Here is a 57671-nt window from a genome sequence, read left to right on the forward strand (position 1 = left end):
ATGGATTGATTATTACAATAATCATCGTATTAAAACAAAACTAGGCGGAAAGTCACCGGTTCAATACCGGAAACTTTCCGCCTAGGAAAAACAATATAATAATGTACAACTTTTGGGGTGCACATCATGGCTGTCTTTTTCTTTATTATCACCCGCACGGGGATCGAACCCGTAACTCCGCCTTGAGAGGGCGACGTCTTAAACCAGTTTGACCAGCGGGCAATATCACTAATCAATCACTATACATTTATACTACTATTCATTTTTAGCACTGTCAATGCTGATAGGCGTTGACATAAGGGTATTTTGAGTATTAATATTAAATATGTAATCAGTTATTGAGTATTCGCCAAATTGGTAAGGCAGAGGACTCTGAATCCTTAATTTACTGGTTCGAATCCAGTATACTCAGTTTCTAAGCGTACATAAAAAAGCACCGTCACAATTAAGTGATGGTGCTTTTTTATTTAATTTAAGTTATTAATAGCGTATTGTGCTTGTGATGCTGTGAATTGTTCACCGTAACTAGAAGTTAGTTGATTGTAAATCTCGCTTTTTGACATGTGATAATCATCAACATATTTTTGCGCGGTTGCTAGGGCATTTTGATTCCAATCAACACCATCTAGATGATTGATTGCGTAGTTAGCATCGCTTGAAGAGAAGTTACCACCATAACTAGAAGTTAGTTGATCATAAATTTTGGCCTTTGACATGTTTGCGTCGTTAGCGTAATAATCAGCTTGTTGTAGAGCACTTTGTTGATCAGTGGTTGCATCTGAATCAGAATCATCACTGTTTGTGTCTGAACTACTGTCATCAATAGTAGAAGAACTATCATCGTTTGTATCGGTACTTTCGTCATTACTGTCATAATCTGAAGTATCGTTAGAATCGCTGTCATCATCATCTTTTGAACTATCTGAATCGCTGTCGTCATCCTTTGATACTTGAGTTGTATCCGCGCTATCGGTTGATGTATCACTGCTTGCGCTTGAACCAATTATACAAATCAAGAAAAGAAAGAAGAAAGCGGATATGATGACCCATACCCACCATAGTTTGTACCATGGTTTAACATTATTATTTTGCATTATTTACCACCCTCATAGAAAAATACGTAAATAATCATAGCACGTTAAAACGTTGGTTTTATAAGGATGAGACAAGTTTAATAGCAATATAATCAGCATATAATTTTTATTTCATTTAAGAAATTCTAAACAATCCACCCAATTCCCAACCATTTGCTTCTATTATGTTAGAATCGAGTTAAACGAAGGGTAAGGAGTGATTAGTTTGCAAATTATTAGTGATGTATTAGCGTTAATTGTCGCGATTGAAGCATTGTTCATCATGATTGTAGAAATGTTCTTTAGTCGTACCAAGATGGCTCAAAGGGCATTTGATCTATCGATGGAATACCTATTTACACCAGAGACAAAGATTAGCATGGCTAACCAAGGCCTATACAATGGTTTTATCGGTGTCGGAATTTTATTGACGATGTTTGTTCTACCTCAATCAATTGCAACATTTAACTTATATCTATTTATAGGATTTGTGGTTGTTGCTGCCATTTTTGGTGGTTTTACTGCTAAGAAAAAGATTATCATCACACAAGGTTTGCCAGCCGCATTGGCATTGATCTCATTATTTATAACAAATAACATTTAATACACAGACGTCACTTGATAGTGGCGTTTTTTTTACGAAAAAATCCTTATCATATGGCAGATAAGGATTCTTAGAGAAGATTATAGTATATGTAAAACCAACACGATTAAGGCAGTTAAGATCGTCTTAATCATTAGTGGCCAGTCAATTACGTCTAACGTGAAGAGAATGACTTCGAAGACAACGAAGAAAATCTCAAAAATGGCTAGCTTTTTTAACTGCACATTCTCAACGAACATGATGAGTAGTTGTGCAATTAAACAAATTACTAGGGTAATTAGCGAGAGGACGTAAAACCAGCTATATATTTGGGAAAATCCCTCAGTTTCCATCCGATTGGAGGTTTCCAAAAGGATTAGGCCAAATACTAGACTAGAGATTAGTAGGTATAGATTTGCGAATATACATAGTAATCGGAAAGTCTTATTGTTATTCTTTTTCAATTTTTCTCCCCCTTAGTAGTTATCAGCTATATTGAAAAGGAATATTCGTATTTTACAACTTTTATATGAGAGAAAGGTAAAGTCGGATTTTAGAATGAAAGATGAAAATAAAAAATCCTTCATCGTATATGGCAATTTTATAAAGTGACAGCACCGCTCTAATAGCTAAATGGCTTAACCGTGGGGAATTGATGCTTTTAGAAAGATTTAACCATTATGATAGAAAATTATACACTTTGTCTAAAAATGCTGTTTATATTTTATCGTATTCTTATTTAAAGTGGCTTGAATCAGATCATTTAATCCGGTCGATAAAATGGATGAAGATTAAAAATTAATAAGCTAGATTCATTGGTTTCCTTAAAAGTAACAAATATGTAATATTTGAATGGAAATTGATGATATAGCCTATTTATAAGCATTCTTATATTACAATAACTTTAAAAATCACGTGAAACTTAAACGAAACTTAAAATTTTCTTTTAAAATAATTATATAAAGTATATAATTTCTTTTGTTTCAATTATAAAATTTTAGTTAGGGGTTTTTAAGTTATGAATTATAACCAAGATGCAAAGTTACATTATAGAATGTACAAATCTGGAAAATCATGGGTAATTGCCGCCGTTGTGGCAGTCACCATGGGAACTGGTTTATACATGACCCAAACAACAGCTCACGCTGATGTTAAACCTGCGACTGATAAGACAACTGCTCCAGCTACTGTCCAACCAACAGCAACTACTACAGCTGCCCAACAAGGCGCAAGCACTACAGACACTACTGCTAAGAGTGATACTGATAAAGGTGGCACAGCTACTTCAACTGTTACTACAGGTGAAGCAAGTGCTCATAGTGACAATTCTGACAGTAAGAACGACAAGGAATACAATAACCCAGCTGGTACCAATGCTGCGAATTCAAACGGTACAGATGCCAACACTAACAACCAAACAGTGAATGCATCAAACGCTACTCCGGTTCAAGCGCCAGTTACTGGCAATGATAGCACCGCTAACCAAATCACCAGTAATAACGTTACTGTAGCTACTGGTGATACAAACAAAGATAACACTACAAGCAACAACACTAACAATACAAATACTACTGAACAAAATGCTAGTGCTAATAAGACTACTACATACAAGAAAGTTATATTAATCAAGCCTAGATCATTTAACAACAGTCAAATTAAGCAATTCAATCAATACAATGTTCCAGTTAAGTTTACTAAAAAGTACGTAACTAACATTGATGGTTACCTAACTGCTGATACTTGGTACCAACCAAAGAAGATTTACCGTAATGGTAAGAAGTGGTCAAAATCAACCAAGAAAGATTTCAGACCAATCTTAATGTACTGGTGGCCAACTAAGACTGTTAAAGCTAACTACGCCAACTACTTTAACAAGTCACTAAATATTAATGACAAGAAGAAATACACTGCTAAGAGTAATGCTAAGAAGCTAACCAAAGCTGTTTTAAATATTCAAACTAACATTGAAAAGACCATTACTAAGACTAAGCATGTTAAATGGTTACGCAATGCCATGACCAGTTTCATCAAGACTCAAAGCATGTGGAATGCTAAGAGTGAAAAACCAGTATATGGTTGGGGAAACCTACAAGGTGGAAGCTTCAAGTACGTTAACAGCAAGACTACCAAGAATGCTAATTCTAGATACAGATTGCTAGGTCGCGCGTACACCATGCAAAAGAAGAACAACTACAAGAACTACGAATTGTTACTAGCTAACGATATCGATAATTCAAACCCAGCTGTTCAAGCAGAAGATCTAAACAACTTCTACTACCTAATGAATATCAGTTCAATCCTAGGTAAGGGTTCAGATGGTAACTTTGATGGTGGTAGAGAAGATGCTACTGGTAGTATGGATTACGACATTACTCAATTAATCGAAAACTTCCAAACTAAGCGTTTCAACATGACATCAGACGCTAAGGCCAATGCTCACTTGAACCTACTTGAAGATGGTGCACCAGAATCACGTGTATCAGTTGCTCAAGATGGTAACAAGGGATTAACCCATGATATGGATAACACCAATACATTAGTATACCCATTCACCTTAGCTCCAGGTAAACGTAGTCAACTTAGCCAAGTTATCACTAATGACTGGGTTAACAGAGGTGACGACTACACAGAAAACCAAGTTACTCCAAACTACTCATTCCTAAATGTTCATGATGGTGTTCAAACATTTATTGCTAACATCATTTCTGATATTTCAAAGGATAACCCAAATGCTCCTACCAAGGCAGTATTGAACAAGGCTATCAAGATTTACGATCAAGATCAATTCGCAACTAACAAGAAGTATGCAGAATACAATATTCCAGCAGCATACTCATTACTACTTTCAAACAAAGATGTAGTTCCTCGTGTCTACTATGGTGATTTATATCTAGAAGGTGACCAATACATGGCTACCAAGTCACCATACTTCGACTCAATTACTACCATGCTAAAAGACCGTGTTAAGTACGTTTCTGGTGGTCAACAAATGAGAATGCAAGGAAACGACATTTTAACCTCAGTTCGTTTTGGTAAAGGCGACTTAACACCAACCAGTACTAGTGCACAAGGTCGTTTATCTGGATACTTATCAGTAACTTCAAACAACCCAGATGTATCAATTACTAGTCCAATCAAGATTTACATGGGTGCAGACCACAAGAACCAAGAATACCGTCCAGAATTAATGACTACCAAAGATGGTTTGACTGTATTCCACAATGATCAAGAAGCAAGCAAGTACGTTGTTAAGACAGATGCTGATGGTTACCTATACCTAGATGGCACTCAAGTATTTGGTGCAAGCAACCCAATGGTTTCAGGTTACCTATCAACTTGGGTACCTGTAGGGGCAAGTGATAACCAAGACGTTAGAACTCAAGCTTCAACCAAGAAGAGTAAAGATGGTAAGACATTCCATTCAAACGCAGCCCTAGATTCACACGTTGCTTACGAAGGATTCTCATCATTACAACCAATCACTAAGAATAATAGCAAGAAGACCGATGTTGTGATCGCACAAAACGCAAGTTTATTCAAGGAATTAGGAATCACTGATTTTGAATTCCCAGGTCACTACATGCCAGTTCACAACGATTCATCATTCGTTGATACTACTGAAGAAAATGGTTATGCATTCTCTGATCGTTACAACTTAGGTATGGATGGTAAGTCAACTAAGTACGGTACTGTTGATCAATTAATCGACGCCAATAAGGCATTACATGCTCAAGGTGTTCACACATTAACCGACTACGTTATGAACCAACTATATGACTTAAACGGTCAAGAATTAACTACTGTTACTCGTATCGATGGTTTTGGTAAGAAACCTAAGAACAAGAAAGACCAAATCAACAACGCGCTATACGTTGCAAGTACCAAGAGTAGCAAGAAGGATTACCAATACAAGTTTGGTGGTAAGTTCTTGTCAATGTTGAAGAAGAAGTATCCTTCATTATTCAAACAAAAGCAAAAATCAACCAACGAACCAATTGATTCTAAGACACATATCAAGATTTGGAGTGCTAAGTACATGAATGGTACAAGTATCCAAGGTAAGGGTATGGGTTACCTTCTAAAGAAGAACGGCCAATACTTCAAGTTACACAAGTAAAAAGCCAATAAAAAAGAAGCTATCGTTTGATAGCTTCTTTTTGTTTACTTAACAGTAGCGCCAAGACTGCTTTTGAAGTGACTTAGTGCGAAGTCATGACCAGCTTGAGTTAATCCAGCGACACCTTTTTCATGCACAACCACGTCGTAGTTTAGGTTGTATGCGGAAATAGCAGTGTGTAGTACACAAATATCAGTGCAGACACCTACAAGGTGTAATGTATCAATTTTTCTTTCGCGTAAACGAAGATCTAAATCAGTTCCGGCAAAGGCACTGTATCTAGTCTTGTCGTACATGTATACTTTTTCTTCATCTTTGTGTTCGTTGTACCAGTCGTTTAGTTTTCCGTAGAAATCACGGCCCCAGGTGTCCTTTAAGTTGTGTGGTGGAAACAACTTGGTTTCAGGGTGGTAGGGGTTATTTTCTTGATGCAAGTCGGTTGGTAGGATGACCCACTTGCCATCTTGGCGAAATTCTTCGGCTAAATCAACAATGTAATCAACTAGCACTTGGCCAGTTTTTCCAACGGTTAGCTTTCCTTTGTCATCAACAAAATCGTTTGTGTAATCAATAATCAGTAGGGCTTCATTACTCATAATGGATAACTCCTTAATTAAATTACTACTATTATATACGAGTATTTACAAATAACCAGTTTTATTTATCGAAAATATAAGAAAAAAGTAGGACAAAATGTCCTACTTAAATTTTAATAAGTCTAAATCCATCACGTTTAAAATGTTTGTGATAATCACAATCCAATTCATAACTACCAATTCAAGATTAACGTCAGGAGTAAGCATGCAGGCAGCAAAGAAGACTAAGACTAGAATTCCTAAAAAAACTTCCTTTGCTAGTATGCTTCTCAAAAAGAAATTACAGATAATTTGAATTAAGTAGCATAGAGCGAGGACAAAGAATAGTAAGCCGATCATAACGGCATTTTCAATGTCGATACCATCAGAAAATGTGTATACCATTCCGGTCGCCATATATAAGGCCACCAGGAAGAATTCGCAGATTGAGATGATAATCGCGGCAATCTTACTGTTCATTTCATAACTCCATTTTTTAAACTAACAGTATAAAATAATACTATTTGCAACAAAATACGTCAAGTTGTTGCTTTTTATAGTATAAAAATTTTGTTATAGTATAATGTGATTATTCAAAAGATAAATCAAGGAAATATTTACCGAGGTCTAATATATGACTGGTAGAAATCCAGACGTCGTTAAACGCCATGGAGCTTGTATCGGTCATTTCACTGAAGTAATCCAAAAGGTGACTGTTTTCTTCTAAAAATGATCTATTCATGCGGTTAGCACGAATCCGATTTTTAGGGAAGAAGAGGTCAGGATTACCGACAGCAACATCGTCTTGAATTAGCATTTGGATGGCGTTGTTGTACTTATTATTATTAATGATGACCTTGTCAGGATTGTTTTTAACAAACGTCAAGACGTTTCTTAATGCATCAGAATTACTTCCCATAGTATTACTCCTTTGTGTGTATTTAATAAAAGGGTAATGCAATCCCTTTTAAAATCAACGAGTAGAGTATATAATAATCTTTTGAATTTTAAAACGGCAATTACTAAAAAATCGTTCGGAGTGAATGTAAATATGATAAAACTTGCTAAGAAGTATTTAGTATGGTGGGCAGTTGTTGCAGCTGTCCTATTTATGGTTGTACAAGTCTCATGTGACTTGTATTTACCAACCGTTACTTCTAACTTAATCGATAAAGGGGTCGCTCAAAATGATATTAACTATATCTGGACTCAAGGTCTTAAGATGTTAGGAGTTGCGTTTATCGGGGTACTAGCAGCAGGGGGTAATATCTTCTTTGCTGCCACCCAATCCCAAAAGATGGGTAAGAAAATTAGATCAGCTTTATATCGTAAGATTATTTATTTAGCTGACCAAGACTTGGATAAGTTTGGGGATGCATCATTGATTACTAGAAATACCAATGATGTTGTCCAAATCCAAAACGTAATGATTCAAGTATTAAGAATGATGGTAATGGCACCAATTATGTTAGTAGGTGCAATGGTATTGGCCTTTGTTAAGAGTCCACATCTTACCGTTGTCTTCCTATGTGCATTAGGTGTCTTATTAGTGTCTGTATTTGTCATCATGTCATTTGCCGGACCTCTATTTAAGAAGTTACAAGGCCAAACAGATAGATTGAACTTGGTTTTTAGAGAAGGACTAACCGGTGTTCGTGTTATTCGTGCATTTAACCGTGATCAATATGAACAAGACCGTTTTGACAAGTACAACAACAAGTACGCTAAGACAGGAATTAGAGTCTTCATGCTTACTTCTTTAATGTTCCCACTTATGACTTTCATCCTAAGTGGAACCAACGTTGGAATCGTATGGTTTGGGGCCAAGATGATTTCTACTAACTCACTTGCTGTTGGTAACTTGGTATCATTTATGACTTATGCTACTCAAATCTTGATTAGTTTTATGATGCTTTCAATGCTTTTTGTATTTATTCCTAGAGCACAAGCATCTGCAAGTCGTATCAACGAAGTATTAGACGTTAACGATTCAATCGTTGATGCTGATGAAACTGTTGAACCAAAATCTGATACTGCTAGTCTTTCATTTGACCACGTGGACTTCAGATACGGTGACAGCAAGAAGTTAGCACTTCAAGACATTAACTTCTCAGCTAAGGCCGGTCAAACCGTCGCCATTATTGGTGAAACTGGTTCTGGTAAGTCTAGTTTAGTTAACTTGATTCCGCGTTTATACGACGTTTCAAATGGTGAAATCAAGATTGATGACACTCCAATCAAGGATATGTCACAAAAAGAACTTCACAAGTTAATCTCAATCACTCAACAAAAGGCAGTCCTATTCACCGGTACTGTTAAAGAAAACATGATGTATGGTAATGAAGATGCTACAGATGATGAAATCTGGCATGCACTAGAAGTTGCTAAGGCAGCTGACTTCGTTAAAGAAGAAGGCGGATTAGACACCCGTGTTGAACAAAACGGGGACAACTTCTCTGGTGGACAAAAACAACGTTTAGCAATCGCTAGAACTATTCTAAAGAACGCTGACGTTTATGTATTTGATGACTCATTCTCAGCACTGGACTTCAAAACCGATGCCGAATTAAGACAAGCATTGAACAAGGATGAAAAGATTCAAAGCGCTGTAACAGTGATTGTGGCCCAAAGAATCTCAACAGTTGCCGATGCTGATGTCATCTTGGTATTGAACAATGGTAAGGTCGTTGGATCAGGTACTCACGCAGAACTATCCAAGGATAACCCATATTACCGTGCTATCTTAGACTCACAAATTAAGAAGGGAGATGACGATCGTGCATAATCATGGAAAAGGAAAAGGCGCAAAAGCAGAAAACTTCTGGTCAGCAACATGGCGCTTAGTGAAGTATGTTAAACCATGGATGCTAGGAATCATCTTCACATTAATCATGGCAATTGCTGCTGTGGTACTACAAATTGTTACTCCTAAGATTTTAGGGGAAGCTACAACTGAAATTTACAAGGGTGTTATGAAGGCCTTTGTGATGAAGAAACAAGGCTTACACGTTTCTTCAATTCCAATCGATTTTACAGCGGTTGGTCATATCCTAATTACAGTTGCTTCATTATATATCTTGGCTGCGTTATTCAACGTTGGTCAACAATTCATTATGACTTACGTTTCTCAAAAGGTTGTTTACCAATTGAGAAAGGATTTGAAAGCTAAACTGGAACGTTTACCAATCTCATACTATGACACTCATTCCAATGGGGATATCATGTCTAGAATGATCAACGATATGGATAACATTTCTACAATGCTTCAAACCAACTTAACGCAATTCATCACCAGTGTGCTTCTATTCTTTGGTGTGCTATACATGATGTTAACCATTAGTTTCTCACTAACATTGGTTGCTATCTGTACACTTCCATTGATTGGAATCATTGTAGGTGTAGTTGCTCCTAAGTCACAACGTTTCTTCAGTAAGCAACAAAGTCACTTGGGTGATGTTAACAGTCAAGTTGAAGAAAACTTTGCTGGTCACACCATCATCAAGACTTTCAACCGTGAAGAAGAAGCCATCAAGCAATTCGAAGAACAAAACGATAAATACTACAGCTACGCATGGAAGGCTCAATTTGTATCTAGTTTTATGTTCCCATTAATGAACTTCGTTAAGAACCTAAACTACGTTTTCGTAGCCATTTTTGGTGGAATTAAGGTAGCCGCTGGTGCCGTTACTTTAGGTAATGTTCAAGCATTCCTACAATACGTCAACATGTTTAACCAACCAATCACCAACCTAGCTAACTTAACGAATACCATTCAATCAACTATCGCATCTGCTGAACGTATCTTTAAGGTCTTAGATGAACCTGAAATGCAAGATTCAGATGTGAAGTTGGCACATGAAGAAACTAACGACAAGATTAAGTTTGAAGACGTTAACTTCAGATATGTTGAAGACACTCCTTTAATTAAGGACTTCAACCTAGACGTTCCAAAGGGAACCACAGTCGCTATCGTTGGACCAACTGGTGCTGGTAAGACAACCATCATCAACTTGCTAGAACGTTTCTACGATATCGATTCTGGATCAATCAAGCTAGATGGTGTTGATACTCGGGAATACTCACGTAGTGAACTTAGATCACACATCTCAATGGTGCTACAAGATAGCTGGTTATTCACTGGTACCATCTTCGATAACATCAAGTATGGTAATGCTAACGCTACCGATGAAGAAGTATATCAAGCAGCTAAGGAAGCTCAAGCAGACGAATTCATTGAAAAGTTACCTGACGGATACGATACTGTATTAAATGAAGCAGCATCAAACGTTTCTCAAGGTCAACGTCAATTAATCACAATTGCACGTGCATTCCTAGCTAACCCAGAAATCCTAATCTTGGATGAAGCAACTAGTTCAGTTGATACTAGAACCGAATCACTAATCCAAGACGCAATGGACCGTTTGATTCAAGGACGTACTAGTTTCGTTGTTGCCCACAGATTATCAACTGTGCAAAATGCGGAAAAGATTATTGTGATGAACCATGGACAAATTAAAGAAACTGGTAACCACAAGTCATTAATGGAACAAAATGGTTTCTATGCTGACTTATACAACTCACAATTTATTGGTAACAATTTATAATTAGGTGATGAAGACGATGAAATATAATAAGACGGAATTGGCGATTCAAAAGTTAGTCGACGATGGGGTTGTTCCCGGTGTTAACTATGCATTTATCGATGAAGATGGCACTCAACGTCATTTAATCGGAAACAAACAACTAGTTCCTAAAGAGGTGCCTTTAGACGATGGTCATTTGATTTATGATATGGCATCCTTGACCAAGGTTGTTGGAACCACGATGGTAATTTTAAAACTATCCGAAGACGGTAAACTATCACTAGAGGATTCAATCAGTGACTATTTACCAGAATGGCAATATCCAGAAGTGACAGTGCGTAATCTAATTACCCACACTTCAGGAATTGAGGGCTACATTCCACATCGTGATCAACTAGACCATGATGAACTAATTAAAGCTTTGTTGGGATTGAAAGCGGGTGCTGGTTTAAACCATGAAATGCACTATGCCGATGTCAACTTTATCTTCTTAGGATTAATTGCTAAGCAGGTGACTGGCAAAGCCATTCAACCTTTAATTGAGGAAATGGTCTTAAAACCATTACACATGGTAAACAGTTCATTTCATCCTGATGCCAAGAAGTCTGTACCAACCACATACGATAAAGAACACGGGATGTTACAAGGCCATGTTCATGATCCAAAGGCACAAGTATTAGGAGAAGACTGTGGTTCAGCCGGACTATTCAGTAATATGGATGACTTATTGTTGTTTGTGGAATCAGTATTGAATCCAGATGACAATCCAGTTCTAAGTTCTGACACGGTCCGTGGTTTTTACACCGATCAGACTAAGCATGACTTAGGCCGAAGCTATGGATTTGAAAGAATTAATTACGAGGGGATGCCATTTATCTGGCAATCTGGTTTTACTGGAACCTTTATCGTGATTATTCCTGAAAAGAAACACGCTATGGTATTTCTATCCAACCGCATTCATCCAGTATCACCAAACGAATATTATATTGAACGTCGTAAACCTTTGATTGAAACCTATTTAAACGAAAACAAATAAAAAAAGACGGATACTTAAAGTATCCGTCTTTTTGTTTATCAATATGATTCGGAAACGTCAATCTTTTCTTGAGCAGAGAAGTCATCGTTAGGGTAACGACGCTTCAACGCCTTGATTAAGATGTGTTTTGCGATGATGTTGTTTCTAGCTAGAATAGGACCGTGGAAGTATGTGCAGTAAACGTTTTTGAAGATTGCGCCTTCAGCTTGATCGGTACCATTATTACCGTAACCTTGTTCAACGTCACCTAATGGACGTTCACCATTTCCAGTGTAAGTAACACCTTGGTGGTTTTCGAAACCGTGGTAAACTTCACCGGTTTCCTTGTTTTTAATCTTGATGTCACCGATGAAGCGGTTGTCATGTTGTTGTTCGGTGTAGTGGTCTAATACGCCGATACCTGGAATCTTGTTTCCTTCAGCATCAATGTAGTACTTACCTAGAAGTTGGTAACCACCACAGATAGCTAACAAGCAACCATCTGAATCGATGAACTTTTTGATTTCATCTTTTTTAGTTTGGAAGTCTTTTGAAACAATGCTTTGTTCAAAATCTTGGCCACCACCGAATACGGCGATGTCATAGTCATCAGACTTGAAGTCTTCGTCTAAACTAACGACTTGTGATTCAACGTTGATGCCCATTTTCTTTCCATAGTATTTAAGAACTAAGATATTTCCTAAATCACCGTAGGTATTCATCAAATCACCGTATAGATGGGCAATGTGTAATGTATATTCTTTGGTCATTATTCCATACCTCCCTTAATGTAACCTTTTTCTGCAAAGTCTTTTCTTAATTGAAGCATTGCAGTGTAGGTAGCTAGGATGTAAACCTTCTTAGTTGGTAGAGTAGGGATTTCTTCGACTACCTTTTCTAGGTTAGGTTGAACTTCATGGATGTTTTCATCCACACCGGCAACCTTAAATCTAAAGGTAATGTCCTTGTATCTTTCACCACCAGTGATGAACTTCTTGATTGGCATCTTGGTGAAACGTTCGAATTCACCGTCCCAAATCCAACTAGTGTCAATTCCGTCAGCGTAGTTGGCGTTTAGTAGACAGATTAGTGAGAAGTCATCTTTTTCCTTTGAAATGGTATCGATAACTTGGTTTAGACCAACAGGGTTCTTAACCAATACTAATGTAGTTTCCTTACCATCGATATCGATTAATTCTTGACGACCAAAGACACGTTCGTTGGCAGTAAATGCGTTAGCGATGTCTTTTGGATCAACGTCTAAGAAACGACCCACTGAATAAGCGGCTAGGGCATTGTAGATGTTGTATACTCCACCAATACCGATTGATAGGTCTTGGCCATCGACAGTGAAGTCAGATGAGTTAGGAGTTAATGCACCTAGCTTAGTTAATTCATGAGTTAGTTCTGGGCGCTTGAAGCCACAGTGTTCACAGAAGTAGTTACCTAAGTTGGCGTAACTGATGTAGTGGTAGTGCAAGATGTTTTGACATACTGGACATAAGACACCATCAGTATTTGGTTCCGCCTTGAAGTTTTCGCTGTCATCATGATTCTTGAATCCGTAGTAAATCTTTGGATTTGGTAAATCAACGGAGTTAAAGATTGGTGCATCACCGTTAGCAATGATAGTAGCTTCTGGAGCTAGTTTGACACCATCAATAATCTTCTTGTAGGTAGTGTAGATTTCACCATAACGATCCATTTGATCACGGAAGATGTTAGTGAAGACAAAGGCGATTGGTTTAACGTACTGAGTTAGTTTAATAACGTTTGCTTCATCAACTTCCAAGACAGCAAGTGGACGGTTGGTCTTAGGGTTTTTAGCTTTTAGGAATGTAGTTACTAGACCTTGCTCCATATTTGAACCAGATGGGTTAGTAACAACGTTTTGGTATTTTTGTTTTAGCACTTGAACAGTAAGTGCAGTGGTTAGGGTTTTTCCGTTAGTACCAGTAACCACAATAATGTCATAGTTTTGACCTAGATGTTTTAAAATCGCTGGATCAATTGCGGTGGTAATCTTTCCAGGAAGAGAACTTCCCCCGTTCATAAAGGTATGTAAAAACCAGTATGAAGACTTACCAGCAAAAGTCGCAAATTCGCTTCTTATAGACATTGCTTGTACTCCTTAATTAATTAATACACAAAATTTTATCATACTTTACTATTATAGACCGAATAATTGCATTATTTCAGTAAAATGATGTAAATTCTTTGGAACTGTCGAAATTAATTCATAAATCAGCTATAATAATAAATGAAAAAATACAGAAAGCGAGTTTAATCATGGCACAACTATATTATCGCTACGGGGCAATGAACAGTGGAAAGTCCATTGAAATCATCAAAGTTGCTCATAATTATGAAGAACAAGGTAAATCAGTCGTAATCATGACAAGTGCATTGGACACAAGGGAAGAAAGAGGTACTGTTGCATCCCGAGTAGGATTAAGCAGAGGTGCACATGTGATTGAAGCGGATTCTGATTGCTTTGAAATGGTCAAAGAAATTGACCCAGATGCTAGTTGTATCTTAATTGACGAAGCCCAATTTTTAACTAAGGCTCACGTCTTACAATTAGCGAAGATTGTCGATGAACTATCGATTCCAGTAATCGCGTTTGGTCTAAAAAATGACTTCCAAAACAAGTTGTTTGAAGGATCTGAAGCGTTATTGTTATATGCTGACAAGATTGAAGAAATGAAGACTATTTGTTGGTTCTGTGGTCGCAAGGCTACAATGAATCTTCGTTTCCATGACAATCAACCAGTATATGAAGGTGAACAAATTCAAGTAGGTGGAAATGAATCATACTACCCAGTATGTCGTAAGCATTATTTCAACCCACCTTTGGACGAAATGGGAAAGTGAGGAATAATTAATGGATGAAATATTTGAAAAGCTGCAATCAGTAGTTGATCGATACGATGAACTAAACGAATTGATCAGTGACCCAGAAGTTATCGCAGATACAAAACGTTTCATGGAACTATCTAAAGAAGAAGGTAGTTTAAGAGAAGTTGTTGCTGCTTACAACAAGTACAAGGACGTAGTCTCTCAACTAGAAGACGACAAGGCCATGCTTGCTGAAAAGCTAGACGATGACATGAATGAAATGGTTAAGAGTGAAATTAGTGAACTAGAACCACAAAAGGCTGAACTTGAAGAACAAATCAAGATTATGCTATTACCTAAGGACCCTAATGATGACAAGAACATCATCATGGAAATCCATGGTGCTGCTGGTGGGGATGAAGGTAGTCTATTTGCTGCCGACCTATACAACATGTACATTCGTTACGCTGAAAGTCAAGGCTGGAAGACATCAATCATTGATGAAAGTGACACCGAAGTTGGTGGATTTAAGGAAATCGCCATCATGATTCAAGGTGATAACGTATATTCTAAGTTGAAGTTTGAAAACGGTGCTCACCGTGTTCAACGTGTTCCTTCAACCGAATCAGCTGGTCGTATTCATACTTCAACTGCTACTGTTGGTGTTATGCCGGAAGCAGAAGACGTTGACTTAGAAATCGATCCAAAAGACATCAAGACCGATGTTTACCGTGCATCTGGTGCCGGTGGACAACACGTTAACAAGACTTCTTCAGCGGTTAGAATGACCCACTTGCCTACAGGTATTGTTGTTGCTATGCAAGATGAACGTTCACAACAACAAAACCGTGCTAAGGCAATGCAAGTGTTGAAGTCACGTGTATACGATTATTACCAACAACAAGAAGAAGATAAGTATGACGCTGAAAGAAAATCAGCCGTGGGTACTGGTGATCGTTCAGAAAGAATTAGAACTTACAACTATCCTCAAAACCGTGTTACTGACCACCGTATTGGTTTAACAGTTAACAAGTTGGATAAGGTTATGAATGGTGACTTAGAAGATATCATTGACGCATTGATTCTATCTGACCAAACCGAAAAGTTGGAGCAACTAAAGAATGAATAATATGACTTATTTTGAAGCCCAGAAAAGGGCTTCTTTTCTTATCTCCGAAAAAAATCTAGATGAGGAGACCGCCAAGCTATTCTTAATGGAGATGTTTGGTTTCGATAATACCCACTTACTGTTGCATTATCGTGACGAAATGAAACAAGAAGACGTTAAAAGATACTTTGATTGGATTGACCAATATCTAAATGGCCAACCAGCTCAATATATCATCGGTGAGACAGAGTTTTACGGTAATCGTTTTAAAGTCGATGATAGAGTCCTAATTCCACGCCCCGAAACAGAGGAATTAGTAGAGTGGCTATTGACTGATTTTGCTGATCAAAAAAAACTAAAAGTGCTCGACATGGGAACTGGAAGTGGTGCAATTGCTATTTCCATTAGCAAGGAACATCCAGACTGGCAGGTAGATGCTGCTGACATCTCCGCAAAAGCCTTACAGGTAGCCGGTTTGAACAATGAAATGAACAAAACGAACGTTAGGTTCATCGAGAGTGACTTATTTAACGCAATAACCGAAGATTATGACGTGATTATTAGTAATCCTCCTTATATTTCCGAATATGAAATTAAGTATATGGATGAAAGTGTCATAGAACACGAACCAAAAGAAGCATTGTTTGCAAAAAATAATGGCTTATTTATGTATCAAAAAATCGCGGATTATATTAAAATAAAGAAGGACACTGTACACGGCAGTTTATATCTCGAAATTGGGTTTAAACAAACTGATGCAGTAACCGAGATTTTTACCGGATCCATTCCAGGATGCGAAGTCACTAGTCGTAAAGACTTCTTCGGTAATCCGCGAATGATTCGAGTTAAGTATTAGGGGGGATGTATTTATATATGGACACAAAAATATACACTGCAGATGATTTAGTTGCAGCCGCTAAAGATATCGTCGATGGAAAGCTAGTTTCTTTCCCAACTGAAACGGTATACGGTTTAGGGGCAGATGCAACTAATGAAGATGCGGTTAAACAAGTTTACGCGGCTAAAGGACGTCCAAGTGACAATCCTTTAATCGTCCATGTTGACGGCCCAGAAATGGTTGAAAGATACGCACAACCATTGTCTGATGAGGCAAAGAAGCTAATTAATACATTTTGGCCTGGACCATTAACCATCATTTTTAATTTGAAAGACAATGTATTATCTAAAACCGTAACCGGTGGATTGGATACTGCAGCATTTAGAAATCCTAACAATGATGTAACACTTTCATTGATTAAGGAAGCAGGGGTACCAATTGTGGGACCATCTGCTAACACATCTGGGAAACCCAGTCCTACCTTGGCCAAGCATGTTTACCATGATTTAAAAGGTAAGATTGCTGGAATTCTAGATGACGGTGAATGTCAATATGGTGTTGAATCCACTGTCTTAGATATGTCGACTGACCAACCTGCAATTTTAAGACCAGGTGCTATTTCAGCCGAACAAATCGAAGAAATTATCAACAAACCCGTGCTAGATGAAAGGGTACATCTATCCGATAGCCAAATTCCAAAGGCTCCAGGAATGAAGTACAAACACTACGCACCATCAGCTCAAGTCTATATTGTCGATTCCACAAGCGACTTCAAAGAAGCGGCTAAGTGGGCATCACAACAAGATCATACTGTCGGAGTCATGGCAACTGATACTGTTTTAAACGATATTGACTGGCCTGATAATGTCGAAACATTTTCATTAGGAGATACCGTCTTATCAGCAAGTCATGCTTTATTTGCAGGACTAAGACATTTTGACAATGAAGAAGAAGTAAAATCAATCTTGACCCAAGGTTTTGCAAATCAAGGCATTGGTGAAGCATATATGAACAGATTGAATAAATCTGCTGGACAAAAACATTTTAATAAATAGTTACGTAACTTTTGAGGGGGCACTTCTATCATGAAATACGATTACCAAAATGAAGACAAAGAATTATGGGATGTAATTAAGAATGAACAAACTCGTCAAGAAAACACAATTGAGCTAATTGCGTCAGAAAACATTGCATCAAACGCTGTAATGGCTGCGCAAGGTTCTGTTTTAACTAACAAGTACGCCGAAGGTTATCCTGGTAAGAGATACTACGGTGGTTGTGAATTTGTAGATAAATCAGAAACATTAGCGATTGAACGTGCTAAAAAGTTATTTGGGGCTGAATATGTTAATGTTCAACCACATTCAGGTTCACAAGCTAACCAAGCGGTGTACTCAGCATTTTTGAAGCCTGGAGATAAGATCTTAGGGATGGACCTAAACGCCGGTGGTCACTTAACCCACGGTGCTAAGGTAAACTTCTCGGGTAAGATTTACCAATCATTCTCATACGGCTTAGATCCAAAGACTGAACGTCTTAACTACGATGATATCTTAGCAATTGCTAAGGAAGTTCAACCACAAATTATTGTTGCTGGTGCTTCTGCTTACAGCCGTATCATCGATTGGAACAAGTTCAGAGAAATTGCCGACGAAGTTGGCGCATACTTAATGGTAGATATGGCCCACATTGCTGGACTAGTTGCTACCGGATTACATCCAAGTCCCATCGGAATTGCCGATGTCGTAACTACTACCACTCACAAGACTCTAAGGGGTCCTCGTGGTGGAATGATTTTGTCTAACGAAAAATACGCTAAGAAGATTAATTCTGCAATGTTCCCAGGATCACAAGGTGGACCATTGGAACACGTGATTGCTGGTAAGGCTGCTTGTTTCTTTGAAGACTTGCAACCAGCATTTACAGAATACTCAAAACAAGTTATTAAAAATGCAGCTGCTATGGCTGACGAATTTAACAACAGTGATACTATCAAGGTGGTATCTGGTGGTACCGATAACCATTTGATGGTCTTAGACTTAACCAGCACAGAATTAAATGGGAAAGAAGCTCAAATCCTATTAGATTCACTTAAGATTACAACTAATAAGGAAGCAATTCCTGATGAGAAACTAAGTCCATTTATTACAAGTGGATTAAGATTAGGAACTCCTGCGATTACTTCTAGAGGGTTCGATGAAAAAGATTCACGTAAAGTTGCAAAGATGATAACACGTGCAATTGAACATCATGACGACGAAAATGTCCTAAGAGAAGTAAGAGAAGAAGTATCCCAATTAACCCAATCACATCCAATTTTTGATTAAAGGAGATTAATCATGGGAAAATTTCAAGTAATGAATCATCCATTGATTCAACACAAGTTAACTATTATCAGAAATGAAAACTGTGGAACTAGAGAATTTCGTGAAGTTGTAAATGAAATTGCTTCATTGCTAGCTTTCGAGGTTTCTAGAGACATGCCACTAGAAGACGTTGATGTAAAGACTCCACAAGGTATCGCACATGCAAAGCAACTATCAGGTAAAAAGGTGGCTGTTGTGCCAATTCTTCGTGCGGGTATTGGGATGGTAGACGGTATCTTAGATTTAATTCCAGCTGCTAAGGTTGGTCACATCGGTATGTACCGTGACGAAAAGACCCTGGAACCACACGAATACTTTGTGAAATTGCCAAGTGATATTGACAAACGTCAAATTTTTGTTGTTGATCCAATGCTTGCTACCGGTGGTTCTGCCATCATGGCAATCGATGCTTTAATTAAGCGTGGTGTCGACGAAAGTAATATTAAATTTGTGTGCTTGGTAGCTGCTCCCGAAGGTGTGGAAGCACTTCAAAAAGCCCATGGTGACGTAGATATTTACACTGCTGCGTTAGATGATCATCTAGAAAACGGTTACATTGTACCCGGACTAGGTGATGCCGGAGATCGTCTATTCGGAACTAAATAAAATAAAAATCCGTCGTTTTTTCGCGATGGATTTTTTATTTATGTATAACTTTATACTAAAAGTCCAAGATACATTTTTTACAATTTGTAAAGCACAAATTGTAATTTTTGTAAAAAAACTGTTAAATAGTTATTTTATTTTGAAATGAAGCCTGAATGGTGGTAATATCTTAGTGTATTTTGAAAGAGAAATACATCATCTTAAGAGTTAAAACTATCATTAATGTAATGTTAATGTTTAGTATGCTTAGGTTGCGAAAAGGGGTGATAATCTGTGAATGATCCAATATCCACATTTAAGCTATTTGGGCTTACATTCAATATTGGAAACATGGTTTCCGTTACGGTTGCCGCAGTTTTCGTATTCTTGTTTGTATTCATTTGTTCTAGAAAACTACAAGTGATTCCATCAGGGAAACAAAACTTGCTTGAAATGATTGTTGATTTCACCAACGGAATTGTTAACACTTCTGTTGAAGGTGCTAAAGCCAAGGCTTACGGTCTATTTGCTTTCGTACTATTCGTATTCATCTTCATTTCTAACCAAATGGGACTACTTTTCCAAATTGATTACAATGGGGTTGCCTATGTTAAAAGTCCAACGTCAGATCCAATTGTCACTTTGACATTGGCCGCTATCACGTTGGCATGGGCTCATTTCGCAGGAGTTTCAAAGCTTGGATTCAAGGGTTACTTCTCAAGTACATACTTGAAGCCATTTAAGTTATGGTTGCCATTGAATGTCTTCGAAGAGTTAGCTAACTTCCTAACTCTTGGTTTGCGTCTATATGGTAATATTTTCGCAGGTGAACTACTTCTAGGATTGCTATCTAAATTAGCACTAGGTTACGGTGTATTGGGATACATCCCTTCCGTACTTGTTGCAATGATTTGGGAAGCATTCTCAATCTTTATCGGAAGTGTTCAAGCATTCGTATTTGTAACCTTAACATTCGTATACATTTCTCAAAAGATTCAACCTGAGGAATAATTTTATTTATTATAAGGAGGATTTACCATGGGTGTATTAGCTGCTGGTATTGCTATGGCTGGTGCCGCTATTGGTGCGGGTATCGGTGATGGTATCGTTATTTCTAAATTTATTGAAGGAATGGCTAGACAACCAGAAATGACTGGTCAATTAAGAACTAACATGTTTATCGGTGTTGGTTTGGTCGAAGCTCTACCTATTATTTCTTTAGTTCTATCATTCGTATACATGGCTAAATAATAATATAAAGGTAAAGTAATTCTTCTATTCTCAATTAAGGAGGTGTCAATAGATGCTTTCACATTCATTATTGCCAACTGTCGCTGTGACTGATGGTGGTGGATTGTACTACGGTAACATGATCTTTACAGCTCTTGTTTTCATCATCTTGATGATTCTTATCATGAAATTTGCATGGAAGCCATTATCAGAAATGATGGAAAAACGTGCTAACAAGATTGCCGATGACATCAATTCTGCAGAAAAGTCACGTAAGGACGCTGAAGATTTAGCAAAGCAACGTGAAGACGCCTTAGCAAAATCTAGAGAAGATGCAACCGGCATTATCAATAACGCCAAGCAATCTGCTCAAGTACAAAGTGACCAAATTATCACAACTGCTAGAAACGATGCTCAAAGTATCAAGACTTCTGCTCAAAAAGATATTGAACAAGAACGTAAAGATGCTTTAGCAAACACCAAAAATGATGTGGCCAATTTATCTATTGAAATTGCTTCTAAGATCATTCAAAAAGAATTAAAAGCTGACGATCAAAAGGCATTGATTGATTCTTATATTGAAGGGTTGGGGAAGCAAGATGCTAGATAAAATCACATTCGCAAAACGCTATTCAAAAGCACTTTATGAAGTGCTTGAAGAAAAAAATCAAGTTGAAGCCGGTTTGAGTGAATTATTATCTATCAAACAAATTTTTGATGATAATTCATCACTAAGTCGAGTTTTAACTGATGTAAGCTTTCCAGAAGACAAAAAAGAAAGTTTAATCAAACCTTTGATTGACAATTCTGACGTCGAATTTGTTAAAAACCTTTTAAAAGTTTTATTAGGTTCTAACAAAATGGATGAATTTACTTTGATTGTGGAAGAATTTGAACGTTCTTACAATGAAAAGAATAAGATTGTTCATGCTGATGCACTATCTGTAGTTCCTCTATCCGACGAACAAAAGCAAAAACTTGCAGACGTTTTTAAAGCGCGTGTAGGTGCCAACGAAGTTATCCTAGATAACAAAGTTGATCAAAGTCTAATCGGTGGTGTAATTCTAAAATCATCGAACGTTATTTTTGATGGAAGTGTTAAGACAAAAATTAACAACATTAAAAAACTTCTATTGAGTTAATAACAATATCTATCAAAGAGGTGAAACTTTTATGAGCATTAATGCTGAAGAAATCAGTGCTCTAATCAAGCAACAATTATCCGGTTACAAGGATGACCTAGCTGTTGAAGAAACAGGGGTTGTTACCTACGTTGGTGACGGTGTTGCTCGTGCTCATGGTTTAGATAATGCGTTGTCTGGTGAGTTACTTGAATTCGAAAACGGAATCTATGGTATGGCTCAAAACCTTGAAAGTAACGATGTAGGTATTGTTGTTTTAGGTGACTGTACACATATTCGTGAAGGTGCAACTATTAAGCGTACCGGTAAAATCATGGAAGTTCCTGTTGGAGAAGAAATGGTGGGTAGAACCATCAACTCATTAGGTCAACCAATTGATGGTAAGGGTGATATCAAGACTGAATCATCTCGTCCTATTGAAAAGAAAGCTCCAGGTATCATGGACAGACAAAGTGTTTCTGAACCATTACAAACTGGTATTAAGTCAATCGATGCGTTAGTTCCAATTGGCCGTGGCCAACGTGAATTAATCATCGGTGATAGAAAAACAGGTAAGACTTCAATCGCTGTTGATACTATCTTGAACCAAAAGGATCAAGATATGATTTGTATCTACGTTGCGATTGGACAAAAGGACTCAACTGTCCGTTCACAAGTTGCTACTCTAGAAAAGTTTGGCGCAATGGATTACACAATCGTATTGTCAGCCGGTCCTTCTGAACCAGCTCCATTACTATACATTGCTCCTTACGCTGGTGCAGCTATTGGTGAATACTTTATGAACCAAGGTAAGCATGTTTTGATCGTTTATGATGATTTAACAAAACAAGCCAACGCTTACCGTGAACTATCACTTATTCTTCGTAGACCTCCTGGTCGTGAAGCATATCCTGGTGATATCTTCTATACCCACTCACGTTTACTAGAACGTGCTGCTAAGTTATCAGACAAGTTAGGTGGCGGTTCAATGACTGCTCTACCAATTGTTGAAACTCAAGCAGGGGACGTTTCAGCTTACATTCCAACCAACGTTATTTCAATTACTGATGGTCAAATCTTCTTGAACTCAGACATGTTCTATTCAGGAACTCGTCCAGCCATTGATGCTGGTACATCAGTTTCTCGTGTTGGTGGGGACGCTCAAATTAAAGCGATGAAACAAGTAGCAGGTACTTTGAGACTTGACCTAGCTTCATATCATGAACTACAAGCCTTTGCTCAATTCGGTTCTGACTTGGATGATGCAACTCAAGCTAAGTTGAACCGTGGAGCTCGTACTGAAGAAGTTCTAAAACAACCTCTTCACGCTCCACTACCTGTCGAAAAACAAGTACTTATTCTATTTAGTTTGACACACGGATACCTAGACAAGATTGCTGTTGACGATATCCAACGTTACCAAACTGAATTATTCAACTTCTTCGACGCTTCACATCGTGACTTACTAGATACAATTGTAAACACTGGTAAGTTACCAGAAGGTGATGCTTTAGCAAATGCAGTTGATGAATTTACTAAATCATTCACTCCAAGTAAGCAAGAAGAAACACAAAATAACTAGCTTGAAGGATGGTGAGAACTAATGGCTGAATCTATTAATGATGTTAAACATCGTATTGCATCAACCAGAAATACACGTCAAATTACTACTGCGATGCAAATGGTTTCTACTGCAAAGTTGAACCGTATTCAAAAGCATACCAGTAATTATGAGGAATATGTTTCTCGTGTTAAGGCTGTTGTAATGCATTTAGCTCAGTCTCATTTGTTAGACAAAATTAATTCCTCAAGTAATGCGTCTGACCACAAGTCTGGTAAGACAGCATACCTAGTTATTACATCTGATCGTGGAATGGTAGGAAGTTACAACAGTAATGTGATTAGAGAAACTAATAACTTTATTGAAGAACACACTCCAAATCCTGATGATTACATGATTTTAGCTGTAGGTGGAAATGGTGCTGACTTTTATAAGAACCGTAATGTAAACGTGGCTTATGAATACCGTGGCGTTTCTGATATTCCTACTTTCGCTGAAGTTAGAGAAATCGTTAAGACTGCAAACTCAATGTTTGAAGATGGTGTGTTTGACAAGTTATACGTTTGTTACACACACTTTGTTAACCGTATTTCTTCAACTTTTAGAGCTGAAAAAATGCTACCAATGGATAGCGAAGCATTTGAAGAAGATTCAAGTAAAGACATTAAGGCACATGACTTTAGTGCTGAATATGAAATTGAACCTGACGAATCAGCTGTATTGAAGGTTGTATTACCTCAATACGCACAAAGTTTAGTATTCGGAGCAATCCTTGATGCTAAGACTTCAGAACATTCATCAAGTTCAACTGCTATGCAATCTGCTTCAGACAATGCATCAGATCTTATTTCTAGATTAGAATTACAATATAACCGTGCAAGACAAGCTGCTATTACTACCGAAATCACTGAAATTGTCGGTGGTCAAGAAGCTTTGAAGCACTAATATGACGGGAGGAATTAACGAAAATGAGTACTGGTAAGATTATTCAAGTTATTGGACCAGTCGTTGACGTTGAATTCCCAACGGACGTTGAATTACCTGACATCAACACCGCTCTTCGTGTACACAAAGACGATAATGAAACTTTAGTTACAGAAGTTACACTTGAATTAGGTGACGGTGTTGTTAGAACTATCGCCATGGACGGAACTGACGGTTTACGCCGTGGAATGGAAGTTGAAAATACTAAAGCTCCTATTTCAGTTCCTGTTGGTGAAAACACTTTAGGTCGTGTATTTAACGTTCTTGGTGAACCAATTGATGGTGGTCCTGAATTTGGCGACGATGCAGAACGTTGGCCAATTCACAGACAAGCTCCAAGTTACGATCAATTAAATCCATCTGCAGAAATTCTAGAAACCGGTATTAAAGTTATCGATTTACTAGCACCATACATTCGTGGTGGTAAGGTTGGATTGTTCGGTGGTGCCGGAGTTGGTAAAACTGTTTTAATTCAAGAATTAATTCATAATATTGCTCAAGGACATAACGGTATCTCAGTATTCACCGGTGTTGGTGAACGTACTCGTGAAGGTAACGATATGTACTTTGAAATGAAAGGTTCAGGTGTCTTGGACAAGACAGCCATGGTATATGGTCAAATGAACGAGCCACCTGGAGCACGTATGCGTGTTGCTTTAACTGGTTTGACTATCGCGGAATACTTCCGTGACGAAGTTGGTACCGATGTTCTATTGTTCATCGATAACATCTTTAGATTTACTCAAGCCGGTACTGAAGTTTCCGCATTGTTAGGTCGTATTCCATCAGCCGTAGGTTATCAACCTACATTAGCTACTGAAATGGGTCAATTGCAAGAACGTATCACTTCAACCAAGAAGGGTGCGATTACTTCAATTCAAGCCGTTTACGTTCCTGCCGATGATTACACCGACCCTGCTCCTGCAACTACTTTCGCTCACTTGGATGCAACAACCAACTTGGAACGTTCATTAACTCAACAAGGTATCTACCCAGCCGTTGATCCATTAGCATCAACATCAGCTGCTCTAGATCCATCAATTGTTGGTGAAGAACACTACAAGGTTGCAACTGAAGTACAACAAGTATTGCAAAGATACCATGAACTTCAAGATATCATTTCTATCTTAGGTATGGATGAATTATCTGACGAAGAAAAGACCATTGTTGGTCGTGCACGTCGTATCCAATTCTTCCTATCACAAAGCTTTAGTGTTGCTGAAACATTTACTGGTTTACCAGGTAGATATGTTCCAGTTGCCAAGACTGTTGAAAGTTTCAAAGCTATCCTAGATGGTAAGTATGATGATCTTCCTGAAGATGCATTTAGAAACTGTGGACCTATTGAAGACGTAGTTGAAAATGCTAAAAAAATGAAGCAAAACAACTAAGGAGGGTTCTAATTGGCTGATAACAACTCAGTATTAACCGTTAGTATCGTTACTCCTGATGGTAAGGTATATGAACGTGAAGATGCTCGCTTGGTTATTGTTAGAACCAAGAGTGGTCAATTAGGAATTATGCCTAATCATGTTCCCGTAATAGCTTCATTGGAAGTTGACGAAGTAAAAGTAAAATCCGGTTCAGATGTAGATGAAATTGCCGTTAACGGTGGTTTCGTTGAATTCTCAAACAATAACTTAACTGTTATTGCAGATAGTGCCGAAAAGCAAGGGGATATCGACGTTGATCGTGCTGCTGCTGCGAGAGACCGTGCTCAAAAGGCATTGGAAATCGCTAGACAAAAGCATGATAACCAAGAAATCCTAAGAAACCAAGTTGCTTTGAGAAGAGCTATTAACCGAATGCATGTTGCTAAACATTAAGGAAAAGGTCTGCATCTAATGCAGGCCTTTTTTGATACATAAATAAAAAATAAATTAATAAATACTTAGTAAAGATTAGAAAGACAAAAAGTGTTTTTTATGTTATAGTTGCTATAAAGAATGGAGATATTATGGAATCATCAAATATTAATTCTTTCTTAGATTTAGCTATTCAATTATTCTTTATTGGATTAGCTTTTTGGAGTTTAAATGATATTCATCTAGAAAGATATGTCAAAATGCACATTAATAAGTACCGAATTTTAATAATTCTATTATCTATCTGTATTGGATATGTGTCAGGATCTTTCTTTATATGGGTAATAAACATGACAATAAATCATTAAAATTGAAATTACTGGAGGGTTACCAGTGGATAAAATCGTGATTAAGGGAGGCCAACGCCTTACCGGTAACGTCCACATTGAAGGTGCAAAAAATGCTGTCCTACCAATAATGGCTGCTACCATTTTAGCCAGTGAAGGAAAAACAGTTTTAAACAACGTACCACTATTATCAGACGTATATACAATGGAAGAAGTTTTACGCTTCTTGAACTTAAAAATTGACTTTAATACTAATGAGAATCAAATGAGTTTTGATGCTACCAACCAAATCTCATACGAAGCTCCATTAGAATATGTTTCAAAGATGAGAGCATCAATCGTAGTAATGGGACCACTATTGGCGAGATTAGGTCATGCTAAGGTTGCATTGCCTGGTGGATGTGCAATTGGTTCTCGTCCAATTGATATTCACTTGAAAGGTTTTGAAGCACTAGGTGCCAAAATCGAACAACATGATGGATACGTTGAAGCTTTTGCTGAAGACGGTTTAAAGGGTGACGAAATTTACATGGACTTCCCAAGTGTTGGTGCTACTCAAAACATTATGATGGCTGCCACATTAGCAGAAGGCCAAACCATCATTGAAAATGTTGCTCAAGAACCTGAAATCGTTGACCTAGCCAACATCTTAAATGCGATGGGTGCTAGCGTTATGGGTGCAGGTACTAGCAAGATTAAGATTAAAGGTGTAAGTAAGCTACACGGTGTTGACCACAGTGTGCTACAGGACCGTATCGAAGCAGGTACTTTCATGGTAGCAGCGGCATTAACACGCGGTAACGTATTGATTGAAGATGCTGAAGCATCATACAACCAACCATTAATCGCTAAGATGCAAGAAATGGGTGTAACTGTTAAGGAAGAATCAAATGGTATTCGTGTTATTGGTCCAGACGAATTAAAACCTGTTGACGTAAAGACACTACCATACCCAGGTTTCCCAACAGACATGCAACCTCAAATGACTGTATTACAATTAGCTGCTCAAGGTAGTAGTTTATTGACTGAAACAGTGTTTGAAAATCGTTTCATGCACTTGGATGAACTAGCTAGAATGAACGCTAAATTTAGAATCAACGGGAAGAGTGTGGTCTTAAACGGACCAACTAAGTTTAGCGGCGCAGAAGTTGCTGCAACTGATTTGAGAGCTGCTGCAGCGCTTGTTTTAGCTGGTCTAGTTGCTGACGGTATTACTATCGTTAGAAATTTAAAATACTTAGATCGTGGATATTACGATTTTCATGTCAAGTTAGCCAAACTTGGTGCTGACATTAAGAGAGTTGATATGAAAGATAATGAGGAACTCTCATTTAGTAAAACTTCACAAAAATAAAATCAATTATAGAGCGATATGCTATAATATTTAACATATGAGTTAACTCAGGAGGAAGAGAGAAATGGTAAAAGATATCGGCATTGACTTAGGTACTGCCAATGTTTTAATTTACGTAACAGGAAAGGGAATCGTATTAAACGAACCATCTGTTGTTGCGGTAGATATTAAAACAAATAAATTATTAGCAGTTGGTTCTGAAGCATATAGAATGGTTGGTAGAACACCAAGCAACATTCGTGCAATCAGACCACTTAAAGAAGGGGTTATCTCTGACTTTGACGTAACAGAAAAGATGCTTACATACTTTATCAATAAGTTGAGCGTTAAAGGCTTTATGTCAAAACCAAAGACCATGATTTGTGCCCCAACAAACATTACTAACATCGAAAGAAAAGCAATTATTCAAGCTGCTGAAAAATCTGGTGGTGGTAAAGTTTATATCGAAGAAGAACCTAAGGTTGCTGCAATTGGTGCCGGAATGAACATTTTCCAACCAAAAGGAAACATGGTAATTGATATGGGTGGTGGAACATCTGACATCGCCGTGTTATCATTAGGTGATATTGTTGCAAGTAAATCCATTCGTGTAGCCGGTGATGTAATGAACACTGATATCGTTTCTTACATAAAGGATAAACATGGATTGGTTATCGGTGAACACACTGCCGAAAAGATTAAGATTACCATTGGTACTGCAGATCCAAACGAAACTGATGTGAAAGAAATGGAAGTTCGTGGTAGAGATGTACTTGGTGGTATGCCAAGATCTATTACTCTAAACAGTTTAGAAGTACAAAAGGCTGTTGAAGATACTGTTAACCAAATTATTGATGCTGCTAAGGATGTCTTAGAAGTAGTTCCTCCTGAATTAGCTTCTGATATTGTAGACAGAGGAATTATTTTAACAGGTGGTGGTGCCTTATTAAGAGGTATCGATCATGCAATTTCAAAAGAATTAACTGTGCCAGTGTTAATTTCTGAAAGTCCTCTAGATAATGTTGCTAAGGGTGCCGGTGCATTACTTGAACATATCAACAAACAAGAAAGCAAAAAATAAAGATTAATATAAGAAAGTGATAACTGATGAGAAAGTTTCTGATAAAATTAGTGATGGGATATAAACGATTCATTTCACCACTTTTACCGGCGTCTTGTCGTTATTATCCGACATGTTCTACTTATATGATCGATGCTGTCAGAAAGCACGGAGCATTATTAGGTTTTGTAATGGGGTGTGCACGGATTTTACGTTGTCATCCTTTTGTCAAAGGTGGTTATGATCCGGTTTCTGATCATTTTACTATTTTTAGAAATAAGAGGGCGTCGAAAGATTATCGACGTTCTATTAATTTAAAGTAGTCGATCAAATAATTGAATCGGCTACTTTTATTTTTAGGAGGACAAAATGTCAAAGGGAAAGAAAAATATTGAAGTAACTTTAGATACACAAAACGTAAACGGTGAAGAACGCGAAGTTCTTTTTGTTGGTAAGCAAGAAGTTGGCTTTATCCGTCAAATGGATGAAGAAAAGTTCGAAGCTGTTTTCGATGAAGATAATGTATTTAAAGCCAAATCCTTAGACGAAGGAATTGAATTATTAATTAGCCAATACAACTTACACAAGGGCTAAAATGATTTAGAGGTGATTTGCAGTGTTTAATAGTGACAATGATAGCAATTCTTCTCGATTAGATTGGACAATCATAATTTGTGTGGCTCTTTTAGCATTGATTGGTGTTGGCGCAATATACGTTGCCGTAAATCATGATTCATATTCCGGAACAATCGTGAAGCAAATGATTACGCAGTTGGTATGGTATACAATCGGAACTGTAATAATCATAATCATTATGCAATTTGATTCTGAACAATTATGGAAAGTGGCACCAATTATTTACTGGGGAGCATTAACGTTACTGGCATCGTTACTTGTTTTGTACAGTAGATATTATTTTGTTCAAACAGGTGCCAAGAGTTGGTTCCAATTAGGTCCGTTGACCTTTCAGCCAGCCGAAATTATGAAACCAGCGTTTGTGGTTATGTTGGCAAGAGTGATTGTTGAACATAACAGAAACTATGCTGTTCACACATTAAAAACAGATGCACTGTTATTGGGGAAGATGATCCTATGGACATTACCAATCTGTGTGTTATTAAAAATTGAAAATGATTTCGGTACAATGCTTGTTTTCTTCGCCATGCTTGGTGGACTAGTTATTGTGTCTGGAATTACTTGGAGAATCATTGTTCCTGGAGTTGCTGCATTCGCAACAATTGGTGGGACTGCTTTAATTTTAGTTATCACTAGCGGTGGTAGAAAGATTTTGGAAGCATTAGGGTTTCAATCTTACCAATTCGATCGTGTTAACGATTGGTTGGACCCATCAAATCCTGAAAACCTAGCTGGTTCTGGTTACCAATTATGGCAAAGTATAAAAGCCGTTGGTTCTGGGGGATTCGGTGGGACTGGATTCAACGTATCTCACGTTTACGTGCCGGTTCGAGAATCAGATATGATTTTCTCAGTTATCGGTGAAAACTTTGGTTTCATCGGTGGTTTAGTTTTAATTGGTATCTACTTCGTTTTGATTTATCGAATGATTAAGGTTACATTTGAAACTAAGAACGTCTACTATGCATACATTTCAACTGGAATTATCATGATGATCTTATTCCATGTATTTGAAAATATTGGTATGAGTATTGGACTATTACCATTGACTGGTATTCCATTGCCATTCGTCAGTCAGGGTGGATCTGCCTTGATTGGTAACATGATAGGGATTGGATTAGTCATGTCAATGCAGTATCATAATTATGGGTACATGTTCAGTGCTAGCCGTGACTTCTCATAGCTAATGAATTGACAAGTACATTAAATAATTGTATACTTTATTAAAATTTGATTATAAGATGAGTAAGTAACTAATGAATATCACAGAGAGCTCGGTTGGTGAAAAAGAGTTATTTGTAGTTACCGAATATGGTCTTGATAAATAATCAGTTAGCGAAATTTGGGATAAACTAACATCGTCTGGCAAACGTTATATTGCTGAAGTATTAAAGATACTTATGAGGCTATTGTCGTGAGGCAATGGTGAATAAAAGGTGGTAACACGAGCTTTTCGTCCTTTACTGTTAAATCAGTAGGTGCGGAAGGCTTTTTTTATTTGAAAGTGAGGAGAAACAGTTTGATTAGATTTAAGAATGTTAACAAGAAATACAAACTTGATAAAAGCATCCTAACAGCTGTTAAAGACGTTAACCTAGAAATTAACGACGGTGAAATCTTTGGTATTATCGGTTACTCTGGTGCCGGTAAATCAACACTTGTTAGAATGTTAGATGGTCTAGAAGCCCCAACTTCTGGTTCTATCGAAATTAATGGTAAGGATATTGCGAAATTAAGTAGCAAGGAACTAAGATCACAACGTAAGAAGGTTGGTATGATTTTCCAACACTTTAACTTACTATGGTCTAGAACTATCCAACAAAACATTGAATTACCACTAGAAATTGCTGGTGTTGATAAAGAACAACGTCACCAAAAAGCTGAAAAGCTTATTGAATTAGTTGGTTTGAAGGGTCGTGAAAACGATTATCCTTCAGAACTATCTGGTGGACAAAAGCAACGTGTTGGGATTGCCAGAGCATTGGCTAATGACCCAGAAATTCTTATTTCTGATGAAGCTACTAGTGCGCTAGATCCACAAACAACAGATGAAATTTTGGACCTATTACTAGAAATTAACAAGAAGTTAAACCTAACTATTCTTTTGATTACTCACGAAATGCATGCCATTAGAAAGACAGCTTCAAAAGTTGCTGTTATGCAGGATGGTCAAGTTGTTGAAACTGGTAATGTTTACGACATTTTCCAAAACCCTCAACAAGACATCACTAAACGTTTCGTTAACGAAGATGACAATCCAAATGCTAAGGATTTGAGCATGACCGTAGACGAAATTATCAAGAACTATCCAAATGGTATGGTGATTAAGTTAACCTTCAAGGGTACTCAATCACAACAACCAGTTGTATCCCAAATGATTCGCGAATTTGATTCATTAGAATTAAATATCGTTGAAGGAAGTATTCATCAAACACAAGGTGGTTCAATCGGTTCACTAGTTCTACAACTACTAGGAACTCCTGAAGACCAAAACAAGGCTGTTGAATACTTGAAATCAGTAAACGTGGAAGCAGAGGTGATTAACCGTGGCTAATCAAGGAATTCAATCATACTTCCAATTCAATAACGTTAATTGGAGTGCAATGAGACAAGCAACATGGGAAACAGTTTGGATGACTGCTTTATCAATGATTATTGTTGCTGTATTAGGAATTATTTTAGGACTATTATTATTCGAAAGTCGTAACAAGTCTGGTTTTGGCTGGAAGATTATCAACTGGGTAGTATCTTTCCTAGTTAACGTATTCAGATCAATTCCATTCATTATCTTAATCGTATTACTATTACCATTCACAAAGGACCTTGTAGGTACTATTATCGGACCTAAGGCCGCTATTCCATCACTAGTTATTTCAGCTGCTCCATTCTACGCAAGAATGGTTGAAGCTAACTTTAGAGAAGTTGATGATGGTGTAATTGAAGCCGTTAAATCAATGGGTGGTACTAACTGGGATGTTATCTTTAAGGTATTACTTCCAGAAAGTACACCAGCATTGATTGCCGGAGCAACTGTTACCGCCATTTCATTGATTTCATACACTGCAATGGCCGGTGCTATTGGTTCTGGTGGTCTAGGTTACCTAGCATACTTGGATGGTTTCCAATCAAATAACAACACTGTTACTTTAGTGGCAACCGTTATTATTTTAATTATTGTTCTAATCGTTCAAACAGTTGGAGACTTACTAGTTAAGAAAATCGACAAACGTACACTATAAGGAGGATATTAAAATGAAAAAGCTTTTATCCTTTGGTGGAATCGTTGTTTTATTCATCGTTTTACTATTACTAGGTCCTGGTAACTACAAGGCAAAGAACACAATTCGTATTGGGGCATCTAATATTCCTCATGCACAAATTCTTCGTCACATTGAACCAGAACTTAGAAAAAAGGGCATTAAGTTAGACATCGTTACTTTCCAAGACTACGTGCTACCTAATCGTGCATTAGCCGGAAAGCAACTAGATGCTAACTACTTCCAAACTCCAGCGTTCTTAGATCAATGGAACAAGGAATATGATGGCAATTTAGTAAACGTAGGAGCCGTTCACTTGGAACCAATTGGTATTTACTCCAAGAAGTACAAAAAGCTCTCAGACCTTAAAAATGGTGCTCATATCTTAGTAAGTAGTAATGCACCTGATTATGGTCGTATTCTTCAATTATTCCAACAAAACGGTTTAATTAAGATTAAGAAGGGTGTCAATATTACTCAAGCTAACTTCAGTGATATTGCTTATAATCCAAAACACTTGGTATTTCAAACTGGATATGAACCAAAGATTATGCCATTGATTTACAATAATGGTGAAGGTGATGCTGTGGCAATTAACTCTAATTACGCAGTTCAAGGTGGTTTACAACCTGATAAGCAAGCAATTGCTTTACAAAAGCCTGAAAAGAACTCACCATACTTCAATATTGTTGCCGTTAGAAATGGTGATCAAAACAGAAAAGACATCAAGGAATTGGTTAAGGTTTTACAATCTAAATCAACTCAAGAATGGATTAAAAAACATTACAAAGGTTCTGTGCTACCAGCTAAGAACTACTAATAAAAAAGCGTCTGAGACGCTTTTTTTTATTGACTTTTTTTGGGTTTGACTTTATAGTTAGTTACATAAGTAATTAACCAAAGATAGGCGGTGAAAAAGATGCAATTTGACTTTAATAGTCCGGAGCCCATTTTTATTCAGGTTGCCACTCAACTAGAGGATGCAATCTTTACCGGTGCTTTTCAAGAAGGTGCACAAGTTCCGTCTACGACTGAAATTTCAAAGCAATTTAAGATTAATCCGGCAACAGTTCTCAAGGGGATGAACATGTTGGTTAATAATGATTTGTTAGAAAAACGTCGTGGACGTGGAACTTTTGTGAAACAAGGGGCTCAAGAAATAATTATTAAGCAAAGACAGGAACATTTCTACAATGATTACATTTTGAATTTAATCAATGAATCAAAGAAATTGCATCTATCTGAAGACGATATTTTGACACTAGTAAAGAGAGGGTACGACAATGAGCAAGATCGAAGTTAAACATTTAGCTAAAAGTTTCAAGTTTGCAAAACAACCTCTATTGAATGAAGTTAATTTTAATTTAGAAGAAAACGAAATTTATGGATTATTCGGTGAAAACGGAGCCGGTAAATCAACACTAATGAGTATGATTGCTGATTACAATCGTCCATCAGCAGGACAAGTCCTTTTTGATGGCGAAGAAGTCCATGAAAATGATGAAGCTCTGAGTGAAATTTACTTCATGAATCAAGATGATATGTACACAAAAAAAGATAAGGTTTCTCAAATTTTTTCTTTTGTAGAATCAATGTATCAAGACTATGACGTGGACTTACAAGAAAAGTTAGTTAAGGAATTTAGGTTAGATGTTAACCAAAAGCTTAACAAGTTATCTACCGGTTATCAATCAATCGTTAAAATCATCATTTCACTATGTGTGCCTTGTAAGTTTATCATGTTGGATGAACCAACATTAGGTTTGGATGCCAGAAATCGTGAAATATTCCAAAGTAACTTGATTGAAACATACAGTGAAAATCCAAGAACCTTCGTTATTTCCACTCACATTATTGATGAAATTGACCGTATTATCAGTCACGTACTATTACTTCAAGACGGAGTAATTAAGATGAATGGAAGTATCGATGATGTATCATCAAAATCATACAGTATTTCTGGGCCTGCTGAAGATGTTAATAGCTATATCAATGGTGTTAAGGTATTGGATGAAGAACAATTGGGTCGTTACAAGACAGTTCACTTTATGGATCAACTTCCTGATAGAGAAGTTCCAGCATCCGTTGATATTGAAAAAATGAAACTACAAAAACTACTAGTATATATTATGGATAGGGGGAGACTATAGTGAAGACAAAAGCACTTGCAAAGCAATATTGTCATGATTTTATTCCATACATTTGGTATGGATTAGTCGTTTCTGTTGTTTATATCCTATTCGGTCTTTTATCAGCAGATGGGGCACCATCCATTGGATATCAATTAAAAGCCAGCTTTTTCATGGCACCTTATATCATTACTGTTGTCACAATGATTGGAATTAGTTTCAACTACAGACGATTTAAGTTGGCAATGCAGAGTGGGGTTTCACGTAAGACATTTTGGAAAGCTAAGATGCTGTTTATCGCTAAAGCAACTCTTATCGTTAATGTAGTTAACGTGATTATTAGCTTCATAAACATGAAACTAGGACCTAGTGAAACTTACTTGTACTACCAAGCATATGGAAAAGCGTTTAGTAATGTGTTTGCGCAATCAATTTCAATGTTTATTACAGACTATGTGGTATTGCTATTCATATTCGTTGCGATGAACACTTTTGGAACCATGACATCTTTAATGAATAAGATTGGCAAATCAATCTTTTACTCCATTGGGGTAGTTTGCTATATGTTCTTTACTAACTTATTAACTCAATATAGCTCACAAAGGCTAATCAGCAGATTTTATTCTCACATCAATGGCGATGCAATTTTTAACTTTATTTTTTCTATTGACGCCAAGGTTCCTAGACCATATCCATTAATCGGATTTATGATTATTTTGACTATTATTGCAGCATTATTTAATTTGTTATTCACCAAATTAGAACAAGTAAAAAGATAAAAAAGAATTCTTTAATCTATAAAACCATGTTATAATGTAGTTTCAAAGAATTATTGATAGGACGGTATAAAATGATGAAAAAGACTCATTTAGCATTACTTTTCGGTGGAGATTCATCAGAACATGATGTTTCAAAACGTTCAGCTCATAACATTTATGATGCGATGGATAAAGATAAGTACGATATTAGCTTATTCTTAATTACTAAGACAGGAATTATCTTAGATAATGAATCATCACACCGTGTGTTTGATGGTGAACCTGAAGATGCTGTGGTTGAAGAAGCTGTTAAGAACTTAGACTTCTCAGATCCATTGGCCCCAATTAAAAACTTATCAAAGACTAAGGATATTGACGTATTCTTCCCAATCGTTCATGGTAACTTGGGTGAAGACGGTACTATCCAAGGTCTTCTAAGATTACTACATAAGCCATACGTTGGTAGTGGTATCTTGGAATCAGCAATGGGCTTTGATAAAGACATTACTAAGAAGATGTTAAACCTAGCAGGAGTTAGAAACACTAACTACCATTTGATTACTCCTGACAACCAAGACCAATTCACTTACGCTAAACTACAAGCTGAATTCGGTGACGTAATCTTCTTGAAGCCAGCCAACCAAGGTTCATCAGTTGGTATTCACAAGGTAACAAACGAACAAGAATTTGAAGACGGACTAAAGGATGCATTCAGATACGACTACAAGATCCTAGCTGAACAAGCAATCAACGGTCCAGAAGAACTAGAAATCTCAATCTTAGGTAACGAAAAACCAATTGCTTCTCAAGTTGGTGCAATTCGTGTTCCTAAGGAAGACAAGTTCTACACTTACGACAACAAGTTCGTTGATGCTAGTCAAGTTAAGTTTGATATTCCTGTTGATATTCCAGAATCACTATCAGACGAAATCACTGATTTAGCATTACGCGGATACAAGGCATTAGGTCTAAAGGGACTAGCTCGTATTGACTTCTTAGTATCTAAGGAAGGTGTTCCTTACCTAGGAGAAGTTAACACATTACCTGGTTTCACAAACATTAGTCTATACCCACAACTATGGGAAGCTTCAGGTATCAGTTACACTGAACTAATCGATAGATTAATCGACTTAGCTTACAAAGAATTTGATCGTCGAAACAACATCATTCACGATTTCAAACCATTATCATAATAATAAAAAAAGAGGTAATCATTTGGATTGTCTCTTTTTTTGTTGGAAAATTGTTTAAGAAAATATTAAATTAGCCGAAAAAATTTGCGTTTTTATACGTATGTAATAGAGTAAAAATCACCGAAAGGAATTATGAAATATGAAAAGATGTGCATGGGCTAGCGATAGCGCTGAAATGTTAGTTTATCACGATAAGGAATGGGGAGTTCCAAAGAAAAAAGTATCTGAATTATTTGAATGTTTAACACTAGAAATTTTTCAAGCTGGTTTATCATGGTCGACCGTTTTGCGTAAAAGAGAAGCATTTAGAGAAGATTTCTTTGACTTTGATGTTAAAAAAATTAGCCAGTTTAATGAGAAAGACATTGAAAGATTGATGAACGATGAATCGATTATTCGAAATCATGCCAAGATAATTTCCGCAATTCAAAATGCCAAAGCTTGTATAAATAATGATTTAGTTCAATTAACATGGGAACCATTTGATTTTACACAAATGGATGGACTAAACGATAATAATAAGGATGACATTAAAGAGTTCATCAAACCATACGTTAAACGATTTAAAGATACCGGATTTAAACGTGTCGGACCAACAACACTATATTCATATTTTCAGTCAGTAGGGGTGATTAATGATCATGAAATAGATTGTTTTAGACATAAGGAATTAAATGATAGTTTTAAAGCGTGATTCAAAGAAAGGATTATAGAATGAATATTAACGGCACTTTAATCAAGAAGCGACGTAAAAGTTTAAACATAACTCAATGCCAATTAGCTAAACAAGTTGCTTGTACTCAACCTGTGATTTGTCAGATTGAAAACGGTAGCTATGACCACCAAATTAGTTTATATGTGATTAAAAACATCTGTAAGATATTGTTGCTAGATATTGATAAGGTAATTGAAAACGAGAAAAAAGTAGCCAGTTACGAAATTAATAGTATTCCATTTTGTGCAGCACTATGTATTCCAGATGAGATACAGGCAAAGTTAGATAAGTATGAAAACGACTTAGAAGATAAAGAAGACATCAAGTACTTCCAAATCATTCATGCTGCAGTTCAACTTAGTAAGCAAGATTACAGTGCATCGGTTGATGAACTCCAAAGACTTAACTATGACTTTTACGACAAAAATGAGGTTAGCATGCAAAAGATGGTGATTATGGGGATGCTTGCAATTGACTACTTTGCGATGAATAAATTCACCATTGCTTATCAATATGTTGTCGAGACAATTGAATTGACCAAACAAATGAGTAAATCAGACATTGAGGATATGCAGTTCTTGATTTTATACCGTGAACTCGATGCAATTTGTACAACACTGGACTTAAAGAGTGATTCTAGTTATTTAAAGGAAATATCATGCCGTGCTTTTTACCGCAGTATCGTCGGTATTGAAAGTAAGGGGATTGATATTAAATTTGATAAGTTAGAACAACCCAACGGTGTTTTTGAATACTGGAAACAGTTTTTAAGTGAAAATAACCCATTATCAGTAAATGATGATTGGACTGTTGAATAAAAAAGACCTGGATATTAATCCAGGCCTTTTTATTATTTTTCTACTTTGTTGTCTAAGTCTGATTTTACGATTAAAACATCACATTCTGCTACACGAGTTACGTATGAAGCAACTGAACCAATTAATAAACGTTCAGCAGCACTTTGTCCGTTGGCACCGATGATGATTAAATCAGTATTGAAACGATCAACTAAATCTCTTGAGATAATTGATTTAGGAGCACCGTATTCAATTGTGTAATCAACATTCTTAATTCCAGCATCTTTGGCTTTCTTTAAGTATTTTTCTAGTGAATCTTTAACACGGCTAGTAACGTCATCTAACATTGATGAGTCGAAATTAGCTAGGTTAGTGAATGATCGCGTATCGATTACGTGCACGATGTGTAGGTCAGCATCATTGTGTTTGGCAACTTCAATTGACTTGTTGAATGCTAACTTTGAGTTTTTTGAACCATCGATTGGAATCATAATTTGACTGTAATCTTGTAACATATTCTTTCACCTCAAACTATTTACTTGGTAAGGAAGGTAAGTAACATTAACTCCATCACCAATAACATTATACAACTTATTACCATGATAGTTGTAACGAAAAAGATATTTGGAATAAAAATTGCGATTGCTGAAAAGACAGCTAGGACGCAAAAGATAATCCCAAAAAACTTAACGATTTTACCCAATGTTTGATTATTTTCAGGATGTAGCATCATGAAAGGCTTATCTGTATGGGTTAAAAGGAAACGACCCATTGTCAATAATACAACTGTCGCTAATAATACTAGAATTCTAATTAACATTGCAGACTCCTATTTATCACGTTGTGCGTGAAGTAGTTTTTCGTATTGTTGTTTAAACGTACTTTCAATCTTACCATTGGTTTTTGGTTCATAGTAAGTATCGTTTTTAATTTTAGTAGGTAAGTACTGTTGTTTAACCCAATCATTTGGATAGTCATGGGCATATTTGTAATTGATACCATGGCCTAACTTCTTGGCACCCGAGTAGTGACTATCCTTTAGATGATCGGGAATATCACCATAGTTACCAGTACGAATCTTTGCAATCGCTGCATCAATCGCACGCATTGCGGTATTTGATTTTGGTGATAGGCATAATTCGATGATGGCATTGGCTAGGGGAATTCTTGCTTCGGGAAAACCAACCTTGTTGGCAGCCTCGATGGCAGAAACGGTTCTAGCACAAGCAGCTGGATTAGCTAGACCCACATCTTCATATGCTATAACCATCAAACGACGACTAATGGAATTTAAGTCACCGGATTCAATCAAACGGCCGGCATAGTGAAGAGCAGCATTAACATCTGATCCACGAATTGATTTTTGAAAAGCTGAAACAACGTCATAGTGAGCATCACCATTTTTATCTTGTGTTAAAGCTTTTCTTTGTAGACATGATTCCACATCTTCTAACGAGATATGAATAATACCGTTGTCATCTGCGGTAGTTGATTTAGCTGCTAGTTCTAACGCATTTAAAGCACTTCTTAAGTCACCATTGGTGCTGGTTGATAGAAAGTGTAGTGCATTTTCAGCTAATTCGATGTTCATATTACCCAGACCATTGTCTTTATCGGATAAAGCACGTTTAACAGCAGACTTAATATCATCTTCATTAAGAGGGTGTACCTCAAAGATTTGGGTTCTACTTCTAATGGCTGGATTGATATTAATGTATGGGTTTTCGGTAGTAGCACCGATTAGGATGATATTGCCACTTTCTAGTAGTGGTAATAAGAAGTCCTGTTTGGTTTTATCTAAACGATGAATTTCATCTAGTAGTAAGACGACCGTTCCAGACATCTTGGCTTCTTCAGCGACAATCTGTAAGTCTTTTTTTGTATCTGTTGCTGCATTTAATTGACGAAATGCATACTTAGTCGAACCCGCAATTGCACTGGCAATACTGGTCTTACCTGTTCCAGGAGGTCCATATAAAATCATTGATGATAAAATCTTTGCTTTTACCATTCGATCGATGATTTTACCAGGACCGACTAAGTCTTGTTGACCGACAACGTCTTCGATTTTCTTTGGACGCATACGGTATGCTAATGGATGCAATTTATCATCACCTTTATTTGAATATATTTTTTAACTTACCAAAAAATGATTGATTGGCTTGTTTGTCTTCAGAATCATTTGATGGATCTGTGGTTGTATCTTGTTGATTGTATTTTTCTTCAAAATCAACGGGATTAACGTTAATTGATTGACTGTTAGCGTAGACCACACCGTAGTTATCGGGTGCAGTACGGTAGAATGAGTCAGTTTTAATAACGAACTTGATGTTATTTTGTGATGCTAGTCTGATAAAAGGGGAGACTACATCGTGATCCAAGTTACCATTGATGATTAGTTGGTAGCTATTATTATTATCAAATTCTTTTTGAAGTGCATTGACCGCATTTGGATTTGATAGATCCTTGATTTTGATTGCTAGAGATACACGTTCTCTAAAGGTTCCTAGGTATCTACGTTGTTCATCTGGGTTAACCTTTGGAGTTCCACCCATGGATGATTGTTCTAAACGACTGCTTACATCATCTTCACTCATATTAATTGCTCCTTTTCATTTATGTCTTAGTACTATTTTATCATTAATTAAAAGAGGGTAGAAAAAAAGCGTTTTGCAAATGCAAAGCGCTTTTTTGGAGCAACAAGTATAACCAGAAATTATAGCTTGTTGTAGTATTCAACGATTAGTGATGCATCAATATCAGCATTCATTTCGTCACGTTGAGGTAATCTAGTTAGAGAACCTTCTAGTTTGTCAGCATCGAATGAAACGTATTGTGGACGACCAACAACAGCTTCAACGGCTTCCTTGATGATTTGTAGGTCTTTTGATTTTTCACGAACTGAAATAACTTGACCAACTTTTACTTCGTATGAAGGAATGTCAACACGTTTGCCATCAACAGTGATGTGACCGTGGTTAACTAATTGACGAGCTTGACGACGAGTAGTTGCTAAACCTAAACGGTAAACAACGTTGTCTAGTCTACGTTCTAGTAATACCATGAAGTTATCACCGTGACGACCTTCTCTAATCTTACCCGCACGAACGAATAATTTTGAGAATTGACGTTCAGTTAAACCGTACATGAAACGTAGCTTTTGCTTTTCCTTCAATTGAGTACCGTATTCTGATAGCTTACCGCGACGACCTTGACCGTGGTCACCTGGTGCGTATGGGCGACGAGCTAATTCTTTACCAGTACCTGAAAGTGAAATACCAAGACGACGAGAAATTCTCCAACTTGGACCTGTATATCTAGACATAAAAATATCCTCCAATAAAAATTATTATTTGGAGTAAAATAATCACTGTACACTTAGTATTCGTGCATATTGCTCTGCAATGTTCACCCCAGCAGCCGTGGGGGTACTAATTGAACCATTAAGGCATCAATATGTTGACGAGCTTACCGTGTACTGCTGCATTATTTTACACAAAAATTATTGTATGATTATTACCACTAATTGTCAATGGTTATGTGGCTTTCAAAGACTTTTACAAATTCTTCTAGCATTTCTTGATCTTCTTTAGTGAAACGATCAAAGATAGGGGCATCAATATCTAAGACACCAAATCTAATTCCATCCTTTTCGATAGGGATGACAATTTCTGATTTACTGTTTGAATCACAGGCAATGTGACCAGGAAAATCATTTACGTTTTCTACGCGGATAGTTTCGTTCTTATCAAATGCAGTACCACAAACACCGCTACCATTTTTAATGTGGACACAAGCGACTTTACCTTGGAAGGGACCTAAGATTAATTCGTTTTTATCATCTATATAGGTGTAAAAACCGGTCCAGCTAACATCTGGAAGTTCTTGCATTAGTAGTGCAGATGCATTTGCCATGTTGGCAACGTTGTTGTGTTCATCGGTTAACAACGCGTCTAACTGTTGTGCTAACATTGAATTGATTTTCATAATTGAAAACTCCCTTGTATATATTGATAATTAGGTATTTTAATAATTATCTCGTATGATATAATTGAATATAGTTAATTAGTTTATTATTAAAATATTAAAAATACAAACGTTTAATGCTATAAAAATTAGATTAAAATAAAAAGTTGTAAGGGGACAGATGTCAAAATGATTGATTTGGTTATTTTCATAATAGTAGTGCTTGTAATACTACTGTTAGCGACATTCTTTTATCGAAAGAATCTATTTAAACGACTTGACGGTCTGGAAAAGCAAAAGTCTAATCTAAAGGACGTAATGGTCGGAGACGAGTTGGAAGCAACTGGTAAAATTAAATTAAATGGTGAATCTTTCGACAAATTTAATGAATACAAAGAACAATATGAAAAAATTACCAATTCAGACTTAACAAGTATCAGAAGTGATATGAGTGATGCAGAAGATTTCCTTAATAGTTACAAGCTATTATCAGCCAGCGTTACTATTGGTGACCTGGGGGATGCAATCGAAGTTGTTGATGGCAAGTTAAATGACATTCATGATGGTCTAAGTGAACTACAAGAAGTTGACAGTTTACACCGCAAGGCTATCGAAGATGTTGATAACACCATCAGAGAAATTAACCAACAATTGCTATCACAAAACTACTCATTTGGTCCAAGCAGCGACAAGCTTGAAGATAAGCTAAGCACTATCAAAGGTGTTTACGAAGAATTCGTTGCTGAAACCGAAAATGGTGATCAAAACAAAGCTGAAGAATTACTTGGTAAGATTAACAACTTGATTAATGAAATGAATGAATTAATGAAGATTATTCCTGATACATATGTTTCATTATCAAAGGAATTCCCAAGACAATTGGACGAAATTGAACGTGGTCATCGTACTATGATTCAAACTGATTACAACTTTGTTGAAGATGATATTGATGACACCATTAATGCACTAAAGGAATCATGCCAAGAAGGATTGAAGTCACTAGCTGAACTAGATATCCCAGAAACCAAGAAGACATGCACGTATATTGAAGAAACAATTGATTCAATGTATGCCATCATGGAAAAAGAAATTGTTGCTAAGCGTAAGGTTAAGAAAAACATTAGCTTGGTATATGACTTCATCTTCCATGCTAAGAACCAAAACCGCATTCTAAGTGATGAATTAGAAGGTTTAAGCAAGAACTACAACTTAGAACATGATGAAATTGAAAACACTGCTGAATTAGCTGATAAAATCAGTAAGATTGAAACAATCTACAACAATGATTACGATGCAATCAACGGTAATAAGGCAGTATATTCTGTCATTCAAAAGCATCAACAAGATGCAAAGCAAGAACTAAGCTCAATTGAAAAACAACAAAAAGACATCAATGATTCTGTTGCTGAACTAAGCAAGGAAGAAAGAGTTGCCAGAGATAGTCTTCAAAAGTTTGATTTACAACTATTAAACATCAGAAGACGAATTGATAACCTAAACCTTCCTGGTTTAACTGAAGACTTCTTAGAACGTTACGATTACGTATACAACGAAGTTTCAAACTTATCAGCATCAATCAACCAAGTGAAGATTAGTATGGATGAGATTAACCAAAAATTGGCTAACATCTCAGACACAATGGATCACTTGTTATCCGATACTGAAAACATTGTCGATAGTGCAATGCTATCAGAGCGTTTGATGCAATTCGCCAACCGTTATAAGAATGCCAACGAAGATTTAAATGCTGCCTGTGCACAAGCTAAGGACTACTTTGATAATCGTTACCAATACGAAAAGAGTCTAGCTACTATGGCTGCTGCAATCGAAAAGGTTAATCCAGGTGCTTACAAGCAAATGGAAACTGAATACTATAACGAAAAGAAAACAACCAAATAAAATAAAGAAGTAACTTTGATGTCATTCAAACGTTACTTCTTTTTTTCTGTTATAATGTCAAATATAGTTGAGTCGGACAAATCCAAAAATGAAGAAGGGTAATAATGATATACTTTGACAATAGTGCCACAACAAAACCAGACGATTCTGTTGTAGCAACTTACGATAAGGTAAGCAAAGAATTTTGGGGAAACCCATCTAGTTTACATCAATTCGGTGAACAATCATTCAATTTGTTGGAACAATCTAGAGCACAAATTGCTAAATTACTAGGTGTTTTACCAAGTGAAATATTGTTTACCAGTGGTGGAACAGAAGGTGACAACTGGGCAATCAAGGGAACTGCTTTTGAAAAGCGTGCCTATGGAAATCACATTATCGTAAGTTCTGTTGAACATCCTGCAGTAAAGAACTCCGTTGAACAATTAACACAATTGGGTTTCGAAGTTACTTACTTACCAGTAAATGATGAAGGACGTATCTCTGTCGATGATTTAAAGAAGGCCATTAGACCAAGTACAATTTTGGTTTCCATCATGGCTGTAAATAATGAAATCGGTGCAGTTCAACCAATTAAAGAAGTCGGGGATCTTTTAAAGGATTATCCTAACATCAGTTACCACATTGACTCAGTTCAAGGAATTGGTAAGGGTATCCAAGAATTGATTTTCAATGATCGTGTTGATTTTGCCACTTTCTCAGGTCATAAATTCCACGCACCAAGAGGTGTCGGTTTTATGTACAAACGAAGCGGTAAGAAGATTGCTCCATTAATTACTGGTGGAGGTCAAGAACGCAACCTAAGAAGTAGTACAGAAAACTTACCTGCCATTACCGCAATGGCACGTGCTTTACGTCTATTATTAGATGATGAAGATAAAAAGGTTGCAAAACAACGTAAAATCAAGCAAAATATTTTAGGACATATTTCTAAATTTGATAAAGTAAAGATCTTCTCAAAGGATAACGAACATTTTGCACCACATATCTTATGTTTTGCAATCCTAGGTGTTCGTGGTGAAACTATCGTTCATGCTTTTGAAAGTCATGGAATCTTTATTTCAACTACAAGTGCATGTTCTTCTAAACGTCACGTTGCTTCTGGTACTTTATCTGCCATGAAGGTTGATGAAGAAGAAGCAACTAGTGCTGTTCGTGTTTCATTAGATGAACATAACACAATGGAAGAAGCTGATCGTTTTAACGAAGTCTTTGACGAACTTTACGAAAGATTTAAAAAGATTAACTCATAGAAAGGAAATCCGTGAATGCAATATACTGAAATAATGGTCAGATACGGTGAATTATCCACAAAGGGTAAGAACCGTAAAGACTTCATTAAGCAACTAGGCAAGAACGTTGACAGAGTGTTGCATGATTTCGAAAACCTAAAGGTAAGTGCTAAGCGAGATCGTTTGCACGTTACTTTAAACGGTGATGACTCAGATAAAGTTATCGAACGTTTGAAGGATGTTTTTGGAATTGAAAACTTTTCTCCTTCGATCAAGGTAGAAAAGGACATCGATAAGGTTAAAGAAACCGCCGTTGAAATGGTTAAAGCCCAATTCAAAGACGGTATGACCTTTAAGATTGACACTCGTAGACAAGACAAGCATTTCCCAATGGACACTCACGACATTAACGATGCTTTAGGTGGATACATCTTGAGCAACGTTGATGGTATCAAAGTTCAAATGAAGAACCCTGACATCAAGTTAAGAGTTGAAGTTCGTATGAACGGTATCTTCTTATCAAGTGAAACCATTGACGGTGCCGGTGGATTACCTGTCGGTACTGGTGGTCGTGCTACTATGATGCTTTCTGGTGGAATTGATTCACCAGTTGCGGCATACATGGGAATGAAACGTGGAGTGAAGCTAGATATGGTTCACTTCTACAGTCCTCCATACACAAGCGAACAAGCATTAGCTAAGGCAAAAGAGTTGGCTGCTAAGTTGACTCGTTTTGGTGGTAACATTCAATTCATTCAAGTTCCATTTACCGAAATTCAAGAAGAAATTAAGGAAAAGGTTCCTGAAGGATACTTAATGACTATCCAACGTCGTATGATGTTAAGATTGGCTGCTAAGTTGACGCTAGACAGACATTGTAAGGGTGTCTTTACTGGTGAATCACTAGGTCAAGTTGCATCACAAACCCTTGAAAGTATGATGGCAATCAATGACGTAACTACTGTTCCGGTATTGAAACCATTACTTTCAATGGATAAGACAGAAATCATTAAGATTGCTGAAAGAATTGATACTTATGACCTATCAATTATGCCATTTGAAGACTGTTGTACAGTCTTTACTCCTCCTGCACCAAAGACTAAGCCTGATTTAGAAAAGACTAGAGCATGTGAAAAGTTAATTGATGTTGAAGGATTAATGCAACGTTCATTAGACAAAGTTAAGATTATCGACATTAAACCAGGGGAAGAATTCTTGAATGCTCAAGAAGATGTTTTCGCTGAACTACTATAATCTATCAAAAGAGATCATCTTTATTGATGGTCTCTTTTCTTTTTGCTTGCAAATCAATCGTGTAAGTTGTATTTTAAATAACTAGCAACTACCAATTAAGGAGATTTATAACATGCAACTAAAATTTTTAGACAAACCAGTTGAAACTATTAAAGAACCAATGGATAAGGGACAAGCACTACCAGATTTCAAAGTCCTAGATTCTAACAACAAAGAATTCACTAACAAGGACTTCATTGGCAAGCCAGCATTGATTTTAACTGTTCCAGACGTTAACTCAAGAGCATGTAGTCTAGAAGCTAAGAAGTTTAACAGAAAGTCAGACAAGTACGAAAATGTTGAATTCTACACCATTTCAAAGAATACTGTTGAAGAACAAAGTGAATGGTGTGCAGCTAAGGGTGTTGAAAGCATGCACTTACTGTCAGATGCTGATAATAACTTTGGTATGGCTTCAGGTACTTATGTTAAGGATATTGATGCATTAGCTCGTGTGGTTTATGCTATCGATGCAAATGGTGAAATTGTTTACCGTCAAGTTGTTGAAGAAATTGGTTCACAACCTGATTTCAAAGAAGCTGAAGCTGTTGTTGAAAAATTAAACAAATAGAGTTGACGATTTTCCAAAAATTGTCTAATATAATCAATATAGATTACAAATGCGAAGATCAAGAGAGTAGTTTTGATGACGAGTATCAGAGAAAAGATGATTAGGTGAGACATCTTTCCGTTATCAAAATGAAGGTAGCTTGTGAGCATTCATATTGATATTGATAATTTAGATATGAACGGGCCATCGTTAATTGGATTAAGAGAAAGTATTTTTTAATGCTTTAAATTAGGTGGTACCGCGAGCACTTCGTCCTATTGGATGAAGTGCTCTTTTTATTTACTGGAGGGATGGACTATGGCAAAAGAAACTGAAATGTCTACAAAGTATGACCATGACGCCGTTGAATCAGGTCGTTATGAAAAATGGCTAGAACAAGACGTTTTCAAACCAAGTGGTGACAAGAAGGCAAAGCCTTACTCAATCGTTTTACCACCACCAAACGTTACAGGTAAGCTTCACTTAGGACATGCATGGGATACAACCCTACAAGACATGTTAATCAGACAAAAGAGAATGTTAGGATACGATACTCTATGGGTTCCTGGTATGGACCATGCTGGTATCGCTACTCAAGCTAAGGTTGAAGCCAAACTAAGAGACCAAGGCGTTTCTCGTTACGACTTAGGTCGTGAAAAATTTGTCGACAAAGTTTGGGAATGGAAAGATGAATATGCAGCAACTATCAAGAAACAATGGGCTAAGATGGGACTTTCACTTGATTACTCACGTGAACGTTTCACTTTAGACGATGGTTTATCAGAAGCTGTTCGTAAAGTCTTTGTTGATTTATACAACCAAGGTTTGATTTACCGTGGTGAATACATTATCAACTGGGATCCACAAGCACAAACTGCTTTATCAGATATCGAAGTTATTCATAAAGATGATAAAGGTGCTTTCTACCACGTTAAGTACCCATTTGTAGACGGTACTACTTTTGATGGTAAAGATTACATTGAAATTGCCACTACACGTCCTGAAACTATGTTTGGGGATGTTGCTGTAGCTGTTAACCCAAGTGATGAAAGATACAAAGACATCGTTGGCAAGAAGATTATGGTTCCTTTAGTACAAAGAGAAATCCCAATCATTGCTGACCAATATGTAGACCCTGAATTTGGTACTGGTATGGTTAAGATTACTCCAGCCCATGACCCTAATGACTTCAAGGTTGGTAACAGACATGACTTAAAACGTATTAATACTATGAATGGTGACGCAACTATGAACGAAAATGCCGGCAAGTACGTTGGTATGGATCGTTTTGATGCTAGAAAAGCAATGGTTGCTGACTTAGAAGACCAAGGTTACATGCTAAAGATTGACCCAATTGTTCACTCAGTTGGTCACTCAGAAAGAACCGGTGTACAAGTTGAATCAAGACTTTCAACACAATGGTTCGTTAAGATGCAACCACTAGCTGACCGCGCAGTTAAGAACCAATCAACTGATGATAAGGTTAACTTCGTTCCAGAACGTTTTGAAAACACATTCACTCAATGGATGGATAACATCCATGACTGGGTTATTTCAAGACAATTATGGTGGGGTCACAGAATTCCAGCATGGTACAACAAGCAAACAGGCGAAATGTACGTTGGAATGGAAGCTCCTAAGGATGCTGAAAACTGGGAACAAGATCCAGACGTTCTAGATACTTGGTTCTCATCTGCATTATGGCCATTCTCAACTCTAGGTTGGCCTGATGAAAACTCAGAAGACTTTAAGCGTTACTTCCCAACTAATACTTTAGTTACTGGTTACGACATCATCTTCTTCTGGGTATCAAGAATGATTTTCCAAAGTCTAACATTTACAGACCGTCGTCCATTCAAGGATGTTTTACTTCACGGACTAATGCGTGATGCACAAGGTCGTAAGATGAGTAAATCACTTGGTAATGGTATTGATCCAATGGATGTTATTGATAAGTACGGGGTTGACGCATTGCGTTGGTTCTTAGCTACTGGTAACACAGCTGGACAAGACGTTCGTTTCAGTTACGAAAAGATTGAAGCTGCTTGGAACTTCATTAACAAGTTATGGAACGCTAGTCGTTACGTAATCATGAACCTAGGTGACATGGAAAAACCAGAATTACCTGATTCATCAGAATGGAACCTAGCAGACAAGTGGATTCTAAGTAAGTTAAACAGCGTGGTAAATCAAGTTACTGATCACTTTGAAAAGTACAACTTTGGTGAAGCTGGCCGTGCATTATACGACTTCATTTGGAACGACTTCTGTGACTGGTACATTGAAATGAGTAAAGAAACTCTAACTGGTGACGATGAAAAGGCTAAGAATAACACTAGAAACATCCTAGCTTACACACTAGACAAGATTTTGAAACTAATGCACCCAATGATGCCATTTGTTACCGAAAAGATTTGGTTAACAATGCCTCATGAAGGTGAATCAATCGTGGTTGCTCCATACCCAGTTAACCATGACGAATTCAAGGATGCTAAGGCAGAAAAAGACATGGCTGCATTAATCGAATTGATAAAGGTTGTTAGAAATATCAGATCACAAGCTAATGCTCCAATGTCATCATCAATCGACCTATTGGTTAAGACTGACAATGACGACTTGAAGAACATCTTTGAAGAAAACAAGCATTACATCGATCGTTTCTGTCATCCAAAGGAATTATCAATTGGTTCAGATGTTGTAGCTCCTAAGTTAGCTATGACTGGAATCATGACTGATGCTGAAATTAGTATTCCTTTAGCCGAACTAGTTGATTTAGATGAAGAAATCGCTAGAATCGAAAAGGAAATCGAAAACTACACATTTGAGGTACAACGTGCCGAAAAGAAACTTGCTAACAAGAAGTTCGTTGACAATGCTCCAGAACAAGTTGTTAACGCTGAAAAAGAAAAGCAAGCTGATAACCAATCTAAGTTAGATGCTGCAAAGCAACGACTAGAAGAAATTAAGAGTCAAAAGTAATTTAGATTAATTAAAGAGTCGGGCGATATTGGCCCGGCTCTTTTTTGAAGGGATGACAAAGATGGATTATGAAACAGCACTTAGCTTTATCCATGGTAGATATAAGTTCAAAAAGCATCCAAGCTTAGACATTATCAAGGACCTTTTGAATCGTTTAGGTAACCCACAAAAAGACATCAATGCTATTCATGTCGCTGGAACCAACGGAAAGGGGTCTACGGTAGCCTACCTTAGAAATATCTTTCAAGCAGACCATAAAACTGTTGGAACGTTCACGTCACCATTTTTAATTAAGTTCAACGAACGCATTAGTGTGGATGGCAATCCGATCTCAGATGATGATTTAATTGAGTTGGTAGAAAAAATCAAACCAATTGCTGAAGAAATGGATGAGACAATATTGGGCGGTGGTCCAACTGAGTTTGAAATTATCACTGCTATGATGTTTTTATACTTTGCCAAGCATCCAGTCGATGTTGTGATTGTCGAAGTCGGAATTGGCGGTATTTTAGACTCTACCAACGTGTTTGAACCTACTGTCTCAGTGATTACAACGATTGGGATGGATCACATGAAGCTGTTAGGTGATACGATTCCAAAGATTGCTAGTCAAAAAGCGGGAATTATTAAAGAAAACAGTCCAGTCGTAATTGGTAAGGTCGATGACGACGCGATGGAAGTTTTCAAAAATAAGGCGGCAGAACTCGATGCACGGCTATATGCTTACGGTAGTGAATTTAATACTTCTAAGCAAGTCATGAACAACAACTGGCAACAATCATTTGATTATGAAGATGATGACAATTTGGTTCGAAACATCAAGACCAGCTTGCTAGGTTTTTACCAACCACACAATGCAGCATGTGCGATTAAGGCATATGTTTTGCATCAACAAGATAAGTGTAAAGAAGTAAATAGTTCAGCAATCATAAGTGGAATTGCTAAGACAACCTGGCCAGGTCGTTTTGAAAGAGTTAATGACCAACCACTAGTTGTCCTAGATGGTGCCCACAATATCGATGCCGTTAACGAAATCAAGAAGTTATTAACTAGTGATTTTGCATCAAACGAGATTTATATCATTATCGGTATCCTATCCGATAAAGATTACATGGATATGTTGAATATTTTAGGTAGTATCAAGAATGTTCATTTAGTATTAACTAGGTTTGAGGCATACGGTTCAAGACAAAGTGTCGATGTAGATCAGATAAGTGGTCAGATTAATGCCAGAAATCCGGTGTCTGTTATCGATGATTGGAAGCAAGCAATTGCTCAAACTGCTGGTGAAATGTCAGAAGATGACATGATTTTAATCACTGGATCGCTATATTTCATCTCAGATGTGCGAAAATTATTCAAATTAGAATAAAAAATTGTTAAATTTTAAATTCTTTAATGATAAATGTTGCAAAATCGTATACACTAGAGAGTGTTATTAAAAATTAAAAAATAACTATGGTATACTGAGGAAGTATGCAAAATAAGGTGAAATTAAAAATAGCCAGCCAAATGTAATTATGAAGGGATGAAAAACTGTGTTTGGATTTGGAACTAAAAATATTGGAATTGATTTAGGAACTGCCAACACAATTGTTTACGTTGATGGTAAAGAAATTGTGTTAAGAGAACCTTCAGTTGTTGCTAAGAATACAAAAACTGGGGAAATCGTTGCAGTTGGACAAGAAGCAAGAGATATGATTGGTCGTACTCCTGCTAGTATTTCTGCAATTAGACCTATGAAAGATGGGGTAATTGCAGATTACGAAACTACTGTTACAATGCTAAAATACTACATTAACAAGACTGTAGGACATGCTTCAGGTAAGCCTTACGTTATGGTCTGTGTACCAAGTGGTATTACTGCTGTTGAAAAGAGAGCCGTAATCGATGCAACTCGTGTTGCTGGTGCTAAGGATGCTTATGTAATCGAAGAACCTTTTGCAGCTGCCATTGGTGCTGGCCTACCAATCATGGACCCAACTGGTAGCATGGTTGTTGATATTGGTGGTGGTACTACTGATGTTGCTACTATCTCCTTAGGTGGTATCGTATCAAGTAGATCACTTCGTGTAGCCGGTGATCGTCTAAACGACGCCATTGCGGCTTACATCAGAAAGAAGTACAACCTACTAATCGGTGAAAGAACTGCTGAAAAGCTAAAATGGGATATCGGTTCAGCTTCAATTGAAGGTGCTAAAGATATCGAAAACGTTACTATTCGTGGTAGATACCTACTAACTGGTTTACCAAAGAGTGTGGAAATTACTGCTGAAGACGTAGCAAACGCTATTTCAGAACCAATTCAAGAAATCATTGGAACTGTTAAGGAAACCCTTGAAGAAACATCTCCAGAAATCTCTGCCGATGTTATCGATCATGGTATTGTCTTAACTGGTGGTGGTGCTTTATTGAAGAACTTACCACAAGTTATTTCAGAAGCTACTAAGGTTCCAGTTTCAATCGCTAAGAACCCGCTAGATTGTGTTGCAATCGGAACTGGTGAATCATTAAAGAGCATTGATATTATGAAGAGAAAATAGATTAAATAAGCGGGGAGGTTATCTTCCCGCTTATTTACTAGTTCGGAGGATTGAAAAATGCGTAAGTTTTTCTCCAATCGAAAGTGGTTAACCGCCATTTTGATTTTTATTATTTGTTTAGGTTTCATTTCCGTTTCTGTTTCAACCAGAAATAACAAATCAATGCCACCATTTATCCAACGTTTTGGAAATGACGTGGTTGGAATTGCTAGCTGGACTGTTGCTGTTCCAGCAAACTCAGTTAGACATGCCGGTGAAACTGTAAACAATCTAATTAACACATACAAAGAAAATCAAAAGCTAAAAGCACAAGTAGAAACAATTACAGCAACCAAGGTTAGAGACCAAGCTATTCAAAGTGAAAATGATCAACTAAAACGTGAACTTAACATTAAAAGTGGTTTGGCTGATTATAATCCAATTGTTGCTGAAGCTTTAGTTAGAACTCCATCAGCATGGAACGACCAATTTGTTATTAACAAAGGTTCATCTGCTGGGGTTAAGAAGAACATGTCCGTTCTTGGCGCTAAGGGATTAATTGGACGTGTCATTGAAGTCAATAACAGTAACAGTAAAGTAGAATTAATTTCCAATACTGTTGATTCTGACAACAAATTCCCAGTTGAAGCTACCAATTCAAAAGGTGAAACTGTTAACGGAATTATTAACGGTTATGACAGAAAGACTGGTCAATTAATCGTTGGTCATTTAAATACCAAGGTTAAGATTAAGGTAAATGATAAAGTATCTACAAATGGTCTTGGTGGAATTACACCAAAGGGTATTTACGTAGGTAAAGTTGCAAAGGTAACAACTGATGATTACGGAACTGCTACTAAGTTGTACATTCAAACTCCAGCAAACATGAATGATTTAGAAGTTGTTACAGTTGTAGATAAAACATCATAGGGGTGATTAGGATGAGAGAACACCAACCAATTAGATATGTTTTCATAATTGGATTGTTCATTTCTTTGTTCTTGGATGGATCAATTTCATTAATTTTTAGTCACCTTCTATATGGAAAATATATACTAGTCCCAAGCATTACATTTGCATGGTTATTCTTTGGTATGTACTTCATTAATCGAACAAACGAACACGTTGAAATATGGGCAGCCATTGCCGGATTATTGTTTGATTTGTTCTATACCGGTATATTAGGGGTGTACGTAATTGTCTTTCCACTTGCAATCATCATCGGTAGAAAGCTATATCGTTTCTTACCAATGAACATTGTGACCGGATTATTTTCATTTGCGTTTAACATTGCACTAATCAATGTTTTAGCTTATGGATTAAATCGTTTAATGAATGCTACTAACATGGCAGCTGGGTACTTTTTAATTCATGCAGTGATTCCAACTGTATTGTTTAACTCAGTGTTATTCTTAATTTTGTACGTGCCAATCGGGGTATTATTTGATCGAATTGAGTAGAGTAATAAAAGAGATAAGAGGGAGTATCTATAAATGCAATCTGTAGTACTTAAAGGAACCAAAGATGGATATGAGTTAATCCTAAAAGAAACAGCTAGTGTGAGAGAAATCCTAGTTGATTTGAAACAACTACTAGAAGGCCTTGGCGAAGAAAGTGAAAAAGGCAAAGACCAATTACATTTGAATGTTCAGATGGGTAACAGATTGATGTCAGAAGAAGATAAAAATGATATCATTAAGTTAGTTGATGACTACGAAAATCTAGTTATCGATAACTTTTTATCCAACGTTATTACCAAGGAAGAATCTGCTAAAATCATGGCACAAAACAATGTTGAAGTGATGAGCAGAGTGATTAGAAACGGTCAAGAAGTAAACGTCGATGGTGATGTTTTATTCTTTGGTAAGATTCATGAAGGTGGAAAGTTAATTGCCACTGGTAATGTGTTTAATATGGGAGTTATCGAAGGAATTGTTCAAGCAGGTTTTCCTGATGACGAAAGTAAGTTAATCATCGGTAATTTACATACAGCACAACAAGTTCGTGTAGGAGAACAATACGATATTGTAGCAGATCGTCCGATTGAGGATTCTGAAAAAACAGTAGTATATGTAAACGACCTACACGTGCTAAGTTATGGTAAAATAAAGAATCTAAAAGAGATTAATCCAAAGTTCTTTAATCGAATTGGAGGTATTGAATAATGGGAAAAGCCATTGTAATTACATCAGGTAAAGGTGGAGTTGGAAAAACAACTTCAAGTGCTAATATTGGAATTGCGTTAGCAATGATGGGAAAAAGAGTTTGTTTGATTGACTTAGATATTGGTCTAAGAAACCTAGATGTTGTTATGGGTCTAGATAATCGTGTTATGTACGATATCGTAGATGTTGCAACTGGTAGAGTAAAGCTAGTTCAAGCAATGGTGAAAGATAAGCGTTTCGATGACTTATTATATCTATTACCTGCAGCCCAAAATACTGATAAGACAGCTCTAAACGAAGAACAAGTAAAGAGCATTGTTGATGAATTAAAACCAGATTTTGACTACGTCTTTATTGACTGTCCAGCCGGAATCGAACAAGGTTTCATTAACGCCGTTTCTGGTGCCGATGGTGCAATCGTTGTTACCACTCCAGAAATTTCAGCAGTTCGTGATGCCGATCGAGTAATTGGTTTATTAGAACAACATCCACTTCAAGAAACACCAAAATTAATCATTAATCGTATCAGAAAATCATTGATGCAAGATGACAACTACATGGATGTTGATGAAATCACCACCCATTTAGGAATTGATTTATTAGGTATCATCTTAGATGATGACAAGGTTATTAGTACTTCAAATAACGGTGAATCAATTGTTATGAACCCTGACAACCCAACAGCCCAAGGTTACAGAAACGTAGCTAGAAGACTTGAAGGTGAAACAGTTCCATTGATGAAGATTGATGTCAAAAAGGAAAGTGCATGGGATAAGTTTAAGCATTTATTTAAACGTAACTAAACTTTGTTATTGACTTACGATTGAAATTAAGTTATTTTATTAATTATTAAAAGACTTTGAGCAGAAATGCATTTGTATGTAATTCACAGAGATCCTAGTAACAGGTGAAAGCTAGGTAATTACTGCAGGTGTTCACATCTGTGAGTTGTTATTCTGAACGTAATTAGGAATAAACCGGTGCAGCCGTTATCTGCGAGTCAATAGACTCACTGAGCTATTTTGCGCGAGCAGAATAGGAAATTAGGTGGCACCACGTTTTCAACGTCCTTTTAGCATATTGCTAAAAGGACGTTTTTTTTATCAAAGGAGGAATAATTAATGCAATATATTTTAGAAATATTACCTTCACTATTTTCTGGGGTAGTAACCACATTAGAGATTTTCGCATTAACAATCGTTTTATCAATCCCATTAGGAATCTTAGTCTCCTTAGCATTAACCGGAAAAAATATTATCAAAGCAATCTTTGAATTTTATGTCTGGATCATGCGTGGGACACCGCTATTATTACAATTGATTTTTATCTTCTATGGTTTACCAATTATCGGAATTGTGTTCCCAAGATTTGAAGCAGCTGTAATCGCCTTTGTTTTAAACTATGCAGCTTACTTTGCTGAAATCTTTAGAGGTGGTTTCCAATCCATTCCAAAGAACCAATTCGAAAGTGCTAAAATGCTACGATTAACTCGTTGGCAAACTCTTCGTAAGATTGTCATTCCACAAGTTTTCAAAATTGTGTTACCTTCAATCGGAAACGAAGTAATTAACTTAGTTAAGGATTCATCATTAGTGTACGTAATTGGTATTGGTGACTTATTACAAGCCGGAAATATTGCAACAGCACGTGACGTTACATTGGTTCCATTAATTCTAGTTGCTGTATTCTACTTGGTACTAACAGCGGTATTAACATTGGTACTAAGAAAAATCGAACAACGTTTTGATTACTGGAGATAGGAGGGATTAACATGTTTCAAGTAAAAAGTTTAAATAAGAGTTTTCAAGGTAAAACCATTATCAAGGACATGAACCTAGATGTTGATGATAACGAAATCCTAAGTATTGTTGGTCCTTCCGGTGCTGGTAAGACAACACTATTAAGATGTATCACCGGTTTAGAAAAAGCTGATTCAGGTAAGTTCTTCTTAGATGGCGAAGAAATTGATCCAACTGATGATTCAAAATCAGTTATCGGTGTAGTATTCCAAGACTTTGGTTTATTCCCAAACTTGACTGTCATTGAAAACATCATCTTGGCACCACAACTAGTGTTAAAGAAGTCAAAAGAAGAAGCATTAAAAGAAGCACAAGAATTAATCGACAAGCTAGATTTAACTGGTAAGGAATCACTTTACCCATACCAATTATCTGGTGGACAAAAACAACGTGTGGCAATTGTTAGAACCTTGGCAATGCATCCAAAAATTATTTGCTACGATGAACCAACATCTGCTTTGGATCCTAAGTTAAGTGAAGAAGTTGGAAAGATTATTTTAGATTTAAAGAAGCAAAATATCACACAACTTGTGGTTACCCACGATGTGGCATTCGCAGAACAAGTTGCTGACAAGGTAAAGGAAGTTAGACCATTTAAAGAGGAGGGGTAGTCCATGAAGACCAAAGTTTTAAAAATGGTTGGAATTATTAGTGTTTGT

61 protein-coding genes, 2 tRNA genes and 1 other annotated feature (1 of these 64 running past the window's edge) are annotated in these 57671 nt (G+C 36.9%); of the genes, 50 read left to right on the plus strand and 13 right to left on the minus strand.

Annotation, left to right across the window (positions count from 1 at the left end; translation table 11 throughout):
* The first annotated feature begins 4 nt into the window (after positions 1-4).
* On the plus strand, positions 5-85 hold the full coding sequence (locus KTJ72_RS07195) for an IS3 family transposase (protein WP_225349253.1): 81 nt from the start codon (positions 5-7) through the stop codon (positions 83-85).
* A gap of 63 nt (positions 86-148) precedes the next feature.
* On the opposite strand, the gene KTJ72_RS04300 is transcribed toward KTJ72_RS07195, so the two are convergent.
* Positions 149-222, minus strand: a tRNA-Glu gene (locus KTJ72_RS04300).
* Positions 223-339: 117 nt separating this feature from the next.
* Between KTJ72_RS04300 and KTJ72_RS04305 the strand changes: the two genes are divergently transcribed.
* Positions 340-412 (plus strand) — tRNA-Gln (locus KTJ72_RS04305).
* Between the two features lie 55 nt (positions 413-467).
* Here KTJ72_RS04305 and KTJ72_RS04310 read toward each other — a convergent pair.
* The gene (locus KTJ72_RS04310) at positions 468-1094 is read right to left on the minus strand and encodes an Ltp family lipoprotein (RefSeq protein ID WP_217304212.1); all 627 of its coding nucleotides are present in this window, start codon (positions 1092-1094) and stop codon (positions 468-470) included.
* Positions 1095-1299: 205 nt separating this feature from the next.
* On the opposite strand from KTJ72_RS04310, the gene KTJ72_RS04315 reads away from it, so the two are divergent.
* Both KTJ72_RS04315 and KTJ72_RS04320 read left to right on the plus strand, forming a co-directional pair.
* Positions 1300-1677, plus strand: a complete 378-nt coding sequence (locus KTJ72_RS04315) for a DUF1304 domain-containing protein (protein ID WP_217304213.1) — start codon at positions 1300-1302, stop codon at positions 1675-1677.
* Positions 1678-2674: 997 nt separating this feature from the next.
* Complete coding sequence (locus KTJ72_RS04320; RefSeq protein WP_217304214.1) at positions 2675-5773, plus strand: glycoside hydrolase family 70 protein; 3099 nt, start codon at positions 2675-2677, stop codon at positions 5771-5773.
* A gap of 44 nt (positions 5774-5817) precedes the next feature.
* On the opposite strand, the gene KTJ72_RS04325 is transcribed toward KTJ72_RS04320, so the two are convergent.
* The 3 genes from KTJ72_RS04325 to KTJ72_RS04335 form a co-directional block, all read right to left on the minus strand.
* The gene (locus KTJ72_RS04325) at positions 5818-6372 is read right to left on the minus strand and encodes a cysteine hydrolase family protein (protein ID WP_217304241.1); all 555 of its coding nucleotides are present in this window, start codon (positions 6370-6372) and stop codon (positions 5818-5820) included.
* A 99-nt stretch (positions 6373-6471) separates the two neighbouring features.
* On the minus strand, positions 6472-6828 hold the full coding sequence (locus KTJ72_RS04330) for a hypothetical protein (RefSeq protein WP_217304215.1): 357 nt from the start codon (positions 6826-6828) through the stop codon (positions 6472-6474).
* Positions 6829-6937: 109 nt separating this feature from the next.
* The gene (locus KTJ72_RS04335) at positions 6938-7267 is read right to left on the minus strand and encodes a hypothetical protein (RefSeq protein ID WP_041152760.1); all 330 of its coding nucleotides are present in this window, start codon (positions 7265-7267) and stop codon (positions 6938-6940) included.
* Positions 7268-7399: 132 nt separating this feature from the next.
* Here KTJ72_RS04335 and KTJ72_RS04340 point away from each other — a divergent pair, with 132 nt between their 5' ends.
* From KTJ72_RS04340 to KTJ72_RS04350, 3 genes are read left to right on the plus strand one after another with little or no spacing between them, the layout of a single operon-like run.
* Positions 7400-9133 carry an ABC transporter ATP-binding protein gene (locus KTJ72_RS04340; protein ID WP_217304216.1) on the plus strand — a complete coding sequence of 578 codons (1734 nt, stop codon included), beginning with the start codon at positions 7400-7402 and terminating at the stop codon, positions 9131-9133.
* Positions 9117-10952: an ABC transporter ATP-binding protein gene (locus KTJ72_RS04345; protein WP_217304217.1), complete on the plus strand. Its 1836-nt coding sequence runs from the start codon at positions 9117-9119 to the stop codon at positions 10950-10952. The genes KTJ72_RS04340 and KTJ72_RS04345 overlap by 17 nt, the downstream gene beginning before the upstream one ends.
* A gap of 16 nt (positions 10953-10968) precedes the next feature.
* The gene (locus KTJ72_RS04350; RefSeq protein ID WP_217304218.1) at positions 10969-11967 is read left to right on the plus strand and encodes a serine hydrolase domain-containing protein; all 999 of its coding nucleotides are present in this window, start codon (positions 10969-10971) and stop codon (positions 11965-11967) included.
* A gap of 38 nt (positions 11968-12005) precedes the next feature.
* On the opposite strand, the gene KTJ72_RS04355 is transcribed toward KTJ72_RS04350, so the two are convergent.
* Complete coding sequence (locus tag KTJ72_RS04355) at positions 12006-12716, minus strand: type 1 glutamine amidotransferase (protein WP_034532051.1); 711 nt, start codon at positions 12714-12716, stop codon at positions 12006-12008.
* The gene (locus tag KTJ72_RS04360; RefSeq protein ID WP_041152757.1) at positions 12716-14065 is read right to left on the minus strand and encodes a Mur ligase family protein; all 1350 of its coding nucleotides are present in this window, start codon (positions 14063-14065) and stop codon (positions 12716-12718) included. Before KTJ72_RS04360 ends, KTJ72_RS04355 begins: the two co-directional genes overlap by 1 nt.
* 170 nt (positions 14066-14235) lie before the next feature.
* Here KTJ72_RS04360 and KTJ72_RS04365 point away from each other — a divergent pair, with 170 nt between their 5' ends.
* The 29 genes from KTJ72_RS04365 (at position 14236) to KTJ72_RS04505 (ending at position 38628) form a co-directional block, all read left to right on the plus strand.
* Positions 14236-14820 carry a thymidine kinase gene (locus KTJ72_RS04365; RefSeq protein ID WP_034534743.1) on the plus strand — a complete coding sequence of 195 codons (585 nt, stop codon included), beginning with the start codon at positions 14236-14238 and terminating at the stop codon, positions 14818-14820.
* Positions 14821-14830: 10 nt separating this feature from the next.
* Entirely contained in the window at positions 14831-15913 is a 1083-nt protein-coding gene (gene prfA, locus KTJ72_RS04370) for a peptide chain release factor 1 (protein ID WP_034534741.1), read from the plus strand.
* Positions 15906-16748: a peptide chain release factor N(5)-glutamine methyltransferase gene (prmC, locus tag KTJ72_RS04375; protein WP_217304219.1), complete on the plus strand. Its 843-nt coding sequence runs from the start codon at positions 15906-15908 to the stop codon at positions 16746-16748. Before prfA ends, prmC begins: the two co-directional genes overlap by 8 nt.
* Positions 16749-16765: 17 nt before the next feature.
* The gene (locus KTJ72_RS04380; RefSeq protein ID WP_041152755.1) at positions 16766-17785 is read left to right on the plus strand and encodes an L-threonylcarbamoyladenylate synthase; all 1020 of its coding nucleotides are present in this window, start codon (positions 16766-16768) and stop codon (positions 17783-17785) included.
* A 30-nt stretch (positions 17786-17815) separates the two neighbouring features.
* The gene (gene glyA, locus KTJ72_RS04385) at positions 17816-19057 is read left to right on the plus strand and encodes a serine hydroxymethyltransferase (protein ID WP_041152754.1); all 1242 of its coding nucleotides are present in this window, start codon (positions 17816-17818) and stop codon (positions 19055-19057) included.
* A 12-nt stretch (positions 19058-19069) separates the two neighbouring features.
* Positions 19070-19702 (plus strand): uracil phosphoribosyltransferase, encoded by a 633-nt coding sequence (gene upp, locus KTJ72_RS04390; RefSeq protein ID WP_041152753.1) that lies wholly within the window; start codon positions 19070-19072, stop codon positions 19700-19702.
* Positions 19703-20032: 330 nt separating this feature from the next.
* Positions 20033-20692, plus strand: coding sequence for a F0F1 ATP synthase subunit A (gene atpB, locus KTJ72_RS04395; RefSeq protein ID WP_052471506.1), 660 nt, complete (start codon positions 20033-20035; stop codon positions 20690-20692).
* A gap of 27 nt (positions 20693-20719) precedes the next feature.
* Complete coding sequence (atpE, locus tag KTJ72_RS04400) at positions 20720-20932, plus strand: F0F1 ATP synthase subunit C (protein ID WP_041152751.1); 213 nt, start codon at positions 20720-20722, stop codon at positions 20930-20932.
* A gap of 52 nt (positions 20933-20984) precedes the next feature.
* A complete protein-coding gene (gene atpF, locus KTJ72_RS04405) occupies positions 20985-21521 on the plus strand; it encodes a F0F1 ATP synthase subunit B (protein ID WP_041152750.1) in 537 nt (178 codons plus the stop codon).
* Positions 21511-22053 carry an ATP synthase F1 subunit delta gene (gene atpH / locus KTJ72_RS04410; RefSeq protein ID WP_217304220.1) on the plus strand — a complete coding sequence of 181 codons (543 nt, stop codon included), beginning with the start codon at positions 21511-21513 and terminating at the stop codon, positions 22051-22053. The genes atpF and atpH overlap by 11 nt, the downstream gene beginning before the upstream one ends.
* A gap of 31 nt (positions 22054-22084) precedes the next feature.
* On the plus strand, positions 22085-23614 hold the full coding sequence (gene atpA / locus KTJ72_RS04415; RefSeq protein ID WP_041152748.1) for a F0F1 ATP synthase subunit alpha: 1530 nt from the start codon (positions 22085-22087) through the stop codon (positions 23612-23614).
* A 21-nt stretch (positions 23615-23635) separates the two neighbouring features.
* Positions 23636-24538, plus strand: a complete 903-nt coding sequence (locus tag KTJ72_RS04420) for a F0F1 ATP synthase subunit gamma (RefSeq protein WP_041152747.1) — start codon at positions 23636-23638, stop codon at positions 24536-24538.
* 23 nt (positions 24539-24561) lie between these two features.
* Entirely contained in the window at positions 24562-25968 is a 1407-nt protein-coding gene (atpD, locus tag KTJ72_RS04425) for a F0F1 ATP synthase subunit beta (RefSeq protein ID WP_041152746.1), read from the plus strand.
* A 12-nt stretch (positions 25969-25980) separates the two neighbouring features.
* Positions 25981-26403, plus strand: a complete 423-nt coding sequence (locus KTJ72_RS04430; protein WP_034534725.1) for a F0F1 ATP synthase subunit epsilon — start codon at positions 25981-25983, stop codon at positions 26401-26403.
* Positions 26404-26534: 131 nt separating this feature from the next.
* Positions 26535-26750, plus strand: a complete 216-nt coding sequence (locus KTJ72_RS07200; RefSeq protein WP_217304221.1) for a DUF1146 family protein — start codon at positions 26535-26537, stop codon at positions 26748-26750.
* 25 nt (positions 26751-26775) lie between these two features.
* Positions 26776-28083 (plus strand): UDP-N-acetylglucosamine 1-carboxyvinyltransferase, encoded by a 1308-nt coding sequence (murA, locus tag KTJ72_RS04440; RefSeq protein WP_217304222.1) that lies wholly within the window; start codon positions 26776-26778, stop codon positions 28081-28083.
* A gap of 64 nt (positions 28084-28147) precedes the next feature.
* Positions 28148-29143, plus strand: a complete 996-nt coding sequence (mreB, locus tag KTJ72_RS04445; RefSeq protein ID WP_041152744.1) for a rod shape-determining protein — start codon at positions 28148-28150, stop codon at positions 29141-29143.
* Between the two features lie 26 nt (positions 29144-29169).
* Positions 29170-29445, plus strand: coding sequence for a membrane protein insertion efficiency factor YidD (yidD, locus tag KTJ72_RS04450; RefSeq protein ID WP_217304223.1), 276 nt, complete (start codon positions 29170-29172; stop codon positions 29443-29445).
* A gap of 46 nt (positions 29446-29491) precedes the next feature.
* Positions 29492-29716 (plus strand): DUF2969 domain-containing protein, encoded by a 225-nt coding sequence (locus KTJ72_RS04455; RefSeq protein ID WP_053791633.1) that lies wholly within the window; start codon positions 29492-29494, stop codon positions 29714-29716.
* A 22-nt stretch (positions 29717-29738) separates the two neighbouring features.
* The gene (locus tag KTJ72_RS04460; protein ID WP_041152742.1) at positions 29739-30941 is read left to right on the plus strand and encodes an FtsW/RodA/SpoVE family cell cycle protein; all 1203 of its coding nucleotides are present in this window, start codon (positions 29739-29741) and stop codon (positions 30939-30941) included.
* 336 nt (positions 30942-31277) lie between these two features.
* The gene (locus KTJ72_RS04465) at positions 31278-32312 is read left to right on the plus strand and encodes a methionine ABC transporter ATP-binding protein (RefSeq protein ID WP_041152741.1); all 1035 of its coding nucleotides are present in this window, start codon (positions 31278-31280) and stop codon (positions 32310-32312) included.
* Between the two features lie 49 nt (positions 32313-32361).
* On the plus strand, positions 32362-32997 hold the full coding sequence (locus KTJ72_RS04470; RefSeq protein WP_155368161.1) for a methionine ABC transporter permease: 636 nt from the start codon (positions 32362-32364) through the stop codon (positions 32995-32997).
* Positions 32998-33010: 13 nt separating this feature from the next.
* The gene (locus KTJ72_RS04475; protein WP_041152739.1) at positions 33011-33835 is read left to right on the plus strand and encodes a MetQ/NlpA family ABC transporter substrate-binding protein; all 825 of its coding nucleotides are present in this window, start codon (positions 33011-33013) and stop codon (positions 33833-33835) included.
* A gap of 99 nt (positions 33836-33934) precedes the next feature.
* Entirely contained in the window at positions 33935-34318 is a 384-nt protein-coding gene (locus tag KTJ72_RS04480) for a GntR family transcriptional regulator (protein WP_041152738.1), read from the plus strand.
* Positions 34299-35165, plus strand: coding sequence for an ATP-binding cassette domain-containing protein (locus KTJ72_RS04485; RefSeq protein WP_057197661.1), 867 nt, complete (start codon positions 34299-34301; stop codon positions 35163-35165). The genes KTJ72_RS04480 and KTJ72_RS04485 overlap by 20 nt, the downstream gene beginning before the upstream one ends.
* The gene (locus KTJ72_RS04490) at positions 35165-35923 is read left to right on the plus strand and encodes a hypothetical protein (protein WP_217304224.1); all 759 of its coding nucleotides are present in this window, start codon (positions 35165-35167) and stop codon (positions 35921-35923) included. The genes KTJ72_RS04485 and KTJ72_RS04490 overlap by 1 nt, the downstream gene beginning before the upstream one ends.
* A gap of 71 nt (positions 35924-35994) precedes the next feature.
* Positions 35995-37095, plus strand: a complete 1101-nt coding sequence (locus KTJ72_RS04495; RefSeq protein WP_041152735.1) for a D-alanine--D-alanine ligase family protein — start codon at positions 35995-35997, stop codon at positions 37093-37095.
* Between the two features lie 139 nt (positions 37096-37234).
* The gene (locus tag KTJ72_RS04500) at positions 37235-37789 is read left to right on the plus strand and encodes a DNA-3-methyladenine glycosylase I (RefSeq protein WP_217304225.1); all 555 of its coding nucleotides are present in this window, start codon (positions 37235-37237) and stop codon (positions 37787-37789) included.
* 20 nt (positions 37790-37809) lie between these two features.
* Complete coding sequence (locus KTJ72_RS04505; RefSeq protein ID WP_041152733.1) at positions 37810-38628, plus strand: helix-turn-helix transcriptional regulator; 819 nt, start codon at positions 37810-37812, stop codon at positions 38626-38628.
* A 32-nt stretch (positions 38629-38660) separates the two neighbouring features.
* On the opposite strand, the gene KTJ72_RS04510 is transcribed toward KTJ72_RS04505, so the two are convergent.
* The 6 genes from KTJ72_RS04510 to KTJ72_RS04535 form a co-directional block, all read right to left on the minus strand.
* Complete coding sequence (locus KTJ72_RS04510) at positions 38661-39122, minus strand: universal stress protein (protein ID WP_217304226.1); 462 nt, start codon at positions 39120-39122, stop codon at positions 38661-38663.
* 20 nt (positions 39123-39142) lie between these two features.
* A complete protein-coding gene (locus KTJ72_RS04515; RefSeq protein WP_041152732.1) occupies positions 39143-39427 on the minus strand; it encodes a hypothetical protein in 285 nt (94 codons plus the stop codon).
* A gap of 9 nt (positions 39428-39436) precedes the next feature.
* The gene (locus KTJ72_RS04520; RefSeq protein WP_041152770.1) at positions 39437-40690 is read right to left on the minus strand and encodes a replication-associated recombination protein A; all 1254 of its coding nucleotides are present in this window, start codon (positions 40688-40690) and stop codon (positions 39437-39439) included.
* 34 nt (positions 40691-40724) lie between these two features.
* A complete protein-coding gene (locus tag KTJ72_RS04525; RefSeq protein ID WP_094750527.1) occupies positions 40725-41204 on the minus strand; it encodes a YueI family protein in 480 nt (159 codons plus the stop codon).
* 119 nt (positions 41205-41323) lie between these two features.
* Positions 41324-41932 carry a 30S ribosomal protein S4 gene (gene rpsD / locus KTJ72_RS04530; protein WP_034534348.1) on the minus strand — a complete coding sequence of 203 codons (609 nt, stop codon included), beginning with the start codon at positions 41930-41932 and terminating at the stop codon, positions 41324-41326.
* A gap of 197 nt (positions 41933-42129) precedes the next feature.
* Positions 42130-42594 (minus strand): GAF domain-containing protein, encoded by a 465-nt coding sequence (locus KTJ72_RS04535; protein WP_034534345.1) that lies wholly within the window; start codon positions 42592-42594, stop codon positions 42130-42132.
* 168 nt (positions 42595-42762) lie between these two features.
* Here KTJ72_RS04535 and KTJ72_RS04540 point away from each other — a divergent pair, with 168 nt between their 5' ends.
* The 14 genes from KTJ72_RS04540 to KTJ72_RS04605 form a co-directional block, all read left to right on the plus strand.
* Entirely contained in the window at positions 42763-44472 is a 1710-nt protein-coding gene (locus KTJ72_RS04540) for a septation ring formation regulator EzrA (protein ID WP_249419562.1), read from the plus strand.
* 104 nt (positions 44473-44576) lie between these two features.
* On the plus strand, positions 44577-45725 hold the full coding sequence (locus KTJ72_RS04545; RefSeq protein ID WP_094750526.1) for a cysteine desulfurase family protein: 1149 nt from the start codon (positions 44577-44579) through the stop codon (positions 45723-45725).
* Between the two features lie 15 nt (positions 45726-45740).
* Entirely contained in the window at positions 45741-46958 is a 1218-nt protein-coding gene (thiI, locus tag KTJ72_RS04550) for a tRNA uracil 4-sulfurtransferase ThiI (RefSeq protein WP_034532110.1), read from the plus strand.
* 112 nt (positions 46959-47070) lie between these two features.
* A complete protein-coding gene (locus KTJ72_RS04555) occupies positions 47071-47568 on the plus strand; it encodes a peroxiredoxin (RefSeq protein ID WP_041152728.1) in 498 nt (165 codons plus the stop codon).
* A 45-nt stretch (positions 47569-47613) separates the two neighbouring features.
* Positions 47614-47828: a binding site (T-box leader), on the plus strand.
* Between the two features lie 37 nt (positions 47829-47865).
* A complete protein-coding gene (locus KTJ72_RS04560; protein ID WP_034534339.1) occupies positions 47866-50526 on the plus strand; it encodes a valine--tRNA ligase in 2661 nt (886 codons plus the stop codon).
* Positions 50527-50587: 61 nt separating this feature from the next.
* Entirely contained in the window at positions 50588-51898 is a 1311-nt protein-coding gene (locus tag KTJ72_RS04565; RefSeq protein WP_217304228.1) for a bifunctional folylpolyglutamate synthase/dihydrofolate synthase, read from the plus strand.
* Between the two features lie 166 nt (positions 51899-52064).
* The gene (locus KTJ72_RS04570) at positions 52065-53069 is read left to right on the plus strand and encodes a rod shape-determining protein (RefSeq protein WP_034532118.1); all 1005 of its coding nucleotides are present in this window, start codon (positions 52065-52067) and stop codon (positions 53067-53069) included.
* A gap of 57 nt (positions 53070-53126) precedes the next feature.
* Entirely contained in the window at positions 53127-53978 is an 852-nt protein-coding gene (gene mreC, locus KTJ72_RS04575; RefSeq protein ID WP_034534337.1) for a rod shape-determining protein MreC, read from the plus strand.
* Between the two features lie 11 nt (positions 53979-53989).
* On the plus strand, positions 53990-54508 hold the full coding sequence (gene mreD / locus KTJ72_RS04580; RefSeq protein WP_053791651.1) for a rod shape-determining protein MreD: 519 nt from the start codon (positions 53990-53992) through the stop codon (positions 54506-54508).
* A gap of 33 nt (positions 54509-54541) precedes the next feature.
* Entirely contained in the window at positions 54542-55213 is a 672-nt protein-coding gene (locus KTJ72_RS04585; protein ID WP_034534333.1) for a septum site-determining protein MinC, read from the plus strand.
* The gene (gene minD / locus KTJ72_RS04590; RefSeq protein WP_034534331.1) at positions 55213-56016 is read left to right on the plus strand and encodes a septum site-determining protein MinD; all 804 of its coding nucleotides are present in this window, start codon (positions 55213-55215) and stop codon (positions 56014-56016) included. The genes KTJ72_RS04585 and minD overlap by 1 nt, the downstream gene beginning before the upstream one ends.
* Before the next feature lie 318 nt (positions 56017-56334).
* On the plus strand, positions 56335-56973 hold the full coding sequence (locus KTJ72_RS04595; RefSeq protein ID WP_034534329.1) for an amino acid ABC transporter permease: 639 nt from the start codon (positions 56335-56337) through the stop codon (positions 56971-56973).
* A gap of 11 nt (positions 56974-56984) precedes the next feature.
* Positions 56985-57623, plus strand: coding sequence for an amino acid ABC transporter ATP-binding protein (locus tag KTJ72_RS04600; protein WP_034534327.1), 639 nt, complete (start codon positions 56985-56987; stop codon positions 57621-57623).
* A gap of 3 nt (positions 57624-57626) precedes the next feature.
* Positions 57627-57671, plus strand: partial view of an amino acid ABC transporter substrate-binding protein gene (locus KTJ72_RS04605; RefSeq protein ID WP_041152722.1) — the 5' portion only. The gene runs 819 nt beyond the window's last position; 45 of the gene's 864 nt are visible here — the first part of the coding sequence; it begins with the start codon at positions 57627-57629; its stop codon lies beyond the right edge, outside the window.

Source organism: Apilactobacillus waqarii (genome assembly GCF_019061205.1).
In the GTDB taxonomy this organism is placed as follows: Bacteria; Bacillota; Bacilli; order Lactobacillales; family Lactobacillaceae; genus Apilactobacillus; species Apilactobacillus waqarii.

Excerpts from the sequence above, each read along its gene's own strand:
- KTJ72_RS04310 (WP_217304212.1), bottom strand. The coding sequence starts at position 1,094 with ATGCAAAATAATAATGTTAAACCATGGTACAAACTATGGTGGGTATGG.
- KTJ72_RS04320 (WP_217304214.1), top strand. The coding sequence starts at position 2,675 with ATGAATTATAACCAAGATGCAAAGTTACATTATAGAATGTACAAATCT.
- KTJ72_RS04330 (WP_217304215.1), bottom strand. The coding sequence starts at position 6,828 with ATGAACAGTAAGATTGCCGCGATTATCATCTCAATCTGCGAATTCTTC.
- KTJ72_RS04335 (WP_041152760.1), bottom strand. The coding sequence starts at position 7,267 with ATGGGAAGTAATTCTGATGCATTAAGAAACGTCTTGACGTTTGTTAAA.
- KTJ72_RS04340 (WP_217304216.1), top strand. The coding sequence starts at position 7,400 with ATGATAAAACTTGCTAAGAAGTATTTAGTATGGTGGGCAGTTGTTGCA.
- KTJ72_RS04345 (WP_217304217.1), top strand. The coding sequence starts at position 9,117 with ATGACGATCGTGCATAATCATGGAAAAGGAAAAGGCGCAAAAGCAGAA.
- KTJ72_RS04350 (WP_217304218.1), top strand. The coding sequence starts at position 10,969 with ATGAAATATAATAAGACGGAATTGGCGATTCAAAAGTTAGTCGACGAT.
- KTJ72_RS04355 (WP_034532051.1), bottom strand. The coding sequence starts at position 12,716 with ATGACCAAAGAATATACATTACACATTGCCCATCTATACGGTGATTTG.
- KTJ72_RS04360 (WP_041152757.1), bottom strand. The coding sequence starts at position 14,065 with ATGTCTATAAGAAGCGAATTTGCGACTTTTGCTGGTAAGTCTTCATAC.
- KTJ72_RS04365 (WP_034534743.1), top strand. The coding sequence starts at position 14,236 with ATGGCACAACTATATTATCGCTACGGGGCAATGAACAGTGGAAAGTCC.
- prfA (WP_034534741.1), top strand. The coding sequence starts at position 14,831 with ATGGATGAAATATTTGAAAAGCTGCAATCAGTAGTTGATCGATACGAT.
- prmC (WP_217304219.1), top strand. The coding sequence starts at position 15,906 with ATGAATAATATGACTTATTTTGAAGCCCAGAAAAGGGCTTCTTTTCTT.
- KTJ72_RS04380 (WP_041152755.1), top strand. The coding sequence starts at position 16,766 with ATGGACACAAAAATATACACTGCAGATGATTTAGTTGCAGCCGCTAAA.
- glyA (WP_041152754.1), top strand. The coding sequence starts at position 17,816 with ATGAAATACGATTACCAAAATGAAGACAAAGAATTATGGGATGTAATT.
- upp (WP_041152753.1), top strand. The coding sequence starts at position 19,070 with ATGGGAAAATTTCAAGTAATGAATCATCCATTGATTCAACACAAGTTA.
- atpB (WP_052471506.1), top strand. The coding sequence starts at position 20,033 with ATGGTTTCCGTTACGGTTGCCGCAGTTTTCGTATTCTTGTTTGTATTC.
- atpE (WP_041152751.1), top strand. The coding sequence starts at position 20,720 with ATGGGTGTATTAGCTGCTGGTATTGCTATGGCTGGTGCCGCTATTGGT.
- atpF (WP_041152750.1), top strand. The coding sequence starts at position 20,985 with ATGCTTTCACATTCATTATTGCCAACTGTCGCTGTGACTGATGGTGGT.
- atpH (WP_217304220.1), top strand. The coding sequence starts at position 21,511 with ATGCTAGATAAAATCACATTCGCAAAACGCTATTCAAAAGCACTTTAT.
- atpA (WP_041152748.1), top strand. The coding sequence starts at position 22,085 with ATGAGCATTAATGCTGAAGAAATCAGTGCTCTAATCAAGCAACAATTA.
- KTJ72_RS04420 (WP_041152747.1), top strand. The coding sequence starts at position 23,636 with ATGGCTGAATCTATTAATGATGTTAAACATCGTATTGCATCAACCAGA.
- atpD (WP_041152746.1), top strand. The coding sequence starts at position 24,562 with ATGAGTACTGGTAAGATTATTCAAGTTATTGGACCAGTCGTTGACGTT.
- KTJ72_RS07200 (WP_217304221.1), top strand. The coding sequence starts at position 26,535 with ATGGAATCATCAAATATTAATTCTTTCTTAGATTTAGCTATTCAATTA.
- mreB (WP_041152744.1), top strand. The coding sequence starts at position 28,148 with ATGGTAAAAGATATCGGCATTGACTTAGGTACTGCCAATGTTTTAATT.
- yidD (WP_217304223.1), top strand. The coding sequence starts at position 29,170 with ATGAGAAAGTTTCTGATAAAATTAGTGATGGGATATAAACGATTCATT.
- KTJ72_RS04455 (WP_053791633.1), top strand. The coding sequence starts at position 29,492 with ATGTCAAAGGGAAAGAAAAATATTGAAGTAACTTTAGATACACAAAAC.
- KTJ72_RS04470 (WP_155368161.1), top strand. The coding sequence starts at position 32,362 with ATGAGACAAGCAACATGGGAAACAGTTTGGATGACTGCTTTATCAATG.
- KTJ72_RS04475 (WP_041152739.1), top strand. The coding sequence starts at position 33,011 with ATGAAAAAGCTTTTATCCTTTGGTGGAATCGTTGTTTTATTCATCGTT.
- KTJ72_RS04480 (WP_041152738.1), top strand. The coding sequence starts at position 33,935 with ATGCAATTTGACTTTAATAGTCCGGAGCCCATTTTTATTCAGGTTGCC.
- KTJ72_RS04485 (WP_057197661.1), top strand. The coding sequence starts at position 34,299 with ATGAGCAAGATCGAAGTTAAACATTTAGCTAAAAGTTTCAAGTTTGCA.
- KTJ72_RS04495 (WP_041152735.1), top strand. The coding sequence starts at position 35,995 with ATGATGAAAAAGACTCATTTAGCATTACTTTTCGGTGGAGATTCATCA.
- KTJ72_RS04500 (WP_217304225.1), top strand. The coding sequence starts at position 37,235 with ATGAAAAGATGTGCATGGGCTAGCGATAGCGCTGAAATGTTAGTTTAT.
- KTJ72_RS04505 (WP_041152733.1), top strand. The coding sequence starts at position 37,810 with ATGAATATTAACGGCACTTTAATCAAGAAGCGACGTAAAAGTTTAAAC.
- KTJ72_RS04510 (WP_217304226.1), bottom strand. The coding sequence starts at position 39,122 with ATGTTACAAGATTACAGTCAAATTATGATTCCAATCGATGGTTCAAAA.
- KTJ72_RS04515 (WP_041152732.1), bottom strand. The coding sequence starts at position 39,427 with ATGTTAATTAGAATTCTAGTATTATTAGCGACAGTTGTATTATTGACA.
- KTJ72_RS04520 (WP_041152770.1), bottom strand. The coding sequence starts at position 40,690 with ATGCGTCCAAAGAAAATCGAAGACGTTGTCGGTCAACAAGACTTAGTC.
- KTJ72_RS04525 (WP_094750527.1), bottom strand. The coding sequence starts at position 41,204 with ATGAGTGAAGATGATGTAAGCAGTCGTTTAGAACAATCATCCATGGGT.
- rpsD (WP_034534348.1), bottom strand. The coding sequence starts at position 41,932 with ATGTCTAGATATACAGGTCCAAGTTGGAGAATTTCTCGTCGTCTTGGT.
- KTJ72_RS04535 (WP_034534345.1), bottom strand. The coding sequence starts at position 42,594 with ATGAAAATCAATTCAATGTTAGCACAACAGTTAGACGCGTTGTTAACC.
- KTJ72_RS04540 (WP_249419562.1), top strand. The coding sequence starts at position 42,763 with ATGATTGATTTGGTTATTTTCATAATAGTAGTGCTTGTAATACTACTG.
- KTJ72_RS04545 (WP_094750526.1), top strand. The coding sequence starts at position 44,577 with ATGATATACTTTGACAATAGTGCCACAACAAAACCAGACGATTCTGTT.
- thiI (WP_034532110.1), top strand. The coding sequence starts at position 45,741 with ATGCAATATACTGAAATAATGGTCAGATACGGTGAATTATCCACAAAG.
- KTJ72_RS04555 (WP_041152728.1), top strand. The coding sequence starts at position 47,071 with ATGCAACTAAAATTTTTAGACAAACCAGTTGAAACTATTAAAGAACCA.
- KTJ72_RS04560 (WP_034534339.1), top strand. The coding sequence starts at position 47,866 with ATGGCAAAAGAAACTGAAATGTCTACAAAGTATGACCATGACGCCGTT.
- KTJ72_RS04565 (WP_217304228.1), top strand. The coding sequence starts at position 50,588 with ATGGATTATGAAACAGCACTTAGCTTTATCCATGGTAGATATAAGTTC.
- mreC (WP_034534337.1), top strand. The coding sequence starts at position 53,127 with ATGCGTAAGTTTTTCTCCAATCGAAAGTGGTTAACCGCCATTTTGATT.
- mreD (WP_053791651.1), top strand. The coding sequence starts at position 53,990 with ATGAGAGAACACCAACCAATTAGATATGTTTTCATAATTGGATTGTTC.
- KTJ72_RS04585 (WP_034534333.1), top strand. The coding sequence starts at position 54,542 with ATGCAATCTGTAGTACTTAAAGGAACCAAAGATGGATATGAGTTAATC.
- minD (WP_034534331.1), top strand. The coding sequence starts at position 55,213 with ATGGGAAAAGCCATTGTAATTACATCAGGTAAAGGTGGAGTTGGAAAA.
- KTJ72_RS04595 (WP_034534329.1), top strand. The coding sequence starts at position 56,335 with ATGCAATATATTTTAGAAATATTACCTTCACTATTTTCTGGGGTAGTA.
- KTJ72_RS04600 (WP_034534327.1), top strand. The coding sequence starts at position 56,985 with ATGTTTCAAGTAAAAAGTTTAAATAAGAGTTTTCAAGGTAAAACCATT.